Raw genomic sequence first — 54,436 nt, 5'->3', positions numbered from 1 at the left:
TGACAGGTGAAAGCGCATTGGCACTACTGCCCTGAACCATCTGGAGGTGTTTCGCGATGTTGATGCGCACCGACCCGTTCCGCGAGTTCGACCGGCTCACCCAGCAGCTCCTCGGCACGTCCGGTACCTGGTCGAGGCCCTCGGTGATGCCGATGGACGCCTACCGCGAGGGCGATCAGTACGTCGTCGCGTTCGACCTGCCCGGAGTGAGCCAGGACGCGATCGACATCGACGTCGAACGGAACATGCTCACCGTGAAGGCCGAGCGTCGCCCGGCCACGAAGGCCGACGACGTGCAGATGGAACTGTCCGAGCGGCCGCTGGGCGTCTTCTCCCGCCAGATCGTGCTGGCCGACACCCTCGACACGGAGAACATCACGGCGGACTACGATGCCGGTGTCCTCACGCTGCGCATTCCCATCGCCGAGCGCGCCAAGCCTCGGAGGATCAGCGTCAGCGCCGGCACCGGGCAGAAGCAGATCAGCAGCTGAGGCAGTGCCTCACGCACACAGCGGCGGAGGACGGGACGGGCCGTGATCTCCCCCTCCCGGACCCGTCCTCCGTGCCGCCGGACAAGGGGGCAGCGGTGGTGCACATGAAATGGCATGAGTTCCTCAAGGCCGTCCAGGAGCGCGGCGAATACGGGTCGACGCAGGAAGCAGAGCGGGCGGCCCGGGTCGTCCTCGGCCTGCTGGGCGCCCACCTGGTCGGAGAGGAGAGGGCGGAGCTCGCCGCACGACTGCCGGAGACCTTCGCCCTGATTCTGCTCAATCCGCTGCGGGCAGCCGAACCGCTCGATGCCGAGCGCTTCGTGCGCGCGACAGCGGCCTGGATCGAGGGGGCGACGGAGCAGACCGCGAAGTGGGACGTCAGCGCCGTCCTGAGCGTGGTCGCCGACGCGGCCGGCGAGGGCCTTCTGCGCCGCGTCCTGCTTCAGCTGCCCCCGGGTTACGACCTGCTCTTCGGCCGCCCCGGCGCGGCCTGAATCTCACCCGCCGCCGTCCCGACGCCGCCGTCGAGCGGCGTGGGACGGCCGTCAGGAAGGAATCCCACGATCGTGAACTGGCAGCAGCTCGTCCATGACGTTCGTGTCTCGGGCCGGTACGCGAGCAGCGCGGAAGCCGAACGCGTCGTCCATGCGGTGCTGACCGTGCTGGGTGGCCACGTCAGCGGCGAAGAACGCTGCGAACTGGCCCGACTTCTGCCCCCGCACGCCGCTGAAGTGCTGGTCGGCCAGGCCCCGTTGCCCCAGCCCCTGACCGCACCCGCCTTCGTCGACGCCGTCGCCGATCACGTCGCGTCCCTCAGTCCGTCCGAGGCCCGCTGGGCCACAGGCACCGTCCTCACCCTGCTCGCCGACCATGCGGGCGAGAGCCTCACCCGTCGCATCCTCGCCGAACTGCCGCGCGGTTACGCCCTCCTGTTCGGGCGGGCCGAGCTCATCCCCGCCGCTGCAGCATGAGCGCGGGCACCATCCCACGCCCGCCGGCGTGGTGCGACCACGGGAGCAGTCCGCTGTCCGCGGGCACCCCACCGAAGGACACCGTGATGACGCAGGACGAAGACCTGACGGTCGGCATCGGGCGAGTCGACGGCCGAGTCACCGTGACCGTGGTGGGGGAGATCGACATCTTCCCGGCGGGAGGCGCACGAGCGCGGCATCCCGTTCCGCCTCACGGGGATGAGATCGCCGCTGGTGCGGACGCTGCTCCGATGGACCGGAACGGCGAACGTCCTGACGGCCGACGATCAAGGATGACGCGGGCTCGTCACCGTTCCGGGCGACAGGTGCGCCGCGCCCTGGGCGTACGGGACCGTGAAGCGCCCCGCCGGCGTCGGCTTCGGGCACCCCTGGCGTCGGACCGGCGCCCTCCACCGGGGGCGCCGGGCCCGCCTCACCCTCCCTGCCCGGCCGGAACTCCGTCGAGCCCCAGTCCCGCGGCGAGCCGGGCGCGATGCCATGCCGGCGGGCCGAAGAGCCGGCTCGAGCCGTGCGCGCGCTTGAAGTAGCGGTGGGCGTCGTGTTCCCAGGTGATGCCGATGCCGCCGTGCAGCTGGATCATCTCGCCCGCCACCCAGGAGAACGCCTCCGAGCACGCCGACTTGGCGACCGCCGCGCAGCGGGTCAGGTCGGGTGACCCCCCGGCTGCCGCGAAGGCCGCGCCGAGCGCGGCCGAACGCGCCGACTCGACGAGCACGTAAGCGTCCGCGAGCCGGTGCTTCACCGCCTGGAAGGACCCGATGGGCCGCCCGAACTGGATGCGGTCCATGGCGTGCGCGACGGTGAGCTCGAGGCAGCGCTCGGCTGCACCGGTCTGCTCGGCGGCGAGCGCCGTGCAGGCCAAGTCCAGTACGTGCCCAAGGATCCGCTCTCCGTCGCCGTCGGTGCCGACGAGCCGGCCCCCGGCACCGCGGAGGACCACCCGCGACTGCGCCCGTGACCGGTCCATCGTGGCCACCGGTTCACGGCTCACCCCCGCGCCGTCCACGGCCACCTCGAAGAGCGAGACCCCTGCGTCCGTACGGGCCGCCACGAGCAGAACGTCGGCTGCGCAGCCGTCCAGCACATGCTCCTTGGTCCCGTCGAGCCGCCACGTCCCGCCGGGCCGGCGGGTGGCTGCGCAGCAGGGCGCCGTCGGATCCCACGAGCCCCGCTCGGCCCAGGCCAGTGCCCCTGTGGCGCGGCCGGCGGCGAGCTGCGGCAGGAGCCGCGCGCATGCCGCTTTGTCGTCCGAGGCGAGCAGCGCCTGCACCGTGAGAACGGCGGAGCCGAGGAAGGGAACGGGACTGAGGCCTCGCCCCAACTCCTCCATGACCACGTGGACTTCTGTCGCACCGCAGCCCGCCCCGCCGTACTGCTCCGGAACGGCGAGGCCCGCGCCCCCGATCTGCTCGGTGAGGGGACGCCAGGCCGTCGCGCCCTTGTGGTGGGTCAGGAGCGACCGTACGGCAGCCCGCAGTTCCTCCTGCTCCTCGGTCGGTCTCATGGGTGCGCTCCTGTCCGTGGCGGCCGCTCTCAGGGGGTGAGGACGCGGGCCCGGCATGCGGCGGGGGTGCCCCAGGCCGACCGCAGTGCGCGGGCCTTGCGCATCCACAGCGACAGCTCCAGCTCGTCGGTGTAGCCGATGGCGCCGTGGATCTGCAGAGCGGTGCCGGCCGCGGTGCAGGCCGCCTCGCACGCGGCCACCTTCGCTGCCGCGATCTGGCGACCGGAGTCCGGATCGCTCTGCGCCAGGGCGAGTGCGGCGGCATGGAGCAGCGGTTCGGCGAACTCGAGGCCGATCAGGGCGTCGGCCAACCGGTGCTTCACCGCCTGGAAGGACCCGATCGCCACACCGAACTGGGTCCGCTGTCCGGCATGGGCGACGGTACGGGCCAGCAGGGTGCGGCCCAGCCCGTGCGACTGGGCGGCCGTGACCAGCGCGGCGACGTCGGCGGCGTGTGCGGCTGCGGCCTTCACGGCGTGGCCGCGCGCCACGAGTTGTCCGCCCGGGGGGCGGAACAGCCGGCGGGCCGGATCGAGGGACATCTGGACGGGCCCGGCCCGGTCCGACAGCCGTACGGTGTCGCCGTCGACAACGAGGACCGCGTCGGCGGCGTCGGCGTCCAGGGCGTAGGGGCCGTCGGCGGAAAGCAGACAGAGTGAGGCCACGGTCTTGCCGGTGGCGATGCCGGGCAGCCATGCGCCGGCCGCCGTCTCGTCGCCGAGCCGGTCGAGGAGGGCCGCGGCTGCCACCGTCTCGACCAGCGGACCGGGCACGGCATGGCGGCCCAGTTCGGTGAAGGCGACGCTCAGTTCCACCGGCAGCGTCCCCAGGCCGCCGTGCCGCTCGGGTACGGCGAGTGCGAAGACCCCGGCGTCGGCGAGCCTCGCCCACAGTGCGCGCCCCGGGCCGTGGTCGCCTGTCGCCCAGGCACGCGCCACGCCCGGGGTCCCGGCCGCCGTGAGCATGCCGTCGAGGGAGCGGGCGAACTCCCGCTGCTCGTCGTCGGGGAGAAACCGCATCACCGGCGTCCCTTCGGCAGGCCGAGCAGCCGCTCGGCGATGATGTCGCGCTGGATCTCGTTGGTGCCGGCGTAGATCGGACCCGCCAGGGAGAATGTGTACCCCTCGGCCCACCTGCCGTGCGCAGGCGCTTCCGGGGCCCCGTCCGCGAGCTCCCCGTACGGGCCGAGGACATCCAGGGCCGTTTCGTGGAGGGACATGTCGAGCTCGGACCAGAAGACCTTGTTCAGGCTCGACTCGGCGCCGATCACGCCGCCGGCGGCGATGCGCGAGGCAGCCGCGTAGGTGAACAACCGGTAGGCGCGGGCGCCGATCACCGCGTCGGCGACCCGGTCGCGCAGGGCCGTGTCGGACGGATCCGCCCTGTCGCGCCACAGTGCCGTGAGGCGGTCGGCCGCGGCGGTGAAGCGGCCGGGGCTGCGCAGCGTCAGCCCGCGCTCGTTGCCTGCGGTGCTCATGGCCACCCGCCAGCCCTGGCCGGGCGCGCCGATGACGTCCTCGTCGGGCACGAACACCTTGTCCAGGAAGAGCTCGGCGAAGGCGGGCTTGCCGTCGAGCCGGCCGATGGGCCGTACCGTCACGCCCGGAGCGTCGAGCAGGAACATCAGATACGTCAGCCCGTGGTGCGGCCTGCCGGCACCTGGGTGGCTGCGGAAGAGGCCGAAGGCGCGATCGGCGAAAGCGGCGCGGGAGGACCAGGTCTTGTGGCCGTCGAGCAGCCAGCCGCCGTCGGTCCGCACGGCGGTCGAGCGCAGGGAGGCGAGGTCGGAGCCGGAGTCCGGTTCCGACCACGCCTGGGCCCAGATCACGTCGCCGCTCGCCATCGGCGGCAGGATGCGGGCCCGCTGCTCGTCGGTGCCGTGCTCGAACAGCGTGGGGGCGAGCAGGCTGATGCCGTTCTGGCCGACCCTGCCCGGTCCGCCCGCCGCGTAGTACTCCTCCTCGAAGATCAGCCACTCGAGGGTCGAGGCGCCCCGCCCTCCGTGCTCCTTCGGCCAGGAGACCACCGACCATCGGTCGGCGAACAGCATGCGCTCCCATTCCCGGTGGGCGGCGAATCCCTCCGCGGTCTCCAGTGAGGGCAGCGGGACGTCCGGCACATGGTCGTCGAGCCAGGCGCGGGCTTCGGCACGGAATGCCTCCTCGGCGGAGGTGAAGCGCAGGTCCATCAGGAGCCCGCCTCTTTCATGGCGCGGACGTCCATGCCGGACAGGGCGTCCGAGGCCGTCTCGGCGTTGTGAGCGTGAGCGAGGTGGTGCAGCCCGAAGACCGAGTCCATGCCGGTGTGCATGCCCTGAAGATCCTCGGCCTGATTGACCGCACGCTTCGTGAGTGCCAGCCCCATGCGTGGCATCTCGGCGATCCGCTTCGCCATCTCCATGGCCGCGTCCGGCAGTTCGGCGCGGGGGACGACACGGTTGACCATGCCCACCTCGTAGGCGCGCCGGGCGCTCATCCGCTGGCCGGTGTAGAGGAACTCCCTGGCGATCCGGGGCGGCATCACCCACGGGTGGGCGAAGTACTCGACCCCGGGGATGCCCATGCGGACCACCGGGTCGGCGAAGAACGCGTCGTCCGAGGCGACGATCAGGTCGCACACCCAGGCGAGCATCAACCCGCCCGCAATGCAGGCGCCCTGGACCGAGGCGACGACCGGCTTGGGCAGTTCACGCCAGCGGCGGCACATGCCCAGATACACCTCGGACTCGCGGGCGAAGCGGCTCTCCGCGCCGGCCTTGTCCGAGTGGTCCCACCACAGTCCGGCCCTGCGCTCGAACGGGAGATGGGCGTCGCGATCCGGGGTGCCGATGTCGTGACCGGCGCAGAAGTGCGTACCCGCTCCGGCGAGGACCACGACCTTGACGTCGTCGTCTGCGGCGGCCCGGTAGAAGGCTCGGTCGAGGGCGTAGGTCATCGCGGAGTTCTGGGCGTTGCGGTAGGCGGGCCGGTTCAGGGTCACCAGGGCGATCGGGCCCCGGAGTTCGTAGCGGACCGGCTCTGCGGGGGCAGCGGACATCCGGCTCCTTCCCTAACAAGTGTTTGGTAGGTTAACGTACGGCCCGTGGGCCGTCGAGATCCGCAGGGGAGCCGGCATGGACGCCGTCGAGGAGTTCAGAGCGGAGGTCCGGGACTGGCTCGCCACGAACATCTCCGGAGAATTCGCCGGCCTGCGGGGCCGCGGCGGACCCGGCCGCGAGCACGAGTGCTTCGCCGAACGCCTGGCATGGGAGCGGCACATGGCGGCGTCCGGCTGGACCTGCGTCGGCTGGCCGGAGGAGCACGGAGGACGTGGCGCGACCATCGAGGAGCAGGTCGCCTTCCATGAGGAGTACGCCCTCGCGAACGCGCCCGCCCGGGTCGGCCACATCGGGGAGCAGCTTCTCGGACCCACCCTCGTCGCCCTCGGCACCCCCGAACAGCAACGGCGCTTCCTCCCGGAGATCGTCGCGGCCCGGGAGCTGTGGTGCCAGGGCTACAGCGAGCCGGACGCCGGATCGGACCTCGCCGCCGTACGGACACGTGCGGAGCGGGACGGCGACGAGTGGGTGATCACCGGGCAGAAGATCTGGACCTCGCTCGCCCACGAGGCCGACTGGTGCTTCGTCGTCGTCCGCACCGAGCCCGGCAGCGCCCGCCACCAGGGGCTTTCCTACCTCCTGGTCCCCATGGACCAGCCCGGGGTCGAGGTCCGGCCGATCACCCAACTCACCGGCACCTGCGAGTTCAACGAGGTGTTCTTCGACGCCGCCCGCACCCACGCCGCCAACGTGGTCGGTGCGCCGGGGGAGGGCTGGCAGGTGGCCATGGCGACCCTCGGCTTCGAGCGCGGCGTCTCCACCCTCGGCCAGCAGGTCGGCTTCCGCCGCGAACTCGAGACGCTCATCGATCTGGCCGTACGCAACGGAGCCGCCGACGACCCGCTGATCCGCGACCGCCTCGCCCGGGCGTGGGTCGGCATCGAGACGATCCGGTTCAACGCGCTGCGCATGCTCGACGGCGTCGCGGCCGGAGCCCCCGGCCCCGAGACCTCCATCGGCAAGATCTTCTGGTCGACGTGGCACCGCGAGCTGGGCGAACTCGCCATGGAGGTGTGCGGGGCCGGCGGCATGCTGGCCGCCGGCGAGCCGTACGACCTCGACGACTGGCAGCGGCTGTTCCTCTTCTCCCGCGCCGACACCATCTACGCGGGCTCCAGCGAGATCCAGCGGAACATCATCGCCGAGCGTGTGCTCGGCCTGCCGAAGGAGCCACGCCCATGAGCCAGGCGCCACCGCCGTACGTGCCGGGCCACCGGCTGCTCGCCGGCCGCACCGCCGTCATCACTGCCGCCGCCGGCGCGGGCATCGGCGGCGCGACCGCCAGACGCCTGCTGGAGGAGGGCGCGGACATCGTCCTCTCCGACGCCCACGCCCGCAGGCTCAAGGAGACCGAGACGCAGCTCGCCGCAGAGTTCGGTGCGGACCGGGTCGTGGCCCTGCCGTGCGACGTCACCGAAGAAGCCCAGATCGCCGCCCTGTTCGACCTCGCGGAACAACGCCACGGCCGCCTCGACATCGTGGTCAACAACGCCGGCCTCGGCGGCACCGCCGACCTGGCCGAGATGACGGACGAGCAGTGGGGCACCGTTCTCGACGTCACCCTCAACGGCACCTTCCGCTGCACCCGCGCCGCACTGCGCCGCATGAGGACCACGGGAAGCGGAGGCGTCATCGTCAACAACGCCTCGGTGGCCGGCTGGCGGGCCCAACGGGGGCAGGCCCACTACGCGGCCGCCAAGGCGGGCGTCATGGCCCTCACCCGGTGCGCCGCCGTCGAGGCCGCGGAGTACGGCGTGCGCGTCAACGCCGTCGCACCCAGTCTGGCGATGCACCCGCACCTGGTGAAGGTCACCACCCCCGAACTGCTGGCGGAGCTCACCGCCCGCGAGGCATTCGGCCGGCACGCCGAACCGTGGGAGGTCGCCAATGTGATCGTCTTCCTGGCGGGCGGCTACTCGTCGTACCTGACCGGAGAGGTCCTCGCCGTCAGCAGCCAGCACGCCTGAGACCGGGACATGGGCCGGTGCCGAAGAGCAGCGAGCGGCACCTCTTCGCGCAGGAGCCGGCCGGCGGCGTCGCGCTGCGGAGGCGACACGAACACAAGCGCCGCGACTACCCTGACTACAAGGAGCAGCAGCCATGCCCGAGGCCTACATAGTCGAAGCCGTACGCACCCCGGTCGGGAAGCGGGGCGGCGGGCTGTCCGCGGTCCATCCGGCCGACCTCGGCGCCCATGTGATCGTCGCACTGGTGGAGCGTTCGGGCATCGACCCGGCGGCCGTCGAGGACGTCGTCCTCGGCTGCCTGGACACCGTCGGGCCGCAGGCCGGTGACATCGCCCGCACCTGCTGGCTCGCGGCCGGGCTGCCCGAAGAGGTGCCCGGTGTCACCGTGGACCGGCAGTGCGGATCCTCCCAGCAGGCCGTCCACTTCGCGGCGCAGGCCGTCATGTCCGGCACCTGCGACCTCGTCGTCGCCGGCGGCGTGCAGAACATGTCCCAGGTGCCCATCGCCTTCGCGAGCCGCCAGGCCGCCGAGCCGCTCGGGCTGACCGAGGGACCGTACGCCGGCTCCGCGGGATGGCGGGCGCGCTACGGCGACCGGCCCGTCAACCAGTTCCACGGCGCCGAGCTGATCGCCGAGAAGTGGGACATCACGCGCGAGGCGATGGAGGAGTTCGCTCTGCGCTCGCACCGGCGGGCCTTCCGCGCCATCGACGAGGGCCGCTTCGCCCGCGAACTGGTCGCCCACGGTGAAGTGACGACCGACGAGGGGCCGCGCCGGGACACCTCCCTGGAGAAGATGGCGAGCCTGCGGCCCCTCGTCGACGGCGGACGGCTGACCGCTGCACTCTCCTCGCAGGTCTCCGACGGCGCCTCCGCCATGCTCCTGGCGAGCGAGCGAGCCGTACGGGAGCACGGACTGACTCCCCGGGCGCGTATCCACCACCTCTCGGTACGCGGCGAGGACCCCATCCGGATGCTCTCCGCCCCGATCCCGGCCACCGCCCACGCCCTGAAGAAGACCGGGATGTCGATGGACGACATCGACCTGGTCGAGATCAACGAGGCGTTCGCGTCCGTGGTGCTGGCCTGGCTCAAGGAGACCGGCGCCGACCCTGAGCGGGTCAACGTCAACGGCGGGGCCATCGCGCTGGGCCACCCGCTCGGCGCCACCGGGACCAAACTGATGACGACACTTCTCCATGAACTCGAGCGCACCGGCGGCCGGTACGGCCTGCAGACCATGTGCGAGGGCGGCGGCCAGGCCAACGTCACGATCATCGAACGCCTGTGACGGCGGGTGCGGACCTCCTGGAACGCAAGTCAGTGTGTGTGAGGCAGCGCACGGAGTGCGGCGAGGGCTTCCGCCATGACCCGTTCGACCAGCTCGGCGCAGGACGGCAGGTCGTCGATCAGACCCGCGACCTGACCGGCCGCCATCACACCGAGGTCGGTGCGCCCGTCGACCATCGCGGCCCTCAGCATCATTGGGGTGTTGGCGGCCAGCAGGACCTGACTCCATGACAATTCCTTGCCGTGCCACATCGCCAGGCCGTCGCGGACCATGTCCACCCAGCTCATGCCGGTTTCGCGACGGAAGGCCGCCGCATGGCGGAGCGCGCGCAGCAGCGAGGCGGCCCTCCCCGAGCGCTCCAGCGAACCCACCAGTTCGGTGCGCAGCATCCGGTGCGGCAGGCCGTCGACCTTGGTGGTGACGGTGATGTCCTTGACGGTCGCGGCCAGATACCGGGCCTTCACCGCATCGGGGACCGTGCTGTCGGAGGTGAGGAGGAAGCGGGTCCCCATGGCGATCCCGCAGGCGCCGTACGCCAGCGCCGCGACGAGCCCCCGCCCGTCCCGGAAGCCGCCGGCCGCGATCACGGGGATGCCGACGGCGTCCACGACCTGGGGGAGCAGAACGCCGGTGGCGACGTCCCCGGTGTGGCCGCCGCCCTCCCCGCCCTGCACCAGGACGGCGTCGGCGCCCCAGGCGGCGACCTTCTCGGCGTGCCGCCTGGCCCCGATGGACGGGATGACGATCACCCCGGCGTCCTTGAGCCGCGCGATCAGCGCCCGGGAGGGCGCGAGCGCGAACGACGCGACCCGCACCCCCTCGTCGATGATGATCCGCACGCGCTCGGCCGCGTCACCGGCGTCCGCCCGCAGGTTGACCCCGAAAGGCGCGTCCGTACGGGACTTCACCTCCCTCACGGATGCACGGAGTTGCTCGACGGTCATGGTTGCCGAGGCGAGGATGCCGAGTGCGCCCGCTTCCGCGGTGGCCGACACCAGCCGCGGTCCGGCGACCCAGCCCATGCCGGTCTGCACGAGGGGGTGCCGCACGCCGACGAGCCGGGTGAGCGGCGTGGCGATCGTCGCATCACTCATGCGGGGACCTCGCGGAAGCGCAGCCCGTTGGGATCGATCACCTCGCGGACGAGCCGCAGTTCCTCGTCGGTGGGCTCACGGGTGAACGGGATGTCGGCGGAGACCGTGAGCGTGAAGCCGGTGGCGTCGACGACCTGCTGGAGCGTGACACCCGGGTGCAGGGACCGCAGCCGCATCGTCCGGTCGGGGGTCTCGAAGTCGAAAACGCCCAGGTCGCTGACGACGTCCGGGATCCGGTGGTAGCGGGACGCGGAGGAGCCGGCGGCGGCCGCACGGTCGTGGCCGACACCGCAGACCATGTCGACGCGTTCGACGAACACCCGGGCCGAGTGCCGCGGAACCCAGTAACTCGTAGGATTGTTCAGGGTGTTGACCGGGGCGCCGCGTACGCCGAGCAGCTGCCGCGTGGGCCGGGACCAGTCGCCGATGCAGGAGATGTTCTGGTTCCCGTACCGGTCGAGCTGGCTCGCGCCCATCATCACGTGCCGCCGTCCCGTGGCGACCAGCGCCAGATGCTGCCGGTAGGGCAGCCAGCCCTCCACCACACCGGGCGGGGTACCGAGTGCCGGGGTGTCGCCGGCAAGCAGGGCCTCGCCGTCGGTGAGCAGGAGATCGGGGGAGAAGGCGAGCTTCGCCAGCCGGGCGGCGATCGTGGGGACGGTGCCCATCGGGCTCGCCAGCACCTCGCCCGCGTCCCGCCAGGATTCGGCGCAGGCCACCACGCAGTACTCGGCCCGTGTCGCCGGCGTCGTGTCCGTACCGGTCATGCTGCCGCTTCCTCCTCGCGGAACGCCGCCACGGCGGCCTGGTAGGCGTCTTCGTCCCCTGACAGGAACCGCTCGCAGAAGGCGCGCCAGGCGTCCGTCCCGCGGGCGGCCCGCGCGTAGGCGCGCTGGAACGTCTCGTCGCGGTCGTAGTCCGGAACGCAGGAGGTGAAGTGGGCACCGTACGGGGTCTCGACCACGCCGTTCACGAACGCGCGCTTGACCAGCAGGGACTGCGGCGCATGGTCCTTGAGGAGGTCTGCGGTGTCCACGATGCGCTCACACGACAGGTACGCCCGGTCGGCCGCCTCGCAGAACAGGTCGTCGAAGTAGGGGTCGGGGCCGAGGTACTGGCCGTTGCCGTGCGCGTCGGCCCTGTTGACGTGAACGAGTGCGGCATCCAGCCGCAGCGCGGGCACGGCGAGAAGCTCCTCACCGTCCTCGTACGGGGAAGTGACCGTGCGCAGGGACGGATTGACGCGCATCACGTCCGATGCCAGGCCGGCCCGGACGGGTATGAAGGGCAACCGCTGCGCGGCGGCGGTCAGCCCCCACATGACCATGGCTTCGTCGAACTCCACCATCTCGAACGCCGCTCGCTGCCGGGCGTCCTGGAAGTGCGGTTCCAGAGGGACGGAATCGAGGGTGGCGAACGCCGTGATCAGCTTGCGGATCTTTCCCGCGGCGGCGAGCAGCCCGACATCGGGTCCACCGTAGGAGACGACGGTCAGGTCGGTGAGTTCGGAGCGCAGCAGCGCGCGCACCAGTGCCATCGGCTTGCGCCGCGAGCCCCAGCCGCCGATGCCGATGGTCATGCCGCTGTCGAGCCGGCCGACCACCTCCTCGGCAGTCGTCGTCTTGTCCCGCGTCACGTCTGCTGCTCCTTGTCGGTGCTCGGGCCTTCGACGGTGTCGGGCACGACGGCGGCGGCGAAGGCGGTGCCGCGTACGCGGTCGGCGACGCCGCTGAGGTTCGCCTCGAAGGTGAAGCCCTGCTCGAAGCGGTAGCTGCGGCGGACGTCGACGGGGTCGATGCCGTTGATCGCGGCCTTGGCGAGCCGGATCAGCGTCCCGTCCTTGGTGGCGATCTCACGCGCCAGCCCGATGGCCGCCGCCCGGAGTCCGGCTCGGGGGACGACGCGCCACACCGAGCCGTGGGCGTGCAGTTCGGCCGCGGTCACGGTGCGGGAGGTGTAGTACAGGGTCCGCATCAGATGCTGGGGGACCAGCCGGGCGAGATGCGTGGCGGCGCCGAGCGCGCCCCGGTCCAGCTCCGGCAGTCCGAAGGTGGCGTCTTCGGCGGCGACGATCGCGTCGGCGTTGCCCACGAGTCCGATGCCGCCGCCCAGGCAGAAGCCGTGCACGGCGGCGACGACGGGCACTTCGCATTCGTAGACCGCGGCGAACGCCGCGTAGCAGCCGCGGTTGGCGCCGACGAGGGCCGCGTGTCCTTCGGTGCGCTGGATCTCCTTGATGTCGACGCCCGCGTTGAAGCCCCGCCCTTCGGCGGCCAGGACCACACAGCGCACCGCCGGGTCGCCGCCGGCGCGGCGGACGGCGCGGGCCACGTCGTACCAGCCCTGCACGTGAAGGGCGTTGACCGGAGGAAAGTCGACGGTGACGACGGCGATCCCGTCTTCAGGGACGGAGGTGGAGACACCCATGGGCAGATCAGCTACCTTTCCACCAAACGTTTGTTAGGTGGACCATAGCAGTGGTCCGTATGCTGCGGGAGGTGCCAATTGCCGGCGATCACCGACCTGTCCGGGACCGTCGCCGTCGTCACAGGCGGAACACGGGGCGTCGGCGCGGGCATCACCCGGGCCCTGCTCGAAGCAGGCGCGGACGTCGTGACCTGCGCGCGCAGACCGCCGGACACACCGGTCGAGGCGGCGGGACGCGCGGCGGGCTTCGTGCCCGTCGACCTGCGTGAGCCGGAGGACGTCGAAGCGTTCTTCCGCCGGCTGCACCACGACTACGGCCGACTGGACACGCTCGTCAACAACGCCGGAGGAACCCCGTTCCGGCTGCTCGGCGAGGCCGGAGCCGCACGCCACGCCCGCGTCGTCGAACTGAACCTCACCGCGCCCCTGACGGCCACGCTCGCGGCGTACGAGATCATGCGCGGCCAGCGGACCGGCGGCTCCGTCATCATGATCGGCAGCGTGAGCGGCACCCGCCCCTCACCCGGCACCGCCGCCTACGGCGCGGCCAAGGCGGGCCTGGAAAACCTCGCCCGGTCCATGGCCGTCGAATGGGCGCCGACGGTACGGGTCAACACCCTCGTTCTCGGCATGGTCCGCACCGAACTCTCGCATCTGCACTACGGGGACGAGGCCGGTGTCGCCGCCGTCGCCCGCACCGTGCCGCTCGGCCGGCTCGCCGAACCCGCCGAGATCGGCGACGCCTGCGTCTTCCTCGCCTCCCCGCGTGCGGCGTACGTCACCGGAGCGAGCCTGCTCGTCCACGGCGGCGGCGATCGCCCCGCCTTCCTCGACGCCGCCACCGTCAACCACTGATCACCGGGCCGACACGATCCCCGGCACCGCGACGGCGCGGGCTCGAGCGGAGACCCGGGGCCTCCTCGGAAAGGCAGGACACACACGATGACCGGACTCTGCGCAGGACGCGTCGCCGTCGTCACCGGTGCGGGCCGCGGCCTCGGCCGCGCGCACGCCCTCGCCCTGGCGGCGGAAGGCGCCAGGGTTGTCGTCAACGACCTCGGCACAGGGCTCGACGGCACCGGAAACGGCGTCGGGGACCCCATGGGGCCCGCCGAGCAGGTCGCCGACGAGATCCGCGCCCTGGGTGGCGAGGCCGTCGCCCACGGGGGCGACATCGCCACCACCGACGGCGCCGCTTCGCTCGTCGCCCTGGCCCTTGACACCTTCGGCCGCCTCGACGCCATGGTCAACAACGCCGGATTCCTGCGCGACCGCATGCTCGTCAACCTGGAGGAGGACGACTGGGACGCGGTCATGCGCGTCCATCTCAAGGGTCACTTCCTGCCGATGAAGCACGCCGCCGAGCACTGGCGGGCCGAGGCCAAGGCCGGCCGGACGCCGCAGGCGCGTGTCATCAACACCAGCTCCGGCGCGGGGCTTTCGGGGAGCGTCGGCCAGGGGAACTACTCCGCGGCGAAGGCCGGCATCGTGGGCCTGACGCTCGTTGCCGCCGCCGAACTCGGCCGCTACGGGATACAGGTCAACACCATCGCCCCCGCCGCCCGCACACGGATGACCGAGCAAGCCTTCGCCGGGGCAATGGCCGCGCCGGGCGAGGGGGAGTTCGACGCCATGGACCCCGGGAACGTCTCCCCGCTCGTCGTCTGGCTCTCCTCCGGCGCGTGCGCCGGTGTCACCGGCAGGGTCTTCGAGGTGGAGGGCGGCCGGATCACCGTCATGGAGGGCTGGCGGCCGGGCCCGACGGCGGACAGGGGCGCCCGCTGGACAGCGGCCGAAGCGGGCGAGGCAGCGCTGAAACTGCTGGCCGCCGCCGAGACGCCGCGGCCGGTGTACGGGGCACCGTAGGGCCGAACCTGCCGGGCTGCCGCCGGCCGTGGCGGCATCAGCACCGGCGGGCGCACACTGGACGCATGAGTGACTTCCAGGGTGACGTCACGGTGATCGCTGACGGCGTGGAGTATCCGGCCCGGGTCGATATGCTCTCGTGGGCAGAGCAGCGGCCTACGGGCGGGTTCGACCCGTCCGAGGGCGACGTTCCGGGGCTGTCGGACTGGAACGGCAGCCTCAAGGTGACCGACGGGGAGGTCGTGGAGGCTCTCATCCATGGCGGGGAGTTCGAACTGCGGATGCCCGACGGTCGCGTCGGCCGGTTCGTCGTCAGCCGCCACAGCTCCGAGGCCGGGCTCATGGTGATCGAAGGAAGCGGAGCCCCGCCCTTCTGACGCGCACCCCGCCCTGCCGCACGAAGTCCGCCCTCCCAGCACGGAGCCCCGCCCTTCTCGTCTCGGACGGGGCTCCGTCTCCTTCGCGGCTTCCTTCGCGCCACGCGCCAGGACCTACCCCGGTCGGCGCTTGCCCTGGCCGGGCTTGTCGGGGTCGACGCCGGTGAAGGCGGAGTCGTCCTTCGTCCCGCTGGGGCGTTGCGACCTGCCCTTGCGGCCGGTGTCCCGCATGCCCTTCTCCGAGTCGCCGCCGTACTCCTCGCCGCTCCCGGTCTCGCTCTTCACCTCGTCACCGGGGACGGAACCCTTCTCCTCCTTGGAAACCTTCCTGCCCTGGCCGGGGGCGCCCGCATGCTCCTCGGCGTGGAACGAACGCCGAGCGCTGGGATTGTCCTGCTGACGTGTCTCGTCCACGTCCGGGGACCAGCCGTGGTGCTCGGTCCCCTGGTGCCGGCTCGGGCCTTTGCCGTGCGAGGGCTGTGATGACTTGGGTTGCTTCGCCATGCGCCGACCTGCCTGTCCGAAGTCGTTGGGGGCACTCCTGTGGTGCCAGGTCCACTGCGATTCTCCCACTTGCGGATGAGTCCGGCATTCAGGTCAATCGGGACCCGGGCGGTGGATGAGCACACCGCTCCGGCCATGTGGCTGGAATCGTGACGCTTACGAGTGAAGTGGGCCCCGTATGCCCGCACCCGCGTGCGGATGTGTTCGACCATCGCAGGCGTCGGCTGTGTCGAGCGGCCAGGAGGGCCGCACCACTGCGGGAGGGCAGCCATGCGCATCTTGCTCGTCGCCAGCGCGTACAACAGTCTCACTCAGCGGGTCCACGCCGAACTCCGTGACCGCAGGCATGTCGTCGCCGTGGAGGTGACGCCCGACGGCTCGGCGGTGCGGGCCGCGGTGCAGCGGCACCGGCCCGACCTCGTGGTGGCGCCCCTGCTGAAGGCCGTGGTTCCCCGGGACGTGTGGACGGCCTGCACCTGCCTCATCGTGCATCCGGGGCCGGTGGGCGACCGCGGGCCGTCCTCGCTGGACTGGGCGATCGACGAGGACGTCGACGCGTGGGGCGTCACCGTGCTTCAGGCCGACGAGGAGATGGACGCCGGCGACGTCTGGGCGACCGTCGGCTTTCCCGTCCCCCGGGTCGCCAAGAGCGACCTCTACCGGAACGAGGTCTCCGACGCGGCACTCGAAGCCGTCCTGCTGGCCGTCGAGCGTTACGCCTCGGGCGCCTACGTGCCCCGGCAGCAGCACAGCCTCCCGCAGACGGCCGGGGCGCGGATCCGGCCGTACTTCCGGCAGGAGATGCGCCGGATCTCCTGGCACGACGACTCCACGGAGACGGTCCTGCGCAAACTGCGTGCCGCGGACTCTCAGCCCGGTGTGCGGGACGAGCTGCTCGGTGGCGAATGGTTCCTTCACGGCGGCCACGTGGAGGACGCGCTGCGCGGCAGGCCCGGTGAGCTGCTGGCAACCCGTGCGGGTGCCGTCTGTCGTGCGACAGCCGACGGCGCGGTGTGGATTGCCGAGCTGCGGGCCCACCGCGGTCCCGGGCTGCCGCGCGCCTGCAAACTGCCCGCCGCTCTCGCGCTGGCCGACCGGTTGCCGTCCCTGCCCGAGATTCCCGCGCCCCTGCACCCGGCGGAGGGCAGCGTCACCTGGAGCGACATCCGCTACCGGGAGGAGGGACCGGTCGGGATCCTTTCCTTCTCCTTCCCCGGCGGCGCGATGAGCACCGGTCACTGCCGCCGACTGCTGGACGCCTACCGGGCGGCGTGCTCCCGCCCCACCGCCGTGCTGGTGGTGGGCGGCAGCCGGGACTTCTTCTCCAACGGCATCCACCTGAACGTCATCGACGCGGCAGCCGACCCCGCCGCGGAGTCCTGGGCCAACATCAATGCCATGAACGACCTGGTGGAAGCCGTTCTGACCACCACCGACCGGCTCGTGGTCAGCGCGATCGGCGGCAACGCCGCCGCCGGCGGTGTCATGTTCGCACTGGCCGCGGACGAGGTCTGGTGCCGGTCGGGCTCCGTGCTCAACCCGCACTACCGGCTCATGGGCCTGTACGGCTCGGAGTACTGGACGTACAGCCTGCCCCGCAGAGTGGGCGGCCCCATGGCGAAGCGGCTCACCGAGGAGGCCCGGCCGGTGTCCGCGTCCGCGGCGCAGAGCATGGGACTTGTCGACCGGGTCGTCGACTGCGCTCCCCGGGACTTCACGGCCGAGGTCACCCGTTTGGCGGCACGAATGGCGGCGCTCCCCACCGCTGCGCTGCGCGTCGCCACCAAGAAGGCGGAAGGTGAGCGCCGTGCGTCCACGAAGCCGCTGGCCGCCTATCGCCAAGAAGAACTCGCCCACATGCTGCGCACCTTCTCGGACCCGGATGCGCCGTACCACGCCCTGCGCCGTGCGTTCGTGCGAAAGCAGGCGGTTCCCGCGGGCGTCGACAGCCCGGGTGCGGTGGCGGTGCGCCCGGCGGACTGTTAGCAAGATCGGAGGCCCGTATGAGGCCTTTGCCGCAAACCTCCCAGGAGGCGTACTCATGAACGCAGGAACGCCGGCCACGGTCGAAGAGCCCGTCGCATCCGGTGAGCCCGGCAGCGACGAGAAACCGATCCACATCCTCTGGATCAACGCCGGGCTCAGCTGCGACGGCGACTCGGTCGCCCTCACGGCAGCCATGCAGCCCAGCATCGAGGAGATCGCGCTCGCCGGTCTGCCGGGCCTGCCCAAGATCGCCGTCCACTGGCCGCTGATCGACTTCGAGTGCGGCCCTGTCGGCGGTGCGGACACCTTCATCGAGTGGTTCTTCAAGGGGGAGCGCGGCGAGATCGACCCGTTCGTGCTGGTGATCGAGGGCTCCGTGCCCAACGAGGCGATCAAGCAGGAGGGATACTGGTGCGGCTTCGGCGACAACCCGGAGACCGGCCAGCCCATCACCACCAGCGAATGGATCGACCGGCTCGCGCCCAAGGCCCTCGCCGTGGTCGCGATCGGCACCTGCGCCACCTATGGCGGCATCCACGCCATGGCCGGCAATCCGACCGGCGCGATGGGCGTGCCCGACTACCTGGGCTGGGACTGGAAGTCCAAGGCGGGCATCCCCATCGTGTGCGTGCCCGGCTGCCCCATCCAGCCGGACAACTTCGCGGAGACCCTGACCTATCTGCTCTACCAGGCAGCAGGCTCCGCTCCGATGATCCCCCTCGACGACAAGCTCCGGCCGACGTGGCTGTTCGGCGCCACCGTCCACGAGGGCTGCGACCGGGCCGGCTACTACGAGCAGGGCCAGTTCGCCACGACGTACGACTCTCCCAAGTGCCTCGTCAAGCTCGGCTGCTGGGGCCCCGTCGTCAAGTGCAACGTCCCCAAGCGCGGCTGGATGAACGGCATCGGCGGCTGTCCGAACGTCGGAGGCATCTGCATCGCCTGCACCATGCCCGGATTCCCGGACAAGTTCATGCCGTTCATGGACGAACCTCCCGGCAGCAAGGTCTCCAGCACCGCCAGCGGCGTGTACGGCTCCGTGATCCGCAGGCTGCGGACCATCACCGCCAAGACGGTGGACCGCGAGCCCAAGTGGCGGCACACCGGTCAGAAGGTCACCACGGGCTACCGGCCGCCGTGGTGACCGCTCCCCATCAGGCCACCGACTCCATCTCCTGCTCGCAAAACTGACGAAGGGCACCGCGCACACAATGGCATCCTCGACGACGACCGGTGACGGCACCGGCCTGGTGGAGATGGCCTGGGATCCGATCACCCGGATCGTGGGAAGTCTCGGCATCCACGCAAAGATCGACTTCAAGCAGAAGCGCGTCGCGGAGTGCTACAGCACCTCGTCGGTCTTCCGCGGCTACAGCGTCTTCATGCGCGGCAAGGACCCGCGAGACGCGCACTTCATCACCAGCCGGATCTGCGGTATCTGCGGCGACAACCACGCCACCTGCTCCGTGTACGCCCAGAACATGGCGTACGGCGTGAAGCCGCCGCACCTCGGCGAGTGGATCATCAACCTCGGCGAGTCCGCCGAGTACATGTTCGACCACAACATCTTCCAGGAGAACCTGGTCGGGGTCGACTACTGCGAGAAGATGGTCCGCGAGACCAACCCCGGCGTCCTCGAACTCGCCGAACGCACCGAGGCGCCGCACGCCGCCGACCACGGCTACCGCACCATCGCCGACATCATGCGCTCCCTCAACCCCCTCGAGGGCGAGTTCTACCGCGAGGCGCTCCAGGTCAGCCGCTACACGCGGGAGATGTTCTGTCTCATGGAGGGACGCCATGTCCACCCCTCCACGCTGTACCCGGGCGGCGTCGGCACGATCGCCTCCGTCCAGCTCTTCACCGACTACCTCTCCCGCCTCATGCGCTATGTGGAGTTCATGAAGCGCGTCGTCCCCCTGCACGACGACCTCTTCGACTTCTTCTACGAGGCCCTGCCCGGATACGAGGAAGTGGGCCGCCGACGGGTGCTGCTCGGCTGCTGGGGAGCGCTCAACGACCCCGAGTACTGCGACTTCACCTACGCCAACATGAGCGAGTGGGGCCGGCGCATGTTCGTCACCCCCGGTGTCATCGTGGACGGCAAACTCGTCACCAACGACCTGACCGAGATCAACCTCGGCATCCGTATCCTGCTGGGCAGTTCGTACTACGAGGACTGGCAGGGCCAGGAGCAGTTCGTCACCCACGACCCGCTCGGCAACCCGGTCGACCCCCGCCACCCCTGGAACCAGCACACCATTCCCGCCCCGCAGAAGCGGGACTTCAGCGACAAGTACAGCTGGGTCATGTCGCCGCGCTGGTTCGACGGCAAGGATCATCTGCCGCTGGACACCGGCGGCGGCCCCATCGCGCGCCTGTGGTCCACCGCCCTGTCCGGGCTCGTCGACATCGGGTACGTCAAGGCCACCGGCCACAGCGTCGTCATCAACCTGCCTCGGACGATGACCAAGCCGGAGACCACCCTCGAGTGGAAGATCCCCCAGTGGAGCAACGCGCTGGAGCGCAACCGCGCCCGCACGTACTTCCAGGCCTACGCCGCGGCCGTCGCCCTGCACTGCGCGGAGAAGGGCCTCGAGGAGGTCCGCGCCGGACGCACCCAGACCTGGGAGAAGTTCGAGGTGCCAGACGAGTCCATCGGTGTCGGCTTCACCGAGGCGGTGCGCGGTGTCCTCTCGCACCACATGGTCATCAGGGACGGCAAGATCGCCAACTACCACCCGTACCCGCCGACGCCGTGGAACGCCTCCACCCGCGACACCTACGGCACTCCCGGCCCCTACGAGGACGCCGTGCAGAACACGCCGATCTTCGAGGAGAACCCGCCGGAGAACTTCAAGGGCATCGACATCATGCGTACCGTGCGCAGCTTCGACCCCTGTCTGCCCTGCGGTGTCCACATGTACGTGGGCGCCGGGAAAACGGTGAAGTCGATGCATGTGCCCACCGGGCTGAGCGGCCTCGCCGGATGAGCGCGCCGACAGCGGAGCAGGCGGGCCGGCAGGTCGAGGAGGTCCTCGACCGGCTGGCCGCCACAAAGGACGCCGAAGCCTGCAAGGCGGCGGAGGAACTGGTGCGGGTTCTCATGGAGTTCTACGGCGCGGCGCTCGGCCGGGCAGTCGAACTGCTCCAGCGCCCCGTCGCCCGGACGGCCGGCACCCCGCTCGAGGGGCTGCTCGGCGACGAACTCGTCGCAAGCCTGCTGAATCTGCACGGGCTGCACCCGGAAGACCTGCCCGCCCGCATCGCGCGTGGCCTGGACAGCATTCCGCACCCCGTCGAGCACGCGGGCTTCGACCAGTCGACCGGTGTGCTGCGCCTGCGCGTCACCGCCTCGACGGGCTGCGGCTGCCCGAGCACCCAGGAGTCGGTCCGGCAGGCAGCCGTCGACGCGCTCGCCTGCTTCGCGCCCGAGGTGACCGGTGTCGACATGGAAGCGGCGGCCGCCTCCCGCGAGCCGGCGCTGCTCCAGATCGGCAGCGGCCCGCCGCCCGGACCGGGCGGCCGCTCACCGGCGACGGCGTCGTGAGCGCGCCCCAGGCCGGGCCGGGGCGGACGTGGCGCCCCCCGGGCCCGCAGGGCCTGCGCCGCTTCACCACGGCCCGGCGGCCCCGAGAAGAGGAGTGCGAGCTGTGCGGGGCGCCCCTCGGCGGTGAACGCCACCGGCACCTCGTGGACACCGAGAAACGAGCACTGGCCTGCGTCTGCGGCCCCTGCTCCCAACTGCTGGACCGCTCGGGCGGGCCGAAGGGCCGCTTCCGCGCGGTCCCCGGCCGTTACCTGAGCGATCCGGGCCACCGGCTCGACGACAACGCCTGGGAGCTGCTGCGGATCCCCGTCGGAGTCGCCTTCTTCTTCCGCAACTCGGCGCTCGAACGACTCGTCGCGCTCTACCCGAGCCCGGCCGGCGCCACCGAGAGCGAACTCGAGCCGTCGTCCTGGCAGAGAGTCCTTGAAGGGACGCACCTCGCAGCCCTGCTCGAACCGGACGTCGAGGCTCTGCTGCTGCGCCGCCACGAAGGCCGCACCGAGTGCTATCTCGTGCCGATCGACATCTGCTACGAACTGGTGGGCCGTATGCGACTGCGCTGGCAGGGTTTCGACGGCGGCGCGGAGGCCCGTGCCGACCTCGACGCTTTCTTCGCCCATGTCCGCGGCACGGCCCGCGACGTGCAGGGGAGCCGGCCATGACCGAGTTCTCCTTCAGCTGCACCGGCGTGCGCGCCGACCCGTACGCCGCGGGACCGACCCTCGTGTTCCGGCTGCGGATCACCGCCTCCGAGGGCGTACGGGTCCACGCCCTCGCACTGCGTTGCCAGATCCGCATCGAACCCGCCCGGCGTGGATACGACAACGCGGAGGCCGAGGCGCTCAGCGACCTGTTCGGCGAGCGTCACCGGTGGGGCACCAGCCTCAACCCGGTGCAGTTCGCCCAGGTCTCCGTGATGGTCCCCGGCTTCACCGGGCAGATCGAGACGGACCTGGTCGTGCCCTGCACCTACGACACGGACGTCGCGGCCTCCCGCTACTTCCGGTCCCTGGCCGACGGGGAGGTGCCGCTGCTCATGCTGTTCTCCGGTACCGCCTTCACCGGCGCCGGCGGCTTCCATGTCGAGCCTGTGCCCTGGGACAAGGAGATCGCCCACCGGATGCCGGTGAAGACCTGGCAGGAGATGGTCGACCAGCACTTCCCCGGCTGCGGCTGGATCCGGCTCCCGCGGGACGCCATGGACGCGCTGCTCGCCTACCGGTCGCGGCGCGCGCTGCCCTCATGGGAAGCGACCGTCGAGTCGCTCCTCGAAGCGGCGGGGGAGAGGACGCCATGACCCTGGCCACCACGTTCACCCCCGACACCGAGGCGCGTCTCGCCGTCGCCCGTCAGGTCGCCGACGCGGTGCTCTTCGAAGGCTATGTGCTCTACCCGTACCGGGCGTCGGCCGCCAAGAACAAGCTGCGCTGGCAGTTCGGCGTCCTCGTTCCTCCGGCCTGGAGCGCCGCGGGCGAGGAACACGACTTCCAGCACACCGAATGCCTCATGGAAGCCAAACGGGGTGCGACGCTCGCGCTCGAGGTCCGCTTCCTGCACACCCAGCGGCGCGTCGTCCAGAAGGCCCGGCCCGACGGCACGTTCGAGACGGTACGCGAACTGCACCTGGACGACCGGGTCCTGGTGCCCTGGGACGAGGGCCAGGAGGAAAGGGTCGAACTCACCGTCCAGGTTTCGGAGTTGACGGGAGGCGGCGTCGCCTTCCCCTTCACCCGTCCGGCGGCCGAGAACACCGAGCCGGTCACCGACGCCGCAGGCAGGGACGTCGGACGGCTCGTGCGCCGCCGGGAGGCGATCAGCGGCGCCGTACGCCTGTCCACGACCGAGCTCGACGGCCCTTACCGCGTCGAACGGCTGTGCGTGGTCGTGGAGAACACGAGCTCCTGGACGCCCGACAGCGGCGGCGACCGTGATGCCGCCCTGCCGTACTCCCTGGTCGCCAGTCATGTGCTGCTGCGGCTGGACGCCGGAGCGTTCCTCTCCATGACCGACCCGCCCGAATGGGCGCGAGGCGCTGTCGCGGCCTGCCGCAATCTGCACACCTGGCCCGTGCTCGCCGGCGAACCGGGCAGCGGCGACCTGGTGCTCTCCTCGCCGATCATCCTGGAGGACCATCCGGCCATCGCGCCCGAGAGCCCCGGGGCCCTGTACGACGCCACCGAGATCGACGAGATCCTGGCCCTGCGCACCGCGGCACTCACCGACGAGGAGAAGCGCGAGGCCAGAGGAACGGACGCCCGCGCGGCTGCCGTCATCGACCTCGCCGACACCATGCCGCCGGAGGTCCTGGAACGCCTGCACGGAGCGGTGCGCAGCCTGCGGGAGGTCACCGGGCAGCGGGAACCCGACGAACAGGCAGTGTTCCGGCCCGACACCCCCTGGTGGGACCCGGGCGGCGACGCGAGCGTCGATCCGGACCGCGACCACGTCCTGGTCGACGGCCGGACGGTACGCGCGGGCAGCAAGGTCGTGCTGCGGCCGGGTCTGCGCCACACCGACGCCCAGGACCTGTTCCTGCACGGTCGCAGCGCCCTCGTCGAAGCCGTACTGCACGACGTCGACGGAGGAGTGCACATCGCCGTCACCGTCGACGACGACCCTGGCGCGGACATCCGCCGCGAGCAGGGGCGGTACCTCTACTTCCAGCCCGACGAGGTCGAAGCCCTGGAGGACGCGTGACCAGTCCCGTACCGCCCGGGTCCCGCACCCTGATCGCCGGGGTCGGCAACATCTTCCTCGGCGACGACGGCTTCGGCGTCGAGGTCGCCAGAAGGCTGACCCAGGAGGAACTGCCGCCCGACGCCGAAGTCGCCGACGTCGGGATCCGCGGCGTCCACCTCGCCTATCAGCTCCTCGACGGCTACGACACACTCGTGATCGTCGACGCGACCGCGCGCGGGAGCGAACCGGGAACCCTGTATCTGATCGAGGCGGGATCGCCCGGCGACCCGCCCGCCCCGGAGGACGTCCCGTTCGACGGGCACCGGATGTCGCCCGACGCCGTCCTGGCACTGCTGGACACGCTGTGTGCGGGGACCGGCGCGACACCCCCGCGGCGCACGTTGGTGGTCGGCTGCGAACCCGCCGTCATCGACGAAGTCATCGGGCTCAGCCCGCAGGTGGACGCCGCGGTGCCGGGAGCGGTGCGGATGGTGACCGATCTGGTCCGGAAGGAAGCCGTCGTATGAAAGGCCGTCGCATGAAAGGTCATTGTGTGAAAGGCAGCCGGATGACAAGCCGTCGTAGCAGAGGTTCGGAGAACCCCATGAAGAAGACCCTCATCGGCGGTGCTGCCGCCGCCACCGCCGCCACGGCGGTCGCCGCCGTCGTCAGGGGCCTCCTGCCCGACCTCATGCGCTACCTCCGCATGCGCAAGATGTGACGCCCGGCGCGGCTACCCGGGCCGGCGCGCCTACCCGGCCGGCGGGGCGGCCCGGGTGAACCGAACGGCGTACGCAACGGTGTGACCCCGGCGCGCCGGACGCCCGTGCACCACGGCTCCGCCCTGTAATGGGCGGCGGAGGCACCCGCGGTATCAGGACGGAGACCGATGCACGAGATGTCCGTCGCGCTCGCCGTCGTGGACCAGGTCGAGCAGGCAGCACCCTCCGGCGGGGGCGTCGGCGTCGAGAGCGTCCGCCTCGAGGTGGGGGAGCTGGCCGGGGTCGTCCCCGACGCGCTGGCCTTCTGCTTCGAACTCGCCTGCGCCGGCACGGTCCTCGAAGGCGCCGAACTCATCACCCGGTCCGTGCCGGGCACCGCACGCTGCGGGGCGTGCGCGGACGTGTGGGACGTCGGAATGCCGCCGCAGTTGATCTGCCCGGCGTGCGGCGACGCCGCCGCCGATCTCATCTCGGGCCGTGACCTGCGGATCTCCGAGGTCCGATGGGCCGACGCGGAAGCCGGAACCGACACCGACACGACGCACGCAACCATCCGCGAACCGATCCTCGAGGAGAGCCGACCATGTGCCGAGTAGTGGACCTCCAGCGGGCGGTCCTGGCGAAGAACGAGGCTGCGGCACAGATTCTGCGCACCGAACTGGCCGCACGCGGCACCACGGTCGTCAACCTGCTCTCCAGCCCCGGCAGCGGGAAGACCGCACTGCTCGAGCGCGAGCTGCTGATGGCACAAGAACGGGGAGTCCCCGTCGCCGCGCTCACCGCCGATCTGGCCACCGAGAACGACGCGGACCGCCTGGCCCGCTCCGGCGCCCCCGTCAAGCAGATCCTCACCGACGGTCTGTGCCATCTGGAAGCCGACATGCTCGCCGGGCATCTGCACGACTGGCTGCCCGAGGACACCCGACTGCTGTTCGTCGAGAACGTCGGCAATCTCGTCTGCCCCGCCTCCTACGACCTCGGCGAATCACTCCGGGTCGTCCTCGCCTCCGTGACCGAAGGGGAGGACAAGCCGCTCAAGTACCCCACCGCGTTCGGACTCGCGCAGCTGGTCGTCGTCACCAAGACCGACATGGCGGAGCCTGCCGCGTTCGACGAGGCCGCCTTCCGCCGCAATGTGCAGCAGGTCAACCCGGGCGTGGAGGTGGTCCTCACGTCCGTGCGCAGCACACAGGGCGCGGGCTGTCTCCTCGACCGGGCCCTGTCGGCGGCCGGGGGGAGCGCCGTCCACGCTCCGGTGATGGCCCAGGCCCGCGCGTGATCACGCCGCAGTCCGGTGCGACCCTCGCGCCGGCCGTGCAGCGCAGCAGGGTCGTGGTGCGGGGCGTGGTGCAGGGGGTGGGCTTCCGGCCCTACCTGTACACGCTGGCCTCGGGACTGCGGCTCTCGGGTCATGTGACCAATACGGTCGACGGTGTGGCCGTCGAGGTCGAAGGGGAACCGGCCGCCGTCGCGCGCTTCTGCGCACGTATCGCTCCCGAAGCCCCGCCCCTCGCGCTCGTCGAATCGGTGGACGCCACCGAGGTGCCCGCCACCGGGGGAAGCGGATTCACCATCGTCCCGTCCCGCGCGGGCGGCCCCGTGCGCACGTTGGTCTCCCCGGACACGGCAACCTGCGCCGACTGTCTTGCGGAGCTTTTCGACCCGGCGGACCGGCGGCACCGCCATCCGTTCATCACGTGCACGCACTGCGGGCCGCGTTTCACCATCGTCACCGGCGTGCCCTACGACCGCGAACACACGACCATGGCCGGATTTCCGATGTGCCCCGACTGCGCACGGGAGTACGACGATCCGGTCGACCGCCGCTTCCATGCCCAGCCGGTCGCCTGCCCCGCCTGCGGCCCCCGCATGCGGCTGATCGTCGCCGGGAGCGACGGCGCCGGAGCGTCCTCGGCCGCGCCCGCGGACACGGATTCGATCACCGGGGCGCGCAGGCTGCTGGACGGCGGCGCGATCGTCGCCGTGAAGGGGCTCGGGGGCTACCACCTGGCCTGCGACGCGACGAACGCTGCGGCGGTGGCCGAACTGCGGCGGCGCAAGGCCCGCGGCGACAAGCCGTTCGCCCTGATGGCCCGTGACATCTCCGACGTCGAGCGCCTCGTCCACATGGGGCCGGAGGAAAGGGACTTGCTCACCGGGAGTGTCCGTCCCATCGTCCTGATGCGGCGCCGTCCGGGCGCCCGCCCGCACCCGGGAACCGCCTTCCCCTGCGAAGGGGTCGCGCCGGGCAGCCCCGACCTCGGCGTGATGCTCCCCTACACCCCCGTGCACCATCTGCTCCTCGGAACGGGCACGCCGGAGCGGGAAGCACCCAGGCTGTTGGTCATGACCAGCGGCAACATCGCCGGCGAGCCCATCGTCACCGACGACACGGAAGCACAGACGCGGCTGGTCGGCCTCGCGGACGCCTGGCTGCTGCACGACCGCCCCATCCATGTCCCGTGCGACGACTCGGTGGTGCGTGTCTGCGACGGTGAGCCGCTGATGCTGCGCCGCTCCCGCGGACACGCCCCGCTGCCCCTCACCCTGCCCGTGGAGGTGGCCCCCGCCCTTGCCGTCGGCGGTGACCTCAAGAACACCTTCTGCCTCGGCGAGGGCCGTAAGGCCTGGCTCTCGGCCCACATCGGGGACATGGACGACCTCGCGACCCAGCTGGCGTTCGAACGAGCCGAGGAGCAGCTGGAGTCGATCACAGGCGTGCGGCCCCGCGTGCTGGTCGCCGACCGGCACCCGGCCTACCGGTCCGCCCAGTGGGCGCGCCGGAACGCCGGCGGGCGCCCGGTCGAACGGGTCCAGCACCACCACGCCCACGTCGCGGCCGCCATGGCCGAGCACGGCCTGGACGGCAGCCGCCCGGTGATCGGAGTCGCTTTCGACGGCACCGGCCACGGAGACGACGGCGCGGTGTGGGGCGGCGAGTTCCTGATCGCCGACTACGAGGGGTACTCCCGCTTCGCGCACCTCGCGTACGTCCCGCTGCCCGGCGGGGACGCGGCCGTGCGCCGCCCGTACCGCATGGCGCTGGCGCACCTGCGAACGGCGGGTATCACCTGGAGCGGTGACCTGCCGTGCACGGCGGCCTGCCCCGCCGATGAACTCCGCCTGCTGAGCCAGCAGTTGGAGCGCGGATTGAACTGTGTACCCACCTCGAGCATGGGCCGTCTGTTCGATGCGGTCTCGTCGCTGGCCGGAGTCTGCCATCGCAGCGGTTACGAGGCGCAGGCGGCGATCGAACTCGAGGCCGCCGCTGTGGGCGCCGCGACCGAGGAGGACGTCCGGTATGTGTTCCGGCTGGTCCGGTCGGCCGGGTCCCCGCTCGCGTACGACCCCGCGCCCCTGCTCGAAGCGGTCGTCGAAGACCTGCGGCGGGGCACCCCGGCGCCGGCCGTCGCGGCGCGCTTCCATCAGGCGGTGGCGCGGCTCGTCCGTACGGTGTGCGCCGCGGCGCGTGACGAGACAGGGACGCAGACCGTCGCGCTGACCGGCGGGGTGTTCGCCAATGTCCTGCTCTCCTCCCTCTGTGCCCGCGGTCTGCGCCAGGACGGCTTCACGGTCCTGCGCCATCAGCGCATCCCGCCGAACGACGGGGGGCTGGCCGTCGGTCAGCTCGTCGTGGCCGCCCACGCCGCCACCGAGGCCTGATGACGGGCGCAGGCCCACCAGCCCAACGTTAAGGAGACACGCATGTGCCTTGCGGTACCCGGCAGAGTGCTGGGCGTCGAGGACAGGGACGGTACCCGCATGGCCACCGTCGACTTCGGCGGAGTGGTCAAGGAGGTATGCCTGGAGTACCTGCCGGACCTGCAGGTCGGCGAGTACGCCATCGTCCATGTCGGCTTCGCCCTCCAGCGGCTGGACGAGGAATCGGCCCGCAGAACACTGGAGTTGTTCGAGAACCTCGGCATGCTCCAGGAGGAGTTCGGTGACCCGTGGGAAGCGGCCGCCCACCTGGAAGAAGCGGAACGGCCGACGCAGGACGGCGTCGCCGGGGAGGTACAGCGGTGAAGTACATCGACGAATTCCACGACCCGGACCTGGCGGCACGGCTGCTCGACGAGATCCGCGGCGCGGTCACCCGGCCATGGGCACTGATGGAGGTCTGCGGCGGCCAGACCCACACCATCATCCGGCATGGCATCGACCAACTGCTGCCGGACGACGTGGAGTTGATCCACGGCCCGGGCTGCCCGGTGTGCGTGACACCGCTTGAAGTGATCGACAAAGCCCTCGAGATCGCCTCACGCCCCGGGGTGATCTTCTGCTCCTTCGGGGACATGCTGCGCGTGCCCGGCACCGGACGGGACCTCTTCCAGGTGCGCGGCACGGGCGGTGACGTCAGGGTGGTCTACTCGCCCCTCGACGCGCTGCGGATCGCCGAGCAGAACCCGGACCGGGAGGTCGTCTTCTTCGGCATCGGCTTCGAAACCACCGCACCCCCCAACGCGATGACGGTGTATCAGGCGCGCAAGCTCGGAATCCGCAACTTCAGTCTGCTCGTCTCGCACGTGCGCGTACCTCCGGCGATCGAAGCGATCATGCAGTCGCCGGACTGCCGTGTGCAGGCGTTCCTCGCTGCGGGCCACGTGTGCAGCGTGATGGGGACGGCGGAGTACCCGGAACTCGCCGAGCGCTTCCAAGTGCCCATCGTCGTGACCGGATTCGAGCCGCTGGACATCCTCGAGGGGGTGCGGCGCACCGTCCTGCAGCTGGAGCGCGGCGAACACACGGTGGACAACGCCTATCCGCGAGCCGTCAGGGCCGAGGGCAACCCGGCCGCCCGGGCCATGCTGGACGACGTCTTCGAGGTCACGGACCGGGCATGGCGTGGCATCGGCGTCATCCCCGACAGCGGTTGGCGGCTGTCCGAGCGCTACCGGGACTACGACGCCGAGTACCGCTTCTCGGTCGACGGCATCAACACCCGGGAACCGGCCGAGTGCCGCAGCGGGGAGGTCCTGCAGGGCCAGCTGAAGCCCCACGAGTGCGAGGCCTTCGGTACGACCTGCACACCCCGCACACCGCTGGGAGCCACGATGGTCTCCAACGAGGGTGCGTGCGCCGCGTACTACCTGTACCGGCGGCTCGAGCTGAAGGCCCCGGCCCCCGGAGCCTCGTCCCTGGAGGGCAGCGCCGTTGTCTGACACCACCAGCGCGCCCCGTCCCGCGGACCCGAACGCCGCGGAGGAGTGCGGCGAACGCGTCGGGCCGGACATGCTCTCCTGGACCTGCCCCGCACCGCTGCAAGACCGGCCCCGGATCGTGATGGGCCACGGCGGAGGCGGGGTCATGTCCGCCGAGCTCGTCGAGCAGGTCTTCGCCCCGGCCTTCGGCGGCCCGGTGCTGTCCGCCCTGACGGACTCCGCCGCCCTCGAACTCGGCGGGGCGCGGCTGGCCTTCTCCACGGACTCCTTCGTGGTGCGGCCCCTGTTCTTCCCCGGCGGCAGCATCGGCGACCTGGCCGTCAACGGGACGGTGAACGACCTTGCCATGAGCGGGGCCCGCGCCGCCTACCTGTCCTGCGGCTTCATTCTCGAGGAGGGCGTCGGGATCGACGTCGTCGGCCGCGTCGCCGAGACCCTCGGAGCGGCTGCCCGCGCGGCCGGGGTCGAGGTGGTGACGGGGGACACCAAGGTGGTGGAGGCCGGACACGGCGACGGCATCTACATCAACACCTCCGGTATCGGTCTGATCCCGCCCGGGGTCGATCTGCGCCCCCAGCGGGTCGTACCCGGCGATGTCGTGATCGTCAGCGGCGCCATCGGTGTCCACGGTGTGGCGATCATGAGCGTGCGGGAGGGCCTCGAGTTCGGGGTCGAGATCGAAAGCGACTGCGCGGCGCTCGGCGGCCTCGTCGACGCGATGCTCGCCGTCACGCCCGACCTGCACGTCCTGCGTGACCCGACACGCGGGGGACTGGCCGCCTCGCTCAACGAGATCGCGGCCGCGTCCGGGACGGGGATCGTCGTCCGGGAAAGGGCGGTGCCGGTGCCGCAACCCGTGCTCAACGCGTGTGCCGTGCTGGGTCTGGACCCGATGTACGTGGCGAACGAGGGCAAGCTGGTCGCCTTTGTCCCGCGTGAGCACGCCGAGCAGGTCCTGGCGGCCATGCGCGCCCATCCGCTGGGCGCGGAGGCCGCCGTGATCGGCGAGGTGGTCGACGAGCACCGCGGGATGGTGGTTGCCCGCACCGGCCTCGGCGGTACACGGGTCGTCGATCTGCCCGTCGGCGAACAGTTGCCGCGGATCTGCTGAGCCGCACCGGGGGGTGGGGCGGGGGCGCAGGGTGCCCGTCGCGTCCGGCGGATCGCGCTCAGGCGGTCCGTCCGCTTCCGCCGCGCCGGGTGTCCAGCGTCCAGGTGTGTGCGCAGCCCGGGCACTGCAGATGGACCCGGGAGCCCTCGTTCGAGATGAGATAGCGCCAGTGCTCGGAGCAGTTGCGCCGCTCCGCGCAGGTCACACAGCCCCGCGCGTCGTCACATCCGGGGCAGGCGACCCATGCCCGTCGGGCGCGGTCCGCCTGCGGATCAATGGGAAGGCGCATCGCCCGGCTCCCGTTCTGGCAGTACGCCCGCGGCCACAAGCCTGCGGTACACCTGCTCCTGCTCCGCGTCCAGGCCGGAGTAGAGGAGCGCATGGGCCGCCTCCTCCGAGCGGAGCGCGGCCACGGGGTCCCAGTCGGGCCCGAGAGCCGCCACGACCTCGGCCCGTCGTCGGGCCTCCTCGAGAGTGAGGTCGATGGCGAAGTTCAGGTGGTCGGGTGCGGAGCCCTGGTCCATGGGGGGTGCTTTCGGATGATGGTGCTACGAGCTGGATCCAGCCACGTCTACCAGAGCGGCCGACGCCCCGTGAAGACGGTGTGACGCACCTCATCGCTCCGGCTGCCGGCCGCATCGCTCCAGCCCGCTGCCCACCGGCTGCGGGCCGGCGCGCCGGCGGGGGCGCCGTTGGAGCGCCGTCGGTCCTGCCGGCGCTTACAGAGGCGGGTATCCCGCCGGACGACGACCTTGTCGTCGCCACGACGATCGGTGACAAGCGCAGTACCGCGGAGGCGGTCGGACGGCTGCTCAGCCTCCGCGAGCCGCCGACGGCCGTCTTCGCCGAACAGCACGAGCCGCCATCTCCGTCGCATGGACCCTGCGCAACAGCGATGTGGACGTGCCCGGCCGCGTATCGGTACTCCGCCTCGACGACCACCAACTCGCCGAGTGGTCCGACCTGTCCACCGTCGCCGAGTCCCCGTCGGACCTGGGGCGGGAAGCCGCCCGGCTGACGATCGCCCTCGTCAACGACGGAGAAGCGGACATGCCGCGGCACATCGTGCTCCCGACGCACCTGATCCCGCGCGCCGGCACCGCAACCCCTGTGGGGTGACCGGCCGGGACCCGGGGCTGGGGCGGACCCGCAGGCCACGAGCCTTACCCGCAGCGGCAGTTGCGGACTCCGGCCCCCAGATCCGTGCGCGGCTTCCCGAGCCCCGTCAGCTCTGCCTGCCGCAGCGCCACGTCAGCTCGGCGACGTCGGACGCACTGGCCGACGTCGGATGCCGGCGCCGGCGGCTGCCGATGACGTCGGTCAGCGAGATGAGCAGCGCGACGGCGACGAAGGCGACCGACACGAACAGCCCCGCGTCGTAGGCTCGCGCCCAGTCACCCCGGCCGACCTGCGCGAAGAAGACGGACCCCACGGCGGAGATACCGACGGCGGACCCGACCCGCTGCCCGGTCTGCAGCGTGCCGGCCGCGCTGCCCGCCGACCCCACCGGAACCCGGTTCAGCGTCAGCGTCTGGTTCGGCGAGATCACCAGACCGCTGCCCAGCCCGGCCAGCAGCAGCGGGGCCGCCATGGCCCACGCGATGCCCGGCCCGGGAACCAGTCGGACGGCGACCGCGGTCCCGGCGAGCCCCACGCCGACCATGGTCAGACCGACGGTGATCAGGGGCCTGCCGAACCGGCTCACCAGCCTGCCCCCCACGTGCGAGGAGAGTCCCGCGCCGGCCGCGAACGGGGTGATCGCCGCGCCGGCCATCAGCGCACTGAAGTGCAGACCGCTCTGCAGGTACAGCGTGCTGACGAAGAAGATCGAGGTGAATCCCGCGAAGTAGAAGAGGACGAGCAGGCACCCCAGCCAGTAACTGCGCACCCGGAACAGGGAAAGGTCGAGAACGGGCTCCTCCCCGCGCTTCTTCCAGCGGAGCTCCCAGCCCACGAAGCATGCGAGGAGAACCACCGCGAGGACGACGAGCAGCCACTTCTCCGGACTGTGCCACTGCTCCGCCTGGGCGAGCGGCAGGAGCAGCGCCAGCACCCCGCAGCCCAGGAGCAGCACGCCGAGGGGATCGAGCCGCCGAATGGTGAGCCGGGCCGCGGAAGGCGTGTCCGGCAGGAACCGCTTGGCGAGCACGAGGCAGACCGCCCCGATCGGCAGATTCACGTAGAACACCCAACGCCAGCCGTCCTGCGCACCGGCGAGTTGGATGAGGAATCCGCCGAGCAGCGGTCCGACGGCCGTGGAGACGGCCACGACAGTGCCGAACATGCCGAAGGCCCGTCCGCGCTCCGAGCCGGAGAACATCTGCTGGATCAGCGCCGAGATCTGGGGTGAGAGCAGGCCGCCCGCGAAGCCCTGGAGGACACGGGCGACGATGAGCCACGTGCCGGACTGGGCGGCCCCGCAGGCCGCGGAGGCGACGGTGAACAGGGCGAGGCCCAGCATGAACACCGTCCGCCGGCCCCACGCGTCACCCAGACGTCCGCCGGGGATCAGCAGGAGCCCGAAGGCCAGCGCGTACCCCGACAGGACCCACTGCAGGACCGACTCCGGAGCGTCGAGCCCCTCGCGGATCGAGGGGAGTGCCACGTTGACGATCGACACGTCCAGCAGCGTGATGAACCCTGCGATGAGACAGACCGTGAGCGCCGGCCACCGCCGCTCCCAGGACTGCTCCTCCTCTTCCTCGGGTGTCCGGGCACCGCCCGTCGGAGATTCACCGGGGTAATCCGATGTCACAGCAACCACCTCTCCGGCACACGGCCCGCGTCGAGACCCCTCGAGCGGCTCGTTCTCCAGCATCGGCCACTGTGGCAGCTTCACCGAGTGCAACGGGGTCGACCCGCACATGTGTCGTTCCCGTGACCGGACGGGCGGCGTGCCACTGGTCCGTACGAGGGCAAGGGCCGCTGCCTGTGCTCCAAGTGCACCCCGGCGCGCCTGCCCGGTGTACGGGCGAGGCCTGGTAATCAGGACTCCATGAAAGACAGCTCCATGCCCACGCCCGTGCCCATCCCGGCGGTGCTGACCGTGACCGCTGTCTCCACCGTCGAGCCGACCGACGAAGCCGACGAGGACAGCGGGGACTCGTGGATGGCCATCAGCACGGTCGAGCAGGGCCGGCTACTGCTGCACCTCTCGGGTGACACGTACCGTGCTGTGCTCCGGGCCGCGGAACTCCCAGCGGACCGGTCCGGCCCCGGACGCCTGACGCTGACGAGCCGGGAAATCGCTGCCTACCGCCGTTGGATCGCGCAGTACTCGTAGAGGCCGTGCGGGGGCGGGGCAGCCCGACAAGGCGGCAAAGGTGTTGGGAGCAGGTCACTTGCCTCCGTGTCGTCTTCTGCCGAGGCGCTGTGCGTGTTGTGACAGCAGCCGCTCGATGCGCCGCACTTGGGCACGTAGTTTCATGAGCTGAAGCTCTGCGGCTTCGATGCTCAGGGCCCGGAGGGTGACGTGGCGTGTCATTCGAGGCGGCGGCGGTCCTCGTCGGTCCACTGGCGGGTGTCGCGCGGTTCGACGTAGGGCTCTTGGTCGTGGGGATGGCCACCGGCGATGGCGCGCTCCCGGCTGAGTTCGGCGTCGAACTCGAGGCCGAGGAGGATCGCTAGGTTCGTGATCCACAGCCAGACCAGGAAGATGATCACGCCGGCGAGGGTGCCGTAGGTCTTGTTGTACGAGCCGAAGTTCGCCACGTAGAAGGCGAAACCGGCGGAAGCGATCAGCCAGATGACGACGGCGAGGACGCTGCCGGGGGAGACCCATGTGAACCCGCGGCCCTTCGCGTTCGGCGCCGCCCAGTACAGCAGCGCGATCATGAGGACCACGAGGACGACGAGAACGGGCCACTTCGCGATCGACCACACCGTCATCGCGGTGTCGCCGACACCGAGGGCGGAGCCGATGCGCTGGGCGATGCCGCCCGAGAGGACGACGATCAGCGCGCCGGCACAAGCCATGATCAAGAGCGCCACCGTCATTCCGAGCCGCACCGGAAGCACTTTCCACGTCGGTCGTCCCTCGGGCAGGTCGTAGACGGCGTTCGATGTGCGGATGAACGCGGCCACGTACCCGGAGGCCGACCAGACCGCCAGGACCAGACCGATGATCGCCAGGACGGAACTCGTGCCGCCACTGCCCTGCAGTTGCGTCACCGCGTTCGTGAGCACATCGCGGGCCGGCCCCGGTGCGAACTGCTGGAGGTTGTCCAGCACCTTCTGGGTCGCGCCCTGCCCGGCGACTCCCAGGAGGGACACCAGTACCAGCAGAGCCGGGAACAGGGAAAGGATGCCGTAGTAGGTGAGGGCTGCCGCCCGGTCGGTGAGCTCGTCGTCCTTGAACTCCTTGGCCGTCCGGCGCAGCACCTGTCCCCACGACTTCTTCGGCATGGCGGTCGGGCTGCCGGGGGCGGCGCGCTCCGTGTCGGGAGCCGGACCGGGGAGGCTGTCCGTCCCGTCGGCGGGCGGCGGTCCGGCCCCCTCGGGGCGGTGAGGCCGCTCGGAGGAGGCCGGCCGGTCACGATGTCCCACTTTCGGAAGGTGTGCCATGTCGGGCGGGTGTCCGGCTTCATGCGCGGGAAACCTGCCCGCACTCCTCAGCCGGGCCAGGTGCCGGTGACGCGCCTGACGGCGGTGGCGCCACCACGGTCCACAGTGGCTTTGACGAGCGCGAAGATCGCGCCCTGCAACGCGGCGGCGAGCAGGACCTCACGCCACGTGCGGTCCTCGTCGGTGGCGTCCGGGGCCTCCTCGTCGTGCCCGAGATGCTTCCACACCTGGCCGAACGCCGCTCCCGCCAGTGCGCCGCCGGTCGCGCCGAGTGCCAGGCCGATCGGCTTGTACGCGATCTTCGATGCCTTCATCGCCGGCTCCTGCGCCGTGCCAGCACCACCAGCAGCAGGAGCGCCGCAGCCACAGCCCCGGCGGCCAGCAGCGGGCCCGGGTTCCCGCGGGCCGTCTCGGCAGCGTGGTGCGCCTTGTCCTGCACGGGCGGCGCCTTGTGCCGAAGCCTGTCGCCGACCGTCGAGACGGACGCGGCGATGTGCTCCTTGGCGTGCACGGCCTTCGCCGCGGCGTGGTCCTTCACCTCGGCAGCCGTCTGCTGCGCGCGGGCCTTCAGGTCGGCCTTCGCGGCGAGTGCTTCCACGGTCCTGCCCAGCTGCTCACGGGTGTCCTCGACCTGGGCGCGCAGCTCGTCGGGGCTCGCGCCCGCGTCGGGCCGGTTGCCGTTCGGGGAGGAGTTGCTGCTCATCGATGGACCCTTTCCTTGATCTCCTGCACGTCCCTGTGCAGGCTGTCGATCGCCCTCTCGGGCTTCGGCGGGGTGGCCTCGCGGATGTTCTTCTTCCCCGCGGCGGCCAGGATCGCGGCGATCAGGAACAGGACGGCGCTGATGATCAGCGCGGCTGCCCACCACGGCAGGACAAGGGCCAGCGCGATGATCGCTGTGGCGACCAGCGCCTGCAGCCCCAGGACCGCGACCAGGCCGGCGCCGCCGAACAGGCCGCCGCCTCTGCCGAAGCGCTTGCCCTTCTGCGTCATCTCCGCCCGCGCCAGTTGCATCTCCTCGCGGATCAGCTGCGAGATCTGCTGCGACGCCTGGGAGACCAGCGCGCCGACCGGCTCGTCCGAAGTGTCCCGATGCGTTTGCCTCATCAACCTTCACCACCTTGAGGTTTCATGCACTCACCACCCTGAGGCTTCATGCGCTGCGGGTTTCCCGATCCGCGCGGTTCATGACAGCGGATCCCGTATTCCTCGTATGCGCCGTGCGCCGTGCGCCGTGCGCCGTCAGACGTGACGTAGCTCCCGCCCGTGGGAGATCGACTCCACCCGTACCGATCGGTACCGTCCACGGGAACAGCGGATGCCGGTCCCGGCAACCGGAGTGACATCACCACCTCCGCGCGCCCGCAAGAGGTCGCGCGCGCCCGCAACACGACAGGGGAGATTGATGTTCCGCAAGGTATTGGTCGCCAACCGGGGCGAGATCGCGATCCGCGCCTTCCGCGCCGCGTTCGAACTCGGCATCTCCACCGTCGCCGTGTATCCCTACGAGGACCGCAATTCGCTTCACCGGGCCAAGGCGGACGAGGCCTACCAGATCGGTGAAAAGGGCCATCCGGTACGGGCCTACCTCTCCGTCGACGAGGTGATCAAGGCCGCGCGCAAGGCCGGTGCCGACGCCATCTACCCCGGATACGGCTTCCTGTCGGAGAACCCCGACCTCGCCGCCGCGTGCGCCGAGGCCGGGATCACCTTCGTCGGGCCGCCCGCTTCCGTGCTGAACCTCACCGGCAACAAGTCCCGCGCGGTGGCGGCCGCCCGCGAGGCCGGGGTCCCCGTACTGCAGTCGTCCGAGCCGTCCACGGACGTGGACACGCTGGTCGGCGCGGCCGACTCCATCGGGTTCCCGGTGTTCGTCAAGGCCGTCGCCGGCGGCGGCGGGCGGGGAATGCGGCACGTCGCCGAGCCCGCCGAGCTGCGGGAGGCGATCGACGCGGCGATGCGCGAGGCGGAGTCGGCGTTCGGGGACGCCACCGTCTTCCTGGAGCAGGCCGTCGTCAACCCACGCCACATCGAAGTGCAGATCCTCGCCGACGCCGAAGGGAATGTCGTCCACCTGTACGAGCGGGACTGCTCGGTGCAGCGGCGTCACCAGAAGGTCGTCGAGATCGCGCCCGCGCCCAATCTCGACCCCGAACTGCGCGAGCGCATCTGCGCCGACGCCGTCGCGTTCGCCAGGCATATCGGGTACGTCAACGCGGGCACGGTGGAGTTCCTCGTCGACGAGCGCGGCAACCATGTCTTCATCGAGATGAACCCCCGCATCCAGGTGGAGCACACGGTCACCGAGCAGGTCACCGGACGGGACCTGGTGATCGGGCAGTTGCGGATCGCCGCGGGCAGGACGCTGCCGGAACTGAACCTGACGCAGGAGGACATCGTCCTCACCGGCACGGCCCTGCAGTGCCGTATCACCACCGAGGATCCCGCCAACGGCTTCCGCCCCGACACCGGCACCATCTCCGCGTACCGCTCCCCGGGCGGCCCCGGCGTACGGCTCGACGGCGGCACCGTGCACACCGGCGCCGAAGTGTCCGCCCACTTCGACTCGATGCTGGTCAAGCTGACCTGCCACGGCCACGACTTCGCCAACGCCGCCCGCCGCGCACGGCGTGCGATCGCCGAGTTCCGTATCCGCGGAGTCGCCACCAACCTGCCCTTCCTCGGCGCCGTACTCGACCACCCCGGCTTCCGCGAGGGCCGTGTCACGACGAGTTTCATCGCCGACCATCCGGAGCTGCTCCGGGCGCGCCCCTCGGCCGACCGCGGCAGCCGCATGCTCACCTATCTCGCCGAGACGACCGTCAACCGTCCCCACGGCCCGCGTCCCCAGGTCATCGACCCGGCCGCCAAGCTCCCTCCCGTCTCGCCGGCCGGCCCGCCCGCCGAAGGCTCCCGGCAGCGCCTTGCGGCGCTCGGGCCGGAGGCGTTCGCGGCGGAGCTGCGCGCGCAGCGGGCCGTCGCGGTGACGGACACGACCTTCCGTGACGCGCACCAGTCCCTGCTGGCCACCCGGGTGAGGACGCGCGACCTGCTGGCCGTCGCCCCACATGTCGCGCGCACAGCACCGGAGTTGCTGAGCCTGGAGTGCTGGGGCGGCGCCACCTACGACGTGGCCCTGCGCTTCCTCGCAGAGGATCCCTGGGAGCGGCTCGCGGCCCTGCGGGAGGCGGTGCCCAACATCTGCACCCAGATGCTGCTGCGTGGGCGCAACACCGTCGGCTACACGCCCTACCCCGTCGAGGTGACCGACACCTTCGTCGCCGAGGCGGCGGCGACCGGCATGGACATCTTCCGGATCTTCGACGCGCTCAACGACGTCTCGCAGATGCGTCCCGCCATCGACGCTGTACGGTCCACCGGCACCGCGCTGGCCGAGGTCGCCCTGTGCTACACCGCGGACCTGTCGGACCCGGCCGAAGAGCTGTACACGCTGGACTACTACCTGCGCCTCGCCGAGCAGATCGTCGACGCCGGCGCGCACGTGCTGGCCATCAAGGACATGGCGGGCCTGCTGCGTCCACCCGCCGCCCGCACCCTGGTGACCGCCCTGCGCGAGCGCTTCGACCTCCCGGTGCATCTGCACACCCACGACACGGCGGGCGGTCAGCTCGCGACGCTGATCGCCGCGATCGACGCGGGCGTCGACGCCGTCGACGCAGCCGTCGCCTCGATGGCGGGCACCACCAGCCAGCCGTCCCTGTCGGCGCTCGTGGCGGCCACCGACCACACCGAGCGCGCAACCGGGCTCTCGCTGGACGCGGTCGGGGGGCTCGAGCCGTACTGGGAAGCGATGCGCAAGGTCTACGCACCTTTCGAGTCGGGGCTCGCCTCGCCCACCGGGCGTGTGTACCACCACGAGATCCCCGGCGGACAGCTGTCGAACCTGCGTCAGCAGGCCATCGCGCTCGGCCTCGGCGACCGCTTCGAGCTGATCGAGGACTGCTACGCCGCCGCCGACCGGATGCTGGGCCGGCTGGTCAAGGTGACCCCGTCCTCGAAGGTGGTGGGAGACCTCGCCCTGCACCTGGTCGGAGCAGGGGTCGAGGCGGCCGACTTCGAGGCAGACCCCGGCAAGTTCGACGTGCCGGACTCCGTGATCGGATTCCTGCGCGGCGAGCTGGGCGACCCGCCCGGCGGCTGGCCCGAGCCGTTCCGCACGCGGGCACTCCAGGGCCGCCCGGCGCATGCCGAGACCCCGACCCTGTCGGAGGAGGACCGCCAGGGGCTGGCAGGGGACCGGCGGGCGACGCTGAACCGCTTGCTGTTCCCGGGCCCGACCAAGGAGTTCGACGCCCACCGCGAGGCGTACGGAGACACGTCCGTGCTGCCCACGCAGGACTTCTTCTACGGCTTGGAGCCGGACGCCGAGCACACGGTCCCCCTGGAGCCCGGTGTCACACTCCTGATCGAGCTGGAGGCGATCTCCGAGGCCGACGAGCGGGGCTTCCGTACGGTACTGGCCACGCTCAACGGCCAGATGCGTCCGGTGTCCGTGCGGGACAAGTCCGTCGCCACCGAGGTCAAGGCCGCGGAGAAGGCCGAGCGCGGCAACGACCGCCATGTCCCCGCGCCGTTCGCGGGCGTCGTGACGCTCCAGGTGGAGGAGGGCGCTTCGGTGTCGGCGGGTCAGACGGTGGCCACCATCGAGGCGATGAAGATGGAGGCCTCCATCACCGCGCAGGCCGCAGGCACGGTCGCGCGGCTGGCGATCGGGAAGATCCAGCAGGTCGAAGCGGGAGATCTGCTCATCGAGATCGGCTGACACCTGTTTCGAGCACGCGCGCGCGGCCGGCCCCGGTGATGTTCCTGGGCCGGCCGCCCGCATACGGGACCGTCGCCGGTCACCGGTCCGCCGCGGACAGGACCGACCCCGTGACGGACAGCTCGCCGCCGAACTGGGCCACCTGCGACACGGTCACGTTCTCGAACGTGAGTGTGCGGGTGGGAGCGCCGGAGCGGGAGAGCCACGAAGGCAGGGCGTCGGGAGTCACGGTGACGCTGCGGTCCGCAGGGAGCGGCGCGCCCCCCAGACCGGTGACCGTGCCGGACAGCTTCCGGGTGTACAGCGTCACCACGTCCTTGCCCTCGGCCGTGGAGGTGGTCCCGGCCCTGGCCCGCAGACGAACCGTCGCGCCGGAGCTGCTCGCTGCCAGGTCGAGACCGGTGATGTCCATCGACCGGGCGGTGAACTTCAGAGCCCGCGAAGGCCCGGCCGCGGTCCGCCGGGTGACCACGCCGTGGAAGGCGCTGCCGTGCAGAACGAGTCTGCCGACCCGCATCACCCAGGGGACGTTCGCGGGACGGTCCGCCGTGCCACGGGCGCGGGTCGTCTCGCGGGCGTCGCCGACGCCGGGCGGCATGCCGACGGCCACCGGTGCTCCCAGCAACAGGGCCGCCGGCAGGGCAACCAGCGCCGGCGTCCTCGTGAGGAACCGCGGCGACCGGCTGCTCACTCGGAACGCCGGCCGGGCGCGGACGGGGCTGCGTGGCTCGGCATGGGGCCTCACTGCGGGACGGCCGGGCGGGTCCTCAGGTTCCACTTCGGCCTTCCCCCGCCGGGACGGCCGCGGAGCTGCGGTTCGGCGGCTCGGCATCGGCTGTGGGAGGTGCCCAGGCACACGCCAGTGAACCACCGACCAGCCCACAGATGAGACCGAGGAACAGGCCCCCGAAGTTCGCGACGGGAAACGAGACGAGAACGAGCAGCAGGGTCGCGATGCCTGCGAACACCCGCACCTGCTGCTGGAGCCAGAGGGTGACGCCGAGGACCATCAGCAGCACCCCGATGATCATGGCACCGGCGCCGGCGGTGGTGGACAGCGCCAGCGGGATGCCGGCCACGGTCAGGTGCACGTAGGGGAAGTAGATGATGGGCAGGCCGGCCGCGAGGGTGAACAGCCCCGCCCAGAAGGGCCGTCCGCGCCGCCACCCCCTGAAGCGTCGCAGGGTGTCCGCGGCGGCGGCACGCACGTCGTGACGTCTGCCGGTGAGATCGAAGAACACGGAAACAATCCAAGGTGACGAGGGAGCCGGCGCAGTGCGCGCTTTGCGACGAGAGGTCAGAAGCACTCGTGACTGCCTTGCTTGAGCCTCAGGCGGAGGTCGGGGACCTTCATCGTGCTTGCGGAGACCGCGACCGCCGTCGCCTCCACGTCGGTCAGGACCGCCGAGACCGCCTGCTGTGCGACGCCGTTCGGGTCGAAGAACCGCGAGTCCCTGTCCTCCGGGTTGATCGGCCCCTTACGGACCGCACCCGCCGCCACTCCGATGTCGAGGTCTTTGAGATTCGCCTGCCCGACCGACAGGCCCGTCGCGTCGATGAACAAGTTCTTCGCCTCGGTCGTCTCCCCGTCTCCGCCGGTGAGCCGCAGCGTGTACGGGCCCAGGACCGGGACCGGAACCACCACGGACTGGCACAGCCCGCTGATCCTCGCCGACCGCATACCCGTGACCGCGACCGGTACGAGCGTGCCCTTCTTGGTCACGTCGACCATGCCGTAAATGCTCAGCCCGCGGACGTTCATGGTGTCCGCACCGACCTGGAACCTCTGGCCGGAGATGAAGAACGACGCGGCCAGCGCTCCTTGGGCCATGCCGACACCGAGAGCCGCAGCGGCTGTGGCACCCGCGCCGAGGACCAGGGCGAAGCGCTTCCAGCGGGTCCTGCCGAAGCTGTGCGACATTCCGTCCCCTCCGGTCAGGAAGCTCCCCCCGCAGCCGGACAGGGGGAGGGGATGATCACGCCAGTGACGGATCTTAGGCTCCCCGCGCCGTCCGCCGACGGCACGTCAGCAGGGGCATACGGGTGACGTCTGATCCCCATGGGCGGGCCGAAGCCGGCGAAGCCCCGGCCGGACCCCTCCGATGCCTTCCCGTCGCTGCTCCGGCCCCGACCGGGTCCGCATCATGCGCCGGCACGGGCAGGTCTGACGTGCGGAAACCGGGGTATCCGCCGGATCGGACCAACCAGCGACAGAGAGGAGCGCCGGCATGTCGGCGGTCACCCACGATGTAGTCGAGCTGATCCTGCAGGACCACCGCAGGATGGAGGAGCTCTTCCGCACGATGCGCAACGTCGGAGCCGATCGCGCGGCCGCCGTCCGCGAGTTCGCCGCGCTGCTCATCGCCCACGCCTTGGCCGAGGAGGACGAGGTCTATCCCGCGCTGCGACGGTACAAGAACGTGGACGAGGACGACGTCGAGCACGGCGTGCACGAGCACGAGGAAGCCAATGAAGCGCTGCTCGCGCTGCTCGAGGTGGGGGACACCACGACCGGGGAGTGGGAGGAGAAGCTCGAAGAGCTCGTCACGGCGGTCAACCACCACGCGGACGAGGAGGAGCGGACACTGCTCAACGACGCGCGCGAGAACGTCGGGGACGAGCGTCGGCAGGAACTGGGCAAGGCGTTCCTCGAGTCACGTGCGAAGCATCTGGACGCCGATTGCGGCAGCGTCCGGTACGTGACCGAACTGGTGGCCTCCCGCAGGGACTGACCCTCCCCTCGAAGGCCGGTGGCTGCGAGCCGGGATCGATTCTCCGGTGCGCGCACCCGACAGCCTCGCGGCCGCGGGCGCGTGGGGCGCGAGCCCGGCAAGATCCAAACGGGAGCCCTAGACTCGGCGGATGGCGAAGTACTTCGACGTGCACCCCGAGAACCCTCAGCGGCGCACCATCAGCACTGTGGCTGACAGCATCAGGTCCGGCGCGCTCGTCGCGTACCCCACTGACTCGTGTTACGCGTTGGGATGCCAGCTCGGCAGTCGCGACGGCATCAGCCGGATCCGGTCGATCCGCAATCTCGACGACCGGCACCACTTCACCCTCGTGTGCCAGAACTTCGCGCAGCTGGGCCAGTTCGTGCACATCGACAACGACGTCTTCCGCGCGATCAAGGCTGCCACGCCCGGCAGTTACACCTTCATCCTTCCGGCGACGAAGGAAGTGCCGCGGCAGTTGCTGCACCCGAAGAAGAAGACGGTCGGCGTCCGGATCCCCGACCACGCCGTTGTGCAGGCTCTCCTTGCCGACCTCGGTGAGCCGCTTCTCTCCAGCACCCTGCTCCTGCCCGACGAGGAAGAGCCGCTGACACAGGGCTGGGAGATCAAGGAGCGGCTCGATCATGTCGTCGACGCCGTGATCGACTCCGGCGACTGCGGGACGGAGCCGACGACGGTCATCGACTTCTCCGGTGGCGAACTCGAGATCGTGCGCCGAGGGGCGGGGGACACCGCGCGGTTCGAGTAGCCGCGTCGACGCCTGCGCCGGCCGACGGCCAAAGCGGCTCATTCCGAGCTGAACCGCCCGGGTCGCTCTCCCGTGGGAGAGGGCGCCCCGGGCGGTCGCGCGTCAAGCACACGCCGCCAAAGGTGCATGATCGGACAGAAGTTACTTATCGGTATGGCGTGACTTCATACACGCGCAGCAGTAGAACGTGTTGCCGTTCACTCCAAAAGTGAGGGACATCACATGACACCTCCCACCGCGCACGATCCGTGTTCCAGAGGGTTGTCGCGTCGCGCATTCATCGCTGGAACCAGTTCTCTTTACGGCGCCGTGCTCCTCGCCGGTCGGGCCTCCGCAACCCAGACGCAGTCACCCGCCGCCACAGCCCCGATCACGGACGGGGCGCACGTCCCGGCTCTGATCATCGGCACCGGATACGGCGGCTCCGTCGCCGCCCTGCGCCTCGCCAGGGCAGGCGTCGACGTGCACATGATCGAGATGGGCATGTCCTGGGACACCCCCGGGCCGGACGGAAAGGTCTTCGCCAACACGACCAGGCCGGACCACCGGTCCTTCTGGCTTCGCACCAGGACCAAACAGCCCCTCAGCCACTTCCTCGGCTTCCCGCTCGACAAGGACGTGCCCCGTCACACCGGAATCCTGGACGCCGAGGAGTTCGGTGGCATCACGGTCTACCAGGGCCGCGGTGTCGGCGGCGGCTCGCTGGTCAACGGCGGCATGGCCGTGACCCCGAGACGGGAGAACTTCGGCGCCATCCTGCCGTCGGTGGACACCGAGGATATGTACGGCATCTACTACCCGCGCGCCAACGCCGCGCTCGGGGTCGCCCAGGTCGACCAGGGCTGGTGGGAGGCGGCAGACTGCTACCAGTACGCCCGGGTCGGCCGGAAGCACGCCCAGCGCTCAGGCTTCCCCTTCGTCTTCGTGCCCAACGTGTACGACTGGGACTACATGGAGCAGGAAGCGGCCGGAGCCGTCCCGAAATCGGCGCTGGTGGGCGAAGTCCTGTTCGGCAACAACCACGGCAAGAAGTCGTTGCCCAAGACCTACCTCGCCCAGGCCGCGGCGACGGGCAGAGTCTCCGTCTCGCCGCTGCACAAGGTCACCTCGGTCGCCCCCGCGGCCGGTGGCCGCTACACGGTCGTCATCGAACAGATCGACACCCGAGGTGACATCACCGCCACCAAAGCCGTGAGCGCGGACAAGGTGTTCTTCGCGGCCGGCAGCGTCGGCACGTCGAAACTGCTGACCAAGCTGAAGGCCACCGGCGTACTGCCCGGCCTCAACGGCGAGATCGGCAAGGGCTGGGGCGACAACGGCAACGTCATGTGCGGCCGCGCCAACCACATGTGGGACGCGACCGGCAAGCTCCAGGCGTCCATGCCCACCGCCGGCATCGACAACTGGCAGGCCGGCGGTGCGTTCGCCGAAGTCGCACCACTGCCCACCGGGATCGAGACGTACGCCTCGTTCTACCTGTCCATCACCAAGAACCCGCACCGCGCCGCATTCACCTGGAACGCCACCGCCGGCAAGGTCGACCTCGACTGGCAGACCGCCTGGAAACAGCCGTCCATCGACGCCGCACGGACCATCTTCGACAGGATCAACGCCAAGGAGGGGACCATCTACCGGACCGACCTCTTCGGTACGTACAAGATCTGGGGCGACCATCTCACCTACCACCCCCTCGGCGGCGCGGTGCTCGACAAGGCCACCGACAACTACGGCCGGCTCCACGGCCACCCGGGCCTGTACGTCATCGACGGCTCGCTGATCCCCGGCAACGCAAGCGTCAACCCGTTCGTCACCATCACGGCACTCGCCGAACGGAACATCGAGAAGATCATCGCCACCGACCTGTGACGGTGGCTCACGGCCGGCACGACCCAGCCGTCCGGATCACCTCAGTGACCGGGCAGTGTGCACACGGTGTCGAGGCCCAGCACATGGTTGAGCCGGCCGAACGCCAGCCACGACCCGATGCTCATGCTCAGCTCCACGATCTCGACCTGGCTGTAGTGCGCCGTCATCCGGCCCCAGAACTCGTCGTCGAAACCGTGGTGATCCAGGGCGTACCGCTCCGCGTACTCGGCGGCCAACCGGGTGCGGTCGTCAAAGGCGCGGGTGGTGCGCCACCGGGTCACCGCGTCCGCGAAGCCGTCCTCGACCTTCTCGCCGTCGCGTTCGGTCCGCCAGTCGAGGCAGAAGGCGCAGCCGTTGATCTGGGCGGTCCGCAGCCGCGCGGCCTCGAACTCCCGCAGCCCGAGGGTGGTGTGGGCGTACACCGCCAGCGAGAAGTCCGCGGCGGCGGTTCCGATGCCGGGGACCATCTCACCCCACACGTACTCGATCGGGTTCCTGCCCTCGGGGATGTCGATGTTCATCGTCGTCTCCTTCCCAGCTTCCCGACTGCGGGGCGCAGTGGGACGTCGAGCGCGTCATAGAGGCCCGGTTCCGCGTCCACGAGCCAGTCGACAGCGCTCACCAGCCGGCCCACCGCAGTTGCGTTCCCGCCCGCGGAGCGGTTCTCGCCCTCGTCGGTGGCCTCGACCGTGACCTCGATACGCGGACGGCCCTCGATGATCACCCGGTGCGCCCCGCTGCCGTCGGGCGGCGCGGGCCAGTCAGGTGCGCAGGAGGGGTGGATGCGGGTGATGTGCTCGATGACGATGCGAGGTTCGCCTTCGACGATTCCCTGCACCTCGAACCGCACCGCCCCCTGGGTGCCCGCTGCGAACTCGCCCATCGTCCTGGTCCGCACCGTGGCGTCCAGCGGCCGACGCTCCAGGGTCTCGCGGATCTCGTCGAGCTCGACGCCGAGCGCCCTCGCCATCAGCCGGATCTGCCCGCCCCACACCATGGTCGGCACGGAAGGCGCGAGCATCGGCGGCTCGTACTCCATCGGCCGGCCCATCCCGATCAGGTACCGGACCGAGTCGGGCTGGTCGTAGGTGGAGTAGTCGAACATCTCCTGGCAGCGGATCGCGTCGACGGTCGTACCGAGCCCGCTGATCAGCAGTGGCAGCACGTCGTTGCCCCAGCCCGGGTCGACGCCGGAGACGAACAGCGAGCCGCCTCCCTCGGCGACGGCGGCGAGCACCGGGTCCCGCAGCTCCGGCGGTGCGCTCGGGGGATCGTAGAGGGCGTACATCGAAGGGGTGACGACGACGGCCCCGGCCCTGACCGCCCGGACCACGTCGGCGAGAGCCTCGTCGGGCCGGATGTCGCCGGAGGCCGCGTACACCACCGCCCGCGGTCCGGCGGCCAGCACCGCCTCGACGTCGTCGGTCGCGGCGACCCCCAGTTCACGGCCGAGACCGCCGAGATGACCCGCGTCACGGCCGACCTTGTCGGGGTTGTGAACGACGACCGCCGCGAGTGTCAGTGAGGGATGGGCGTCCACGGCACGGATGGCCGCGCGGCCGACGTTGCCGGTACCCCAGACCACCGTGGGAATCATGCGCCGGAGGGTAACCCCGGTGCCTCCAGGTTCCCAGAGCCATGCCGCAGGCAATGAGCAGAGGTTGTGGGGCGCCGACGCTGGTGGTGGTGACACCAGACTCGGCACGCACTCCCTGCGCGGCGCCGCGGCCCGTCGGCATGGGTGCATCTGATGGACACCCAGGGAGTCCGCGACCACGGCTCCGTTTGGGGCACGGCCCCGAAGGGCTTGCGCCGGGCGGTCATCGCGGCCCGCGCCCCCGCCGCCGCGGATGGCTGTCGTGTTCACGTACTTCTCGGGAAGCGGCCACGTCGCGGGCCATCGCGGGTCACCAACCCACAAGAGACTTCTGGCGGTTCACACCGAACAGCCAAGGAGGACCTGTGGGTACTCGTCCCGTTTCCCGGCGGCAGCTGCTCGGCTTCGGCGGTGCCGGTGCCGCCGCACTGATGCTCGGCACCGGTGAGTGGGGCTCCGGCTCCGCCTTCGCCGCCCCGGCCATGAACGGCGACCCGTTCTCGCTCGGCGTCGCCTCCGGCGAGCCGCAGCCCGACGGCGTGGTGCTCTGGACGCGTCTGGCCCCCGACCCGTTCGCACCGGACGGCATGGGCGGCATGCCCGCCCAACCAGTGCGTGTGTACTACGAGTTGGCCGACGACGAGCGGTTCCGGCGCGTGGTGCGCACCGGCAGTGCCGTGGCCTCGCCCGAACTGGCCCACTCCGTACACCCCGAGATACGCGGGCTCCGGCCGAACCGTGTGTACTACTACCGGTTCCGCGTGGGCAGCGACATCTCACCGGTCGGCCGGACGAGGACCACGCCCCTGTCGTGGACGACCCCGAGGGACCTGACGTTCGCCTTCGCCTCCTGCCAGGCCTGGCACGACGGCTACTACACCGCCTACGAGCACATGGCGGACGAGGACCTCGACCTGGTGGTGCACCTGGGCGACTACCTCTACGAATACGGCGTCAAGACGAACAAGCGCGGGGTGACGACCGACGCCAAGTTCCACACGGAGACCGTCGACCTCGCCCGCTACCGGCTCCAGTACGGCCTCTACAAGTCGGAGGCCCCACTGCAGCAGGCGCACGCCCGCTTCCCGTGGATCATGACGTTCGACGACCACGAGGTGGAGAACAACTGGGCCGACGGCATACCCGAGAAGAACCAGGACCCGGCTGCGTTCGTCCAGCGCAGGGCAGCCGCGTTCCAGGCCCTGTACGAGCACGCGCCGCTGCGTCACACGCAGTTGCCCAAGGGCCCCGACGTCCAGATGTACCGCAGGCTCCCCTACGGGAGGCTCGCCGACTTCACCATGCTGGACACCCGGCAGTACCGGGACGACCAGCCGTGCGGCGACGGCATCTCCGCCGACTGCGCCGACCGCTTCGCCCCCGACCGGAGCCTGCTGGGCGCAGAGCAGCGCGCCTGGGTGCTGAACGGCTTCAGCCGGTCCGCCGCGCGCTGGCACGTACTGGGAAACCAGGCCCCGATGGGCCAGACCGACCACGACGCCGGCCCCGGCACCACCGTCTGGATGGACCCCTGGGACGGCTATGTCGCCGAGCGCAACCGGCTGCTGTCAGAGGCGGACAACCGTGGGGTGCGCAACCTCGTCGTCATCACCGGCGACCGTCACCAGAACTACGCCTGGGACCTCAAGCGCGACTACGCGGACCCCGAATCCGCCACGGTCGGAGCTGAGTTCGTCGGTACGTCGATCACCAGCGGTGGCGACGGCGCCGACATGACGGCGGAGGGCACGCGCTTCCTCGCCGCCAACCCGCACATGAAGTTCTTCAACGGACAGCGCGGCTATGTTCGGGTACGCGTCGACCGCAAGCGGTGGACGAGTGACTTCCGCGTCCTGCCGTATGTCACCCGGCCCGGCGCACCGATCACCACCCGCGCGACGGCCGTCGTCGAGCACGGCGTCCCCGGCGTCCAGATCTGACGGCAGCCGGGCGACTGCCTCCGCGTACAGCACCGGGCCGGGCCGGATTCGTCCGGCCCGGCCCTGTGGTCGAAGGTGCGTCCTCGCCGGTCAGCCCTGGGCGCGGCCAGTGAGGAGGTCACGAACCCGGTCCACCATGCCCATGCCGGGGGCCAGGAGCTTGTTGGCCGGCGGCGTGGACGGAGCGGAGGGGTGCGGGCGGGTCGGGGCGGACTCCTTGGCACGGCGGACCTTGTCGCCGAGCTCCATCAGCAAATCCGCGTTGCACGACTCGGCGAGTGCCGGAAACAGCCGCTTCTCCTCGTCGGTGACATGCGAGGTGACCGCGGACTTCAGCTGCGTGATCAGCGTGTCGAAACGCGGGTCGTCGGACTGGCAGCCCTCGAGCTCCTTCAGCATGCGCTCGACCTTGGCGTGGTCGGCGATCTCCTCGTCCGCGAGGTCGTCGCCGTCGTCGACGTAGCGCCGCACCGCGGGGTAGAGGTACTCCTCCTCCGCGACGGAGTGCCGCACGAGTTCCTTGGTCAGCTCGTCCGCCAGCTCCCGTCGGCGCGGGTCTCCGACGCGCTGGGCTTCGATCTCTGCGAACATCTGGTCGACCTCGCGGTGGTCGGCCGTCAGCTCCTGGATGACATTCCCGCCGTGTCCCATGTCCTGGCGTCCTCTCTCGCTTCTGCGAAGAATCCCCCCACGGGCGTTGCTGCCGCGCCTCATCGGCGACATTAACGCGGGTGTCCCGCTCCGGCGCGCGCACGCGGCGGGGGAGCACGCACAAGATCCACCGCGCAGGCTCACCGATGGCGCGGTGACGCGGGAGACGCCGGCAACGAAGACGTCAGGCCATGTCCGGCAGGGACAGCCCGAGCCGTGCGCGCAGCAGGCCGTGGTGCAGCGCGGCGACGGGAGCCAGCAGATCGGGATGGCGCAGCAGCGCGGCCGCCTGGCGGTCGCTTTCGTCGGGCGAGACCAGACGCCGGTAGGCGCCCGACGCACCGCCGGCGAGGCCGGCCACCGCCGCCGAGGCGAGCTCGGCGCTGCTGAGCAGACAGGCCGCCCAGCTGGCGACGACCTCGTCGACCCAGGTGCGCCAGGCATGCTGTTCCGACGTAACCGGTGTTCGGCGGGCCGAATTGCTCAGAAAGTCGAGCCGTGCGGATCCGCCGGGGCCGGCCATGGCCACGAGAGAGGCGTCCATCGGCGTCGGGTAGCGCAGCAGGGCGGCGGCTGTGACGGCCTGACGCGCCTGCGCCTCGCAGAGCGCCGACGCCATCGCGCCGCCGGCGGCCGGATAGGCGCGCGTGAGCCAGGTGGCGGTCGCCGCTATGAGAGGGGACAGATCGGCATGCACAGCGGGGCCGCCCGGTCGGAAGAAAGCGGGGTGACGGACATAGTGGGGCGAAGATACAGCCGGTGCTCCTGGGGAGAAATGACGCACGTCACGCGGGACGAGTGGGACCGCCGGACGCTGCACGGGCCGGGACCGGGGCACTGCCAGGCGCTGGGACCGCCGGACCGCTGCGGGCGCCGGGTGCCGGCAACAGACCGGACCGCCGTGGGCGCCGGGCCTGCCGGCTGCCGGCACTGCCAGTACCGCCAGTACGCCGGGCGCTCCGTACCGCCAGACGCCGGGGGCGCTGGACGCGCCGGGACGGTAGGGAGCCGGGAGCGCCGGGGCGCCCTGGTTGGCTGGAACCGCCGGACCGCCGGACCGCCACGAATGCCGCTTCCGGGGCCGCCGGCACTGCCAGTACGCCGGGTGCCGGACGCGCCGGGAGCAGGGAGCCGGGACCGCCGAGGTCGGCCAGGTCGGCTGGAACCGCCGGGCCGCCGGGCCGCCGGACCGCCGGGGCCGGGGTGCCCAGGCCCCCAGGACCGCCGAAACCACCGGGCGGGCCGGTCGCACCCTGCAGCTCGGCCGCGTACGGCGGCTCCGCTCCCGCCTTCGAGCAGGTCAGCGCCGCCGCCCGGGCGACGAAGCTCAGGACCTGGTTCCACTCCTGACCCGGGTCGATCAGAGCCTCACCGGCGACGACGACCACGAAGCATTCCCCTACGGGCCACACAGTCCGCCCTGTGGGCTGATCGGATTCGGCCAGTGGCCAGGGCGTTCACCGTGTGACCGGCGGCGCGCCCGCTGCGGCGGCCCTGACGACGGCGGCCGCCGCGGGTGCGGCATCGAGGACCGGGGGCGTGGAGCGCGACGCGCGGGCGAGCATGAAGGCGCCTTCCAGGAGGGCGATCACCGAGGTCGCCGTCGGGCGGGACGCGGAGATGCCGCAGGAGCCGTAGAAGGCGGCGAGGGCCTCGGCCCAGAAGTCGAACACCTCCGCGGTGGCCACGCGCAGCGACTCTCTGGTGCCCGCCACTTCCAGGGCGATGGTCGCGAGGGGAAAGGGAGCGGCGAAGTCGAGATCGACCAGGGTCTGCGCGGCTCCGGTGAACGCCTCCGCGGTCAGCTCGACGGGGGCGCCTGGCCGCTCTGCTGCCCAGGGGCGAGTACGTCGAGATCCCGGATGCCCGCACCCTGATCCCCCTGTACAAAACCCCGGGGCGCTCTGTGCCGAGCTGCGCTGCTTCGTGAAGGAGTCCCGCGGGCAGGACGAGTGGTCCCGGGCCTGCAAGGCCGCCGTGTGCCGGGCGCACGGAGGTCCGCGTCGGCTCGGAGTCCCCTCGGCACGGGGCCGGTTGAGGAGGCGCCCCGATGGGCAGATGGCCGGCGTCGCCCCGCCGGCTCACCGGCCGCCGCCGCGTCCGAGCAACCGCCATGGAAGGATCCACCCGTGACCGCACCCTCAGCTCTCCTCGCCGGACTCGACGCAGAGCTCCCCGCGTTGCGGGAGCTCTATCAGGACCTGCACGCCCACCCGGAGCTGTCGTTCCAGGAGGTGCGGACGGCGGCCGTCGTGGCCGCACGGTTGCGTAGCCAGGGCTGGGAGGTCGCCGAGGGCGTGGGCGGCACCGGTGTGGTGGGGGTACTCGGATCGGCGGACGGGCCGGTGGTACTGCTGCGCGCCGACATGGACGGCCTGCCCGTCCTGGAGTCGACAGGCCTGCCGTATGCCTCCACACGCACCGGGATCGACGCCGACGGCCACGAGGTCCCTGTGATGCACGCCTGCGGGCACGACATGCACGTCACCTGTCTGCTCGGCGCGACGGCCCTGCTCGCTGCCAACCGAGACGCGTGGCGGGGCACCGTCGTCGCCGTGTTCCAGCCCGCCGAGGAGGTCAGCGGAGCGCAGGCGATGATCGACGACGGGTTCGCCGGACGCTTCCCCCGCCCCGACGTGTGCCTCGCGCAGCATGTCGGACCCATTCCCGCGGGCATCGCGGCCACCCGCCCCGGCACCGTCATGAGCGCTTCCGACAGTCTCCACGTCCGGCTGTTCGGCCGGGGCGGCCACGGGTCGGCGCCGGAGAACACCGTCGATCCTGTGGTGATGGCGGCAGCGATCGTCATGCGTCTGCAAACCGTTGTGTCCCGCGAGGTGGGCGCGAACCAGGCCGCCGTCGTCACGGTGGGCTCACTGCACAGCGGCACGAAGGAGAACATCATCCCGGACACCGCCGAGATGAAGATCAACATCCGCAGCTCCGATCCCACCGTTCGCACCCGGGTGATCGCGGCCGTCGAGCGGATCGTACGAGCCGAGGCCCTGGCGTCCGGTGCGCCGAAGGATCCGGACATCACCTTGCTCAGCAGCTTCCCGCTGACCGTCAACGACGCGGACGCGACGGCGACGGCCATGGCGGGCCTCGAGTCGGAGCTGGGGGAGGGCCAGGTGTGGACGCTTCCGCAACCCATCACCGGCAGCGAGGACTTCGGCGCCTTCGGTACGTCGATGGGGGTGCCGTCGGTGTTCTGGCACTTCGGGGGAGCGGACCCGAAGCTGTTCCCGGACCCCGACCCGGCGGCACTCGTCGGCGGCGGGCTGCCGCAGGGAGTCCCGTACAACCACTCGCCCGACTACGCCCCGCTCCAGGACCCGACCATCGAACTCGGAGTCCGGGCGCTGCTGGGGGCGGCCGGGCGGTGGCTGGCCAGGGGAGCGGACCAGTGAGTCGGTGAGGCCTTTCAACCACCTTGCCGGGGCCGAAGGCCCCCTGCAACGTGCCCGGGTGATCGCGGGCGTCGACCCCACCTCATGAAACGGCAGCATGCGGCAGGGCCTGTACGGCACCTCGGTGCCGTACAGGCCCTGCCGCAGCAACCTAGCTGAGCGTTTTCAGCGCCGCCGCGTCATACTGCTTCAGGTCCTCGAACCGATTGCCCAGGACCTTCGCCGCCCATTCCGGGTCCTGGAGGAGGGCGCGACCGACGGCGACCAGGTCGAACTCGTCGCGTTCCATGCGGTCGAGGAGCTCGTCGATGCCCTGGACCGGTGCGCCTTCGCCGGCGAAGCTGCGGATGAAGTCCCCGTCGAGGCCCACCGAGCCGACGGTGATGGTGGGCCTGCCGGTGAGCTTCTTGGTCCAGCCCGCCAGGTTCAGGTCCGAGCCCTCGAACTCGGGGAGCCAATACCGGCGGGTGGAGGCGTGGAAGGCGTCGACGCCGGCCGCGGCGAGTGGGGTCAGGATCGCCTCCAGCTCCTCCGGGGTCTCGGCGAGCTTCGCGTCGTAGGCCTCCTGCTTCCACTGCGAGTAGCGGAAGATCACCGGGAATTCGGGCGAGACGGCCTCGCGGACCGCGGCCACGATCTCGGCCGCGAACTTCGTACGTGCCACAGCGTCACCACCGTAGGCATCGGTGCGGCGGTTCGTGCCCGCCCACAGGAACTGGTCGAGGAGGTAGCCGTGGGCGCCGTGCAGTTCGACGCCGTCGAAGCCGATGCGCTCGGCGGCCGCGGCGGCTTCGGCGAACGCGCCGATGACGTCGTCCAGGTCGCGCTGGGTCATCGCCTTGCCGGTGCCCTCGGTGCCGTCGACGCGGATGCCGGAGGGGCCGACGGCGGGTGCATCGGCGTAGGGCGGCTCGCCCTGCTTGCGCACCATGCCGATGTGCCACAGCTGCGGCACGATCGTGCCGCCCGCCGCGTGAACGGCGTCGGCGACCTTCGCCCACCCTGCCAGCTGCTCCTCGCCGTGGAACCTCGGCACGCGGTCACTCTGCCCGGCCGAATCGTGGCCGACGTAGGTGCCTTCGGTGACGATCAGGCCCACACCCGCGGCGGCGCGACGGGCGTAGTACGACGCCACGTCCTCACCGGGAGCGCCGCCGGGGGAGAACATCCGCGTCATCGGCGCCATCACGATGCGGTTCGGGACGGTCAGGCCGTTCAGCGTGACGGGCCGGGACAGGATCTCGGCCGCGCGGGAGGCGGAGGAAACAGCGACGGTCACGGGGGTGCTCCTCGAGGTACCAGACAGTATGTGCACATGCATTC

The 54,436-nt window shown here is 71.0% G+C and carries 57 protein-coding genes; 32 read left to right on the top strand and 25 right to left on the bottom strand.

Annotated features, from left to right (window positions below):
- Positions 1-56: 56 nt before the first annotated feature.
- The 3 genes from ACZ4SA_RS05830 to ACZ4SA_RS05820 all read left to right on the top strand — a co-directional run bounded on the left by ACZ4SA_RS05830 (position 57) and on the right by ACZ4SA_RS05820 (position 1,462).
- Positions 57-491, top strand: coding sequence for an Hsp20/alpha crystallin family protein (locus tag ACZ4SA_RS05830; RefSeq protein ID WP_468270227.1), 435 nt, complete (start codon positions 57-59; stop codon positions 489-491).
- A gap of 104 nt (positions 492-595) precedes the next feature.
- Positions 596-985: a DUF2267 domain-containing protein gene (locus ACZ4SA_RS05825; RefSeq protein ID WP_468270225.1), complete on the top strand. Its 390-nt coding sequence runs from the start codon at positions 596-598 to the stop codon at positions 983-985.
- Between the two features lie 72 nt (positions 986-1,057).
- On the top strand, positions 1,058-1,462 hold the full coding sequence (locus ACZ4SA_RS05820; RefSeq protein ID WP_468270223.1) for a DUF2267 domain-containing protein: 405 nt from the start codon (positions 1,058-1,060) through the stop codon (positions 1,460-1,462).
- A gap of 433 nt (positions 1,463-1,895) precedes the next feature.
- Here ACZ4SA_RS05820 and ACZ4SA_RS05815 read toward each other — a convergent pair whose 3' ends face one another.
- Genes ACZ4SA_RS05815 through ACZ4SA_RS05800 form a run of 4 tightly spaced genes read right to left on the bottom strand, consistent with a single transcriptional unit; the run spans position 1,896 to position 6,023 of the window.
- On the bottom strand, positions 1,896-2,987 hold the full coding sequence (locus ACZ4SA_RS05815; protein ID WP_468270221.1) for an acyl-CoA dehydrogenase family protein: 1,092 nt from the start codon (positions 2,985-2,987) through the stop codon (positions 1,896-1,898).
- Positions 2,988-3,016: 29 nt separating this feature from the next.
- Entirely contained in the window at positions 3,017-4,006 is a 990-nt protein-coding gene (locus ACZ4SA_RS05810) for an acyl-CoA dehydrogenase family protein (protein WP_468270335.1), read from the bottom strand.
- Positions 4,006-5,175 carry an acyl-CoA dehydrogenase family protein gene (locus ACZ4SA_RS05805; protein ID WP_468270219.1) on the bottom strand — a complete coding sequence of 390 codons (1,170 nt, stop codon included), beginning with the start codon at positions 5,173-5,175 and terminating at the stop codon, positions 4,006-4,008. The genes ACZ4SA_RS05810 and ACZ4SA_RS05805 overlap by 1 nt, the downstream gene beginning before the upstream one ends.
- Positions 5,175-6,023, bottom strand: coding sequence for an enoyl-CoA hydratase (locus ACZ4SA_RS05800; RefSeq protein ID WP_468270217.1), 849 nt, complete (start codon positions 6,021-6,023; stop codon positions 5,175-5,177). The genes ACZ4SA_RS05805 and ACZ4SA_RS05800 overlap by 1 nt, the downstream gene beginning before the upstream one ends.
- Positions 6,024-6,099: 76 nt before the next feature.
- On the opposite strand from ACZ4SA_RS05800, the gene ACZ4SA_RS05795 reads away from it, so the two are divergent.
- The 3 genes from ACZ4SA_RS05795 to ACZ4SA_RS05785 all read left to right on the top strand — a co-directional run bounded on the left by ACZ4SA_RS05795 (position 6,100) and on the right by ACZ4SA_RS05785 (position 9,342).
- The gene (locus ACZ4SA_RS05795; protein WP_468270215.1) at positions 6,100-7,266 is read left to right on the top strand and encodes an acyl-CoA dehydrogenase family protein; all 1,167 of its coding nucleotides are present in this window, start codon (positions 6,100-6,102) and stop codon (positions 7,264-7,266) included.
- Positions 7,263-8,051, top strand: a complete 789-nt coding sequence (locus ACZ4SA_RS05790; protein WP_468270213.1) for an SDR family oxidoreductase — start codon at positions 7,263-7,265, stop codon at positions 8,049-8,051. Before ACZ4SA_RS05795 ends, ACZ4SA_RS05790 begins: the two co-directional genes overlap by 4 nt.
- Positions 8,052-8,184: 133 nt before the next feature.
- Complete coding sequence (locus ACZ4SA_RS05785; protein ID WP_468270211.1) at positions 8,185-9,342, top strand: acetyl-CoA C-acetyltransferase; 1,158 nt, start codon at positions 8,185-8,187, stop codon at positions 9,340-9,342.
- Between the two features lie 29 nt (positions 9,343-9,371).
- On the opposite strand, the gene ACZ4SA_RS05780 is transcribed toward ACZ4SA_RS05785, so the two are convergent.
- The 4 genes from ACZ4SA_RS05780 to ACZ4SA_RS05765 are packed head-to-tail and all read right to left on the bottom strand — an operon-like array spanning position 9,372 to position 12,863.
- Positions 9,372-10,436 carry an NAD(P)H-dependent flavin oxidoreductase gene (locus ACZ4SA_RS05780; RefSeq protein WP_468270209.1) on the bottom strand — a complete coding sequence of 355 codons (1,065 nt, stop codon included), beginning with the start codon at positions 10,434-10,436 and terminating at the stop codon, positions 9,372-9,374.
- A complete protein-coding gene (locus ACZ4SA_RS05775; RefSeq protein WP_468270208.1) occupies positions 10,433-11,203 on the bottom strand; it encodes a CoA-transferase subunit beta in 771 nt (256 codons plus the stop codon). Before ACZ4SA_RS05775 ends, ACZ4SA_RS05780 begins: the two co-directional genes overlap by 4 nt.
- Positions 11,200-12,072 carry a CoA transferase subunit A gene (locus tag ACZ4SA_RS05770; protein WP_468270206.1) on the bottom strand — a complete coding sequence of 291 codons (873 nt, stop codon included), beginning with the start codon at positions 12,070-12,072 and terminating at the stop codon, positions 11,200-11,202. The genes ACZ4SA_RS05775 and ACZ4SA_RS05770 overlap by 4 nt, the downstream gene beginning before the upstream one ends.
- Positions 12,069-12,863, bottom strand: coding sequence for an enoyl-CoA hydratase family protein (locus ACZ4SA_RS05765; protein WP_468270204.1), 795 nt, complete (start codon positions 12,861-12,863; stop codon positions 12,069-12,071). The genes ACZ4SA_RS05770 and ACZ4SA_RS05765 overlap by 4 nt, the downstream gene beginning before the upstream one ends.
- A gap of 78 nt (positions 12,864-12,941) precedes the next feature.
- Here ACZ4SA_RS05765 and ACZ4SA_RS05760 point away from each other — a divergent pair, with 78 nt between their 5' ends.
- The 3 genes from ACZ4SA_RS05760 to ACZ4SA_RS05750 all read left to right on the top strand — a co-directional run bounded on the left by ACZ4SA_RS05760 (position 12,942) and on the right by ACZ4SA_RS05750 (position 15,106).
- Positions 12,942-13,718, top strand: coding sequence for an SDR family oxidoreductase (locus ACZ4SA_RS05760; RefSeq protein WP_468270202.1), 777 nt, complete (start codon positions 12,942-12,944; stop codon positions 13,716-13,718).
- 87 nt (positions 13,719-13,805) lie between these two features.
- On the top strand, positions 13,806-14,729 hold the full coding sequence (locus ACZ4SA_RS05755) for an SDR family oxidoreductase (protein ID WP_468270200.1): 924 nt from the start codon (positions 13,806-13,808) through the stop codon (positions 14,727-14,729).
- Between the two features lie 65 nt (positions 14,730-14,794).
- Positions 14,795-15,106, top strand: coding sequence for a hypothetical protein (locus tag ACZ4SA_RS05750; protein ID WP_468270198.1), 312 nt, complete (start codon positions 14,795-14,797; stop codon positions 15,104-15,106).
- Between the two features lie 114 nt (positions 15,107-15,220).
- Here the strand turns inward: ACZ4SA_RS05750 and ACZ4SA_RS05745 are convergent, their stop codons facing one another.
- Positions 15,221-15,610 (bottom strand): hypothetical protein, encoded by a 390-nt coding sequence (locus ACZ4SA_RS05745; protein WP_468270196.1) that lies wholly within the window; start codon positions 15,608-15,610, stop codon positions 15,221-15,223.
- Between the two features lie 270 nt (positions 15,611-15,880).
- On the opposite strand from ACZ4SA_RS05745, the gene ACZ4SA_RS05740 reads away from it, so the two are divergent.
- From ACZ4SA_RS05740 to hypE, 15 genes are all read left to right on the top strand, one after another.
- The gene (locus ACZ4SA_RS05740) at positions 15,881-17,596 is read left to right on the top strand and encodes an enoyl-CoA hydratase-related protein (RefSeq protein WP_468270194.1); all 1,716 of its coding nucleotides are present in this window, start codon (positions 15,881-15,883) and stop codon (positions 17,594-17,596) included.
- A gap of 55 nt (positions 17,597-17,651) precedes the next feature.
- The gene (locus ACZ4SA_RS05735) at positions 17,652-18,740 is read left to right on the top strand and encodes an NADH-quinone oxidoreductase subunit B family protein (protein WP_468270192.1); all 1,089 of its coding nucleotides are present in this window, start codon (positions 17,652-17,654) and stop codon (positions 18,738-18,740) included.
- A gap of 67 nt (positions 18,741-18,807) precedes the next feature.
- Positions 18,808-20,589: a nickel-dependent hydrogenase large subunit gene (locus ACZ4SA_RS05730; protein WP_468270190.1), complete on the top strand. Its 1,782-nt coding sequence runs from the start codon at positions 18,808-18,810 to the stop codon at positions 20,587-20,589.
- Complete coding sequence (locus ACZ4SA_RS05725) at positions 20,586-21,146, top strand: hypothetical protein (protein ID WP_468270188.1); 561 nt, start codon at positions 20,586-20,588, stop codon at positions 21,144-21,146. Before ACZ4SA_RS05730 ends, ACZ4SA_RS05725 begins: the two co-directional genes overlap by 4 nt.
- Positions 21,143-21,808: a DUF5947 family protein gene (locus ACZ4SA_RS05720; protein ID WP_468270186.1), complete on the top strand. Its 666-nt coding sequence runs from the start codon at positions 21,143-21,145 to the stop codon at positions 21,806-21,808. The genes ACZ4SA_RS05725 and ACZ4SA_RS05720 overlap by 4 nt, the downstream gene beginning before the upstream one ends.
- Positions 21,805-22,443: a DUF6084 family protein gene (locus ACZ4SA_RS05715; protein WP_468270184.1), complete on the top strand. Its 639-nt coding sequence runs from the start codon at positions 21,805-21,807 to the stop codon at positions 22,441-22,443. Before ACZ4SA_RS05720 ends, ACZ4SA_RS05715 begins: the two co-directional genes overlap by 4 nt.
- On the top strand, positions 22,440-23,843 hold the full coding sequence (locus ACZ4SA_RS05710; protein ID WP_468270182.1) for a hypothetical protein: 1,404 nt from the start codon (positions 22,440-22,442) through the stop codon (positions 23,841-23,843). The genes ACZ4SA_RS05715 and ACZ4SA_RS05710 overlap by 4 nt, the downstream gene beginning before the upstream one ends.
- Positions 23,840-24,352, top strand: coding sequence for a hydrogenase maturation protease (locus ACZ4SA_RS05705; protein WP_468270180.1), 513 nt, complete (start codon positions 23,840-23,842; stop codon positions 24,350-24,352). The genes ACZ4SA_RS05710 and ACZ4SA_RS05705 overlap by 4 nt, the downstream gene beginning before the upstream one ends.
- 77 nt (positions 24,353-24,429) lie before the next feature.
- On the top strand, positions 24,430-24,546 hold the full coding sequence (locus ACZ4SA_RS05700; RefSeq protein WP_468270178.1) for a DUF6893 family small protein: 117 nt from the start codon (positions 24,430-24,432) through the stop codon (positions 24,544-24,546).
- A 168-nt stretch (positions 24,547-24,714) separates the two neighbouring features.
- Entirely contained in the window at positions 24,715-25,143 is a 429-nt protein-coding gene (locus tag ACZ4SA_RS05695) for a hydrogenase maturation nickel metallochaperone HypA/HybF (protein ID WP_468270176.1), read from the top strand.
- Positions 25,131-25,826 carry a hydrogenase nickel incorporation protein HypB gene (hypB, locus tag ACZ4SA_RS05690; protein WP_468270174.1) on the top strand — a complete coding sequence of 232 codons (696 nt, stop codon included), beginning with the start codon at positions 25,131-25,133 and terminating at the stop codon, positions 25,824-25,826. The genes ACZ4SA_RS05695 and hypB overlap by 13 nt, the downstream gene beginning before the upstream one ends.
- A complete protein-coding gene (gene hypF, locus ACZ4SA_RS05685) occupies positions 25,823-28,210 on the top strand; it encodes a carbamoyltransferase HypF (RefSeq protein WP_468270172.1) in 2,388 nt (795 codons plus the stop codon). The genes hypB and hypF overlap by 4 nt, the downstream gene beginning before the upstream one ends.
- Before the next feature lie 42 nt (positions 28,211-28,252).
- A complete protein-coding gene (locus ACZ4SA_RS05680) occupies positions 28,253-28,573 on the top strand; it encodes a HypC/HybG/HupF family hydrogenase formation chaperone (protein WP_403864198.1) in 321 nt (106 codons plus the stop codon).
- Complete coding sequence (hypD, locus tag ACZ4SA_RS05675) at positions 28,570-29,709, top strand: hydrogenase formation protein HypD (RefSeq protein WP_468270169.1); 1,140 nt, start codon at positions 28,570-28,572, stop codon at positions 29,707-29,709. The genes ACZ4SA_RS05680 and hypD overlap by 4 nt, the downstream gene beginning before the upstream one ends.
- Positions 29,702-30,820, top strand: a complete 1,119-nt coding sequence (gene hypE, locus ACZ4SA_RS05670; protein WP_468270167.1) for a hydrogenase expression/formation protein HypE — start codon at positions 29,702-29,704, stop codon at positions 30,818-30,820. The genes hypD and hypE overlap by 8 nt, the downstream gene beginning before the upstream one ends.
- Before the next feature lie 58 nt (positions 30,821-30,878).
- Here the strand turns inward: hypE and ACZ4SA_RS05665 are convergent, their stop codons facing one another.
- Both ACZ4SA_RS05665 and ACZ4SA_RS05660 read right to left on the bottom strand, forming a co-directional pair.
- Complete coding sequence (locus ACZ4SA_RS05665) at positions 30,879-31,109, bottom strand: hypothetical protein (protein WP_468270165.1); 231 nt, start codon at positions 31,107-31,109, stop codon at positions 30,879-30,881.
- Positions 31,093-31,344, bottom strand: coding sequence for a DUF6400 family protein (locus ACZ4SA_RS05660; RefSeq protein WP_468270163.1), 252 nt, complete (start codon positions 31,342-31,344; stop codon positions 31,093-31,095). Before ACZ4SA_RS05660 ends, ACZ4SA_RS05665 begins: the two co-directional genes overlap by 17 nt.
- A 379-nt stretch (positions 31,345-31,723) precedes the next feature.
- On the opposite strand from ACZ4SA_RS05660, the gene ACZ4SA_RS05655 reads away from it, so the two are divergent.
- Positions 31,724-31,939 (top strand): substrate-binding domain-containing protein, encoded by a 216-nt coding sequence (locus ACZ4SA_RS05655; protein WP_468270161.1) that lies wholly within the window; start codon positions 31,724-31,726, stop codon positions 31,937-31,939.
- 106 nt (positions 31,940-32,045) lie between these two features.
- Here the strand turns inward: ACZ4SA_RS05655 and ACZ4SA_RS05650 are convergent, their stop codons facing one another.
- Positions 32,046-33,638: an MFS transporter gene (locus ACZ4SA_RS05650; RefSeq protein ID WP_468270333.1), complete on the bottom strand. Its 1,593-nt coding sequence runs from the start codon at positions 33,636-33,638 to the stop codon at positions 32,046-32,048.
- A 177-nt stretch (positions 33,639-33,815) separates the two neighbouring features.
- Here ACZ4SA_RS05650 and ACZ4SA_RS05645 point away from each other — a divergent pair, with 177 nt between their 5' ends.
- On the top strand, positions 33,816-34,103 hold the full coding sequence (locus ACZ4SA_RS05645) for a hypothetical protein (RefSeq protein ID WP_468270159.1): 288 nt from the start codon (positions 33,816-33,818) through the stop codon (positions 34,101-34,103).
- A 197-nt stretch (positions 34,104-34,300) separates the two neighbouring features.
- On the opposite strand, the gene ACZ4SA_RS05640 is transcribed toward ACZ4SA_RS05645, so the two are convergent.
- The 4 genes from ACZ4SA_RS05640 to ACZ4SA_RS05625 are packed head-to-tail and all read right to left on the bottom strand — an operon-like array spanning position 34,301 to position 36,490.
- Complete coding sequence (locus tag ACZ4SA_RS05640; protein ID WP_468270157.1) at positions 34,301-35,383, bottom strand: YihY/virulence factor BrkB family protein; 1,083 nt, start codon at positions 35,381-35,383, stop codon at positions 34,301-34,303.
- Between the two features lie 47 nt (positions 35,384-35,430).
- Positions 35,431-35,697, bottom strand: a complete 267-nt coding sequence (locus ACZ4SA_RS05635) for a DUF4235 domain-containing protein (protein WP_468270155.1) — start codon at positions 35,695-35,697, stop codon at positions 35,431-35,433.
- A complete protein-coding gene (locus ACZ4SA_RS05630; RefSeq protein ID WP_468270153.1) occupies positions 35,694-36,086 on the bottom strand; it encodes a DUF3618 domain-containing protein in 393 nt (130 codons plus the stop codon). Before ACZ4SA_RS05630 ends, ACZ4SA_RS05635 begins: the two co-directional genes overlap by 4 nt.
- Positions 36,083-36,490 carry a phage holin family protein gene (locus tag ACZ4SA_RS05625; RefSeq protein ID WP_468270151.1) on the bottom strand — a complete coding sequence of 136 codons (408 nt, stop codon included), beginning with the start codon at positions 36,488-36,490 and terminating at the stop codon, positions 36,083-36,085. The genes ACZ4SA_RS05630 and ACZ4SA_RS05625 overlap by 4 nt, the downstream gene beginning before the upstream one ends.
- A 298-nt stretch (positions 36,491-36,788) precedes the next feature.
- Here ACZ4SA_RS05625 and ACZ4SA_RS05620 point away from each other — a divergent pair, with 298 nt between their 5' ends.
- A complete protein-coding gene (locus ACZ4SA_RS05620) occupies positions 36,789-40,166 on the top strand; it encodes a pyruvate carboxylase (protein WP_468270150.1) in 3,378 nt (1,125 codons plus the stop codon).
- Between the two features lie 79 nt (positions 40,167-40,245).
- Here the strand turns inward: ACZ4SA_RS05620 and ACZ4SA_RS05615 are convergent, their stop codons facing one another.
- The 3 genes from ACZ4SA_RS05615 to ACZ4SA_RS05605 form a co-directional block, all read right to left on the bottom strand.
- Entirely contained in the window at positions 40,246-40,776 is a 531-nt protein-coding gene (locus ACZ4SA_RS05615) for a hypothetical protein (RefSeq protein WP_468270148.1), read from the bottom strand.
- A 157-nt stretch (positions 40,777-40,933) separates the two neighbouring features.
- The gene (locus ACZ4SA_RS05610; RefSeq protein WP_468270146.1) at positions 40,934-41,407 is read right to left on the bottom strand and encodes a DUF6114 domain-containing protein; all 474 of its coding nucleotides are present in this window, start codon (positions 41,405-41,407) and stop codon (positions 40,934-40,936) included.
- Positions 41,408-41,463: 56 nt separating this feature from the next.
- Positions 41,464-42,087, bottom strand: a complete 624-nt coding sequence (locus ACZ4SA_RS05605; RefSeq protein ID WP_468270144.1) for a DUF6230 family protein — start codon at positions 42,085-42,087, stop codon at positions 41,464-41,466.
- 307 nt (positions 42,088-42,394) lie between these two features.
- On the opposite strand from ACZ4SA_RS05605, the gene ACZ4SA_RS05600 reads away from it, so the two are divergent.
- The 3 genes from ACZ4SA_RS05600 (at position 42,395) to ACZ4SA_RS05590 (ending at position 45,515) form a co-directional block, all read left to right on the top strand.
- Positions 42,395-42,898, top strand: a complete 504-nt coding sequence (locus ACZ4SA_RS05600; protein WP_468270142.1) for a hemerythrin domain-containing protein — start codon at positions 42,395-42,397, stop codon at positions 42,896-42,898.
- A 130-nt stretch (positions 42,899-43,028) separates the two neighbouring features.
- Positions 43,029-43,649 (top strand): L-threonylcarbamoyladenylate synthase, encoded by a 621-nt coding sequence (locus ACZ4SA_RS05595; protein ID WP_356630290.1) that lies wholly within the window; start codon positions 43,029-43,031, stop codon positions 43,647-43,649.
- 222 nt (positions 43,650-43,871) lie between these two features.
- Positions 43,872-45,515 carry a GMC oxidoreductase gene (locus tag ACZ4SA_RS05590; RefSeq protein ID WP_468270140.1) on the top strand — a complete coding sequence of 548 codons (1,644 nt, stop codon included), beginning with the start codon at positions 43,872-43,874 and terminating at the stop codon, positions 45,513-45,515.
- Positions 45,516-45,556: 41 nt separating this feature from the next.
- Here ACZ4SA_RS05590 and ACZ4SA_RS05585 read toward each other — a convergent pair whose 3' ends face one another.
- Together ACZ4SA_RS05585 and ACZ4SA_RS05580 are read right to left on the bottom strand one after the other, a co-directional pair.
- Positions 45,557-46,036, bottom strand: a complete 480-nt coding sequence (locus ACZ4SA_RS05585; protein WP_468270138.1) for a carboxymuconolactone decarboxylase family protein — start codon at positions 46,034-46,036, stop codon at positions 45,557-45,559.
- On the bottom strand, positions 46,033-47,112 hold the full coding sequence (locus ACZ4SA_RS05580; RefSeq protein WP_468270136.1) for an NAD(P)H-dependent amine dehydrogenase family protein: 1,080 nt from the start codon (positions 47,110-47,112) through the stop codon (positions 46,033-46,035). Before ACZ4SA_RS05580 ends, ACZ4SA_RS05585 begins: the two co-directional genes overlap by 4 nt.
- 431 nt (positions 47,113-47,543) lie before the next feature.
- Here ACZ4SA_RS05580 and ACZ4SA_RS05575 point away from each other — a divergent pair, with 431 nt between their 5' ends.
- A complete protein-coding gene (locus ACZ4SA_RS05575) occupies positions 47,544-49,052 on the top strand; it encodes an alkaline phosphatase D family protein (protein ID WP_468270331.1) in 1,509 nt (502 codons plus the stop codon).
- Between the two features lie 90 nt (positions 49,053-49,142).
- Here the strand turns inward: ACZ4SA_RS05575 and ACZ4SA_RS05570 are convergent, their stop codons facing one another.
- The 3 genes from ACZ4SA_RS05570 to ACZ4SA_RS05560 form a co-directional block, all read right to left on the bottom strand.
- Positions 49,143-49,703 carry a hemerythrin domain-containing protein gene (locus ACZ4SA_RS05570; RefSeq protein ID WP_468270134.1) on the bottom strand — a complete coding sequence of 187 codons (561 nt, stop codon included), beginning with the start codon at positions 49,701-49,703 and terminating at the stop codon, positions 49,143-49,145.
- A gap of 184 nt (positions 49,704-49,887) precedes the next feature.
- Positions 49,888-50,400 (bottom strand): hypothetical protein, encoded by a 513-nt coding sequence (locus ACZ4SA_RS05565; protein WP_468270132.1) that lies wholly within the window; start codon positions 50,398-50,400, stop codon positions 49,888-49,890.
- A gap of 760 nt (positions 50,401-51,160) precedes the next feature.
- A complete protein-coding gene (locus tag ACZ4SA_RS05560; RefSeq protein WP_468270130.1) occupies positions 51,161-51,673 on the bottom strand; it encodes an LmrA/YxaF family transcription factor in 513 nt (170 codons plus the stop codon).
- 159 nt (positions 51,674-51,832) lie between these two features.
- On the opposite strand from ACZ4SA_RS05560, the gene ACZ4SA_RS05555 reads away from it, so the two are divergent.
- On the top strand, positions 51,833-53,113 hold the full coding sequence (locus tag ACZ4SA_RS05555; RefSeq protein WP_468270128.1) for an amidohydrolase: 1,281 nt from the start codon (positions 51,833-51,835) through the stop codon (positions 53,111-53,113).
- 151 nt (positions 53,114-53,264) lie between these two features.
- Here the strand turns inward: ACZ4SA_RS05555 and ACZ4SA_RS05550 are convergent, their stop codons facing one another.
- Positions 53,265-54,434: an NADH:flavin oxidoreductase gene (locus tag ACZ4SA_RS05550; protein WP_468270126.1), complete on the bottom strand. Its 1,170-nt coding sequence runs from the start codon at positions 54,432-54,434 to the stop codon at positions 53,265-53,267.
- Positions 54,435-54,436: the final 2 nt, after the last annotated feature.

The sequence above is a fragment of the Streptomyces sp. NPDC027962 genome, from assembly GCF_055566095.1.
Note: the sequence above shows the minus strand (reverse complement) of the source record. Positions and strands in the feature narration are given on the sequence as shown.

Coding starts and splice junctions, on each gene's coding strand:
- ACZ4SA_RS05810 (WP_468270335.1), bottom strand. CDS start 4,006: ATGCGGTTTCTCCCCGACGACGAGCAGCGGGAGTTCGCCCGCTCCCTC.
- ACZ4SA_RS05585 (WP_468270138.1), bottom strand. CDS start 46,036: ATGAACATCGACATCCCCGAGGGCAGGAACCCGATCGAGTACGTGTGG.
- ACZ4SA_RS05780 (WP_468270209.1), bottom strand. CDS start 10,436: ATGAGTGATGCGACGATCGCCACGCCGCTCACCCGGCTCGTCGGCGTG.
- ACZ4SA_RS05740 (WP_468270194.1), top strand. CDS start 15,881: ATGCGCATCTTGCTCGTCGCCAGCGCGTACAACAGTCTCACTCAGCGG.
- ACZ4SA_RS05600 (WP_468270142.1), top strand. CDS start 42,395: ATGTCGGCGGTCACCCACGATGTAGTCGAGCTGATCCTGCAGGACCAC.
- ACZ4SA_RS05660 (WP_468270163.1), bottom strand. CDS start 31,344: ATGGACCAGGGCTCCGCACCCGACCACCTGAACTTCGCCATCGACCTC.
- ACZ4SA_RS05755 (WP_468270200.1), top strand. CDS start 13,806: ATGACCGGACTCTGCGCAGGACGCGTCGCCGTCGTCACCGGTGCGGGC.
- hypB (WP_468270174.1), top strand. CDS start 25,131: ATGTGCCGAGTAGTGGACCTCCAGCGGGCGGTCCTGGCGAAGAACGAG.
- ACZ4SA_RS05595 (WP_356630290.1), top strand. CDS start 43,029: ATGGCGAAGTACTTCGACGTGCACCCCGAGAACCCTCAGCGGCGCACC.
- ACZ4SA_RS05730 (WP_468270190.1), top strand. CDS start 18,808: ATGGCATCCTCGACGACGACCGGTGACGGCACCGGCCTGGTGGAGATG.
- ACZ4SA_RS05790 (WP_468270213.1), top strand. CDS start 7,263: ATGAGCCAGGCGCCACCGCCGTACGTGCCGGGCCACCGGCTGCTCGCC.
- ACZ4SA_RS05710 (WP_468270182.1), top strand. CDS start 22,440: ATGACCCTGGCCACCACGTTCACCCCCGACACCGAGGCGCGTCTCGCC.
- ACZ4SA_RS05735 (WP_468270192.1), top strand. CDS start 17,652: ATGAACGCAGGAACGCCGGCCACGGTCGAAGAGCCCGTCGCATCCGGT.
- ACZ4SA_RS05605 (WP_468270144.1), bottom strand. CDS start 42,087: ATGTCGCACAGCTTCGGCAGGACCCGCTGGAAGCGCTTCGCCCTGGTC.
- ACZ4SA_RS05795 (WP_468270215.1), top strand. CDS start 6,100: ATGGACGCCGTCGAGGAGTTCAGAGCGGAGGTCCGGGACTGGCTCGCC.
- ACZ4SA_RS05745 (WP_468270196.1), bottom strand. CDS start 15,610: ATGGCGAAGCAACCCAAGTCATCACAGCCCTCGCACGGCAAAGGCCCG.
- ACZ4SA_RS05640 (WP_468270157.1), bottom strand. CDS start 35,383: ATGGCACACCTTCCGAAAGTGGGACATCGTGACCGGCCGGCCTCCTCC.
- ACZ4SA_RS05700 (WP_468270178.1), top strand. CDS start 24,430: ATGAAGAAGACCCTCATCGGCGGTGCTGCCGCCGCCACCGCCGCCACG.
- ACZ4SA_RS05750 (WP_468270198.1), top strand. CDS start 14,795: ATGAGTGACTTCCAGGGTGACGTCACGGTGATCGCTGACGGCGTGGAG.
- ACZ4SA_RS05815 (WP_468270221.1), bottom strand. CDS start 2,987: ATGAGACCGACCGAGGAGCAGGAGGAACTGCGGGCTGCCGTACGGTCG.
- ACZ4SA_RS05830 (WP_468270227.1), top strand. CDS start 57: ATGTTGATGCGCACCGACCCGTTCCGCGAGTTCGACCGGCTCACCCAG.
- ACZ4SA_RS05805 (WP_468270219.1), bottom strand. CDS start 5,175: ATGGACCTGCGCTTCACCTCCGCCGAGGAGGCATTCCGTGCCGAAGCC.
- ACZ4SA_RS05775 (WP_468270208.1), bottom strand. CDS start 11,203: ATGACCGGTACGGACACGACGCCGGCGACACGGGCCGAGTACTGCGTG.
- ACZ4SA_RS05625 (WP_468270151.1), bottom strand. CDS start 36,490: ATGAGGCAAACGCATCGGGACACTTCGGACGAGCCGGTCGGCGCGCTG.
- ACZ4SA_RS05650 (WP_468270333.1), bottom strand. CDS start 33,638: ATGCTGGAGAACGAGCCGCTCGAGGGGTCTCGACGCGGGCCGTGTGCC.
- ACZ4SA_RS05725 (WP_468270188.1), top strand. CDS start 20,586: ATGAGCGCGCCGACAGCGGAGCAGGCGGGCCGGCAGGTCGAGGAGGTC.
- ACZ4SA_RS05825 (WP_468270225.1), top strand. CDS start 596: ATGAAATGGCATGAGTTCCTCAAGGCCGTCCAGGAGCGCGGCGAATAC.
- ACZ4SA_RS05680 (WP_403864198.1), top strand. CDS start 28,253: ATGTGCCTTGCGGTACCCGGCAGAGTGCTGGGCGTCGAGGACAGGGAC.
- ACZ4SA_RS05645 (WP_468270159.1), top strand. CDS start 33,816: ATGAAAGACAGCTCCATGCCCACGCCCGTGCCCATCCCGGCGGTGCTG.
- ACZ4SA_RS05570 (WP_468270134.1), bottom strand. CDS start 49,703: ATGGGACACGGCGGGAATGTCATCCAGGAGCTGACGGCCGACCACCGC.
- ACZ4SA_RS05665 (WP_468270165.1), bottom strand. CDS start 31,109: ATGCGCCTTCCCATTGATCCGCAGGCGGACCGCGCCCGACGGGCATGG.
- ACZ4SA_RS05620 (WP_468270150.1), top strand. CDS start 36,789: ATGTTCCGCAAGGTATTGGTCGCCAACCGGGGCGAGATCGCGATCCGC.
- ACZ4SA_RS05800 (WP_468270217.1), bottom strand. CDS start 6,023: ATGTCCGCTGCCCCCGCAGAGCCGGTCCGCTACGAACTCCGGGGCCCG.
- ACZ4SA_RS05785 (WP_468270211.1), top strand. CDS start 8,185: ATGCCCGAGGCCTACATAGTCGAAGCCGTACGCACCCCGGTCGGGAAG.
- ACZ4SA_RS05695 (WP_468270176.1), top strand. CDS start 24,715: ATGCACGAGATGTCCGTCGCGCTCGCCGTCGTGGACCAGGTCGAGCAG.
- ACZ4SA_RS05635 (WP_468270155.1), bottom strand. CDS start 35,697: ATGAAGGCATCGAAGATCGCGTACAAGCCGATCGGCCTGGCACTCGGC.
- ACZ4SA_RS05580 (WP_468270136.1), bottom strand. CDS start 47,112: ATGATTCCCACGGTGGTCTGGGGTACCGGCAACGTCGGCCGCGCGGCC.
- ACZ4SA_RS05715 (WP_468270184.1), top strand. CDS start 21,805: ATGACCGAGTTCTCCTTCAGCTGCACCGGCGTGCGCGCCGACCCGTAC.
- ACZ4SA_RS05550 (WP_468270126.1), bottom strand. CDS start 54,434: ATGCATGTGCACATACTGTCTGGTACCTCGAGGAGCACCCCCGTGACC.
- ACZ4SA_RS05575 (WP_468270331.1), top strand. CDS start 47,544: ATGCTCGGCACCGGTGAGTGGGGCTCCGGCTCCGCCTTCGCCGCCCCG.
- ACZ4SA_RS05630 (WP_468270153.1), bottom strand. CDS start 36,086: ATGAGCAGCAACTCCTCCCCGAACGGCAACCGGCCCGACGCGGGCGCG.
- ACZ4SA_RS05765 (WP_468270204.1), bottom strand. CDS start 12,863: ATGGGTGTCTCCACCTCCGTCCCTGAAGACGGGATCGCCGTCGTCACC.
- ACZ4SA_RS05590 (WP_468270140.1), top strand. CDS start 43,872: ATGACACCTCCCACCGCGCACGATCCGTGTTCCAGAGGGTTGTCGCGT.